The organism is Pseudomonas sp. URMO17WK12:I11 (assembly GCF_007677725.1).
Taxonomy (GTDB): Bacteria; Pseudomonadota; Gammaproteobacteria; order Pseudomonadales; family Pseudomonadaceae; genus Aquipseudomonas.
Window position 1 is genome coordinate 1 of the sequence record NZ_VEDF01000013.1, and the last position, 57,671, is coordinate 57,671.

The window sequence follows — 57,671 nt, forward strand, 5'->3', positions numbered from 1 at the left end:
TTAGCGTAGTTAGACGTTTTGGTGCTGAAAAGTAGGCTACCACCGCCCTGGAACGAAATCCAGGGGTACGCATAATGCATATTATGTTAAATAGCGTATTACCTTACTACCTCTTCGGTTTCATCAGCCCCCGATGATCAGACTGTGCCTGAATTGACCACACCCCCTTCGAAGAAATGGCAATTGGCGTCCGATAGTCAGAAAGCAGCTGGCGGATGGTTCCACGTCGACTGTCGCACTCGGAACTGATCAGCTTCAGCACCCTACGCTTAAAGATTCCAAGGGTCGGCGACAGACAGGATGACTTTCACACCGCCACAGCTGGCTGATCTGATGTCAACAGCCACTTAATTGACCCAGAACGATACCAGTGGCAGCCATGGCTCCTCCTCGCAGCCGTGGCTATCTACTCAGACGTTCCACCGCGTGCGTTAGGAGCAACATCGGCCCTTAAGGTGAGGTTTTCAAGCTTCAAAGCCGACGACGCTGGCTCCCCAAGGGCAAGCCCAGGGCAACCTTCATCGGTCTGGTTTGAGAGCCCTCTCTACCCTCGCCTGCGCCATCCGCTGGCTGAAGCAACGGTGCTTAGACCTTGGCGACCTTTTCACTCTACTGGCGATCGTTTTTCTCAACCGCGACTACGTTGGGCTCGGTATAAAAGATCTCACCAGCACGCGTAAAACCTAGTGCACATCACCAGCTTGGCTGATAGCGCGCCGTCCGATGTAAAATGCGGTCAATGCATACAGTAGGATCTAATAGATCAGCAAATATCATAATTAGCTTAGATCCAAAAAGCCTTTTACACGAAAAAAATATAAGAATACGGTCTTACCCGGCCACCTCATCACGCTGGGGCGCCAAGGCGATCGGCACCGATCGCTCACCTTATGCCAGTGATGAGAGACCGACGCTCCATGCCAACGCCCTCACGTTCCCACCCACCCGTGCGCTTCACCCTGCCCCCGACGGCGGGGAACGGACCCTGTACCCGTACAACGGGCCAGTGCTGGCTTAACAAGACGCGGCTCCTGATTGCCGCTTGCCAACACAAGGAAAGTTGACCATGAACCAACGCCCGCCCTTTCCATTGCGATCAGGGCTGACAGCACTCGTCGCCTGCCTGACGCTGCCGCAACTCTCAGCGCTGGCAGCCGATCAGGAAGAGACTCGACTCGATACCGTCTCCGTAATTTCCACCGGCCTGCGTGGACAGCAACGTACTGTCGCCGACAGCCCGACACCCATTGACATCATCAACAGCGAACAACTGCTCAAAACCGGCCGGGCTGAACTGTCGGAGGCCATATCCAAACTGCTGCCATCGTTCAACTTCGGCACCAACATCGCCGGAGTCAACTCACAAGTGCGGCCGCTCAGCAATCGCGGCCTTGGGCCGGCCTACACGCTGGTACTGGTCAACGGCAAACGCCGTCATAACGGCGCTGCCCCTGCCAATGGCAGTACCGACACCAGTGGTGCCAACGCTGTCGACATCGACATGATCCCGATCAGTGCCGTGGACCATATCGAGGTGCTCAAGGACAGCGCCGCTGCCCAATACGGCTCGGACGCGGTAGCGGGGGTAATCAACATCATCCTCAAGAGCAGTGCTTCGGGCGGTCATGCCGAGGCCAGCTACGGTCAATTGTTCTCGGGCCAGGGCGAAACCATCAAGAGCGCTGCTGACCATGGCTTCGCGCTGGCCGACGGGGGCTTCCTGCACCTGTCTGCGGATGCCCGCAAACGCGGTACCGCCACCTGGGTCGGGAAGTCGCCGGACAGCGTCCGTGCTTTTTTCGAGGATGATCGCCAGGCCGCCTGGGATCACGTGAGCACCAAGAACGGCGACCCTGATCTGAAGGCTTTCAACCTGGCCTACAATGCCGAGTTGCCGTTATCCGACGACCTCAAGCTTTACTCCTATGCCACCTATGGCGAGCGCAAGACCGAAGCGAACAATCAGCTGCGAGCGGCCAACGGCGCTGCGTCGATTCCGGCCCTGTTCCCGGATGGCTACTACCCTTTGAACAACCTCAAGGACACCGACTACCAGTTTCTGTTCGGCGGTAAAGGCAGCGCGGCCAGTTGGGACTGGGATCTGTCCACCACCTATGGCCGCGACAATATCGAGCATGCCAGCGACCTGACGGCCAACCCGACCTATGGCCCCGAGTCACCCACCAAGTGGGATGACCTGGCCACATTGCAGTTCGAGCAGTGGGTCAACAACCTGGATATCACACGCCACTTCGATGGGCTTTTCGGTGTTTCCGTACCCACCCAAGTGTCCGCGGGCCTGGAACACCGCTGGGAGCGTTTTCGCACATTTGCCGGCAATGACTCACGTGCCTACAGTGTCGGGCCGTACACCTTCCCGGTCGGGAGCCCGCTGTATGTCGCTAACGGCACGCAACCGTCGACAGGCGCTCAAGGCGTACTTGCAATCCGCCCTCAAGACGAAGCGGATCTGAAGCGCAACAACTACGCGGCCTATCTGGACCTTGGCTTTGACCTCACGCCGAAATGGTATGTCGGCATCGCCGGGCGTGCCGAACACTATGACGACATCAAGGAAAACACCTACAGCTTCAAGCTCAATTCCCGCTACGAACTCACAGACCAGGTTGCCGTCCGGGGTACCTTGGGCTCGGGCTTCCGGGCGCCTTCCCTGACCCAGCTCGGCTACACCGTCACCGATAACCGCACGGCAGCGGATGCCAATGGCAACGCAGTGCCTGCACTGCGCTATACCGCGACGCCCGACAGCCCCGTGGCCCAGGCGCTGGGCGCCACAGACCTGAAACCGGAGAAGTCACGCAACGCGGGCCTGGGTATCACCTGGCAGCCAGCGCCGCGGACTAGCTTCACTGCTGATGCCTATGTCATCGACATCGACGACCGCATCCTGCTCAGCGAGAACCTGTATGACCGCAGCAATGGCAACGGCGCCGTTGGCGACATCCTCGGATCCGTCGGCGTGGCACGCAATACCTGGGTCAGCTACTACACCAACGCCTTCGATACCCGTACTCGCGGCATCGACCTGGTGGCCGATCACAGCAGCCAATTCGGCGCCTGGGGCGATGTGCGCTGGAGTGCGGCCTTCAACTACAACAAGACGACCGTCGAAAGTAGCCGCAGCACGCCGGCCGCGCTGCAGAATGCGGGCGTCAGCGTCGTGGGTCACGCCGCGGAGGGTTTGCTGGTAGCGGCCTCCCCGCGCAGCAAATGGATACTGGGCGCCAACTGGACGCTTGGCAACTTCGCCACCAACTTGCAGACCACCCGCTACAGCAAGGTCGAGACCTGGCAGCAGAACCCTGCACAAGACCGCAGCTTCGGTGCCAAATGGATCACCGACCTCGACCTGTCCTACCTGCTGTTCGACAGCCTGACCCTCAGCATCGGCGGCACCAACATCTTCAACGTGCGCCCTGACAACAATGGCATCACCCAAGCGGCCTACAAGTACAACTATGGATCCCCGCCTTTCCATCCGGGCGGCGGGTTCTGGTACAGCAAGATCGCCTACGACTTCTGACCCCATGCCCAGGTTGCCAAACGTATCGTGCGCGCCTGGCTTGCAAGCCTTGCGCGACAACCACGCTCTTCGCCGGAGGCCAGATGCGATAGCCGTCTGCGAAATTCTTCAACCTGATGGAACTGGAAGACCTTGCCGAGGGCCTCATCGCGCGCCCAGCATTCGACTCCATCGCCCGAGGTGCGGGTGATGGAGTGACATTGGCCTCGACAGCCTGGAATTCGTCCGCACGCACAGTGCCGGTTTGCCTTTGATAGTCAAAGGCGTGACCACCACGGCTGATGCTCGCGCAGTACTCCAGCACGGCGTCGATGCCATACACGTCTCCAACCATGGCGGCCGCCAACTCGATGGCTCGCCAGCAGCGTTCGACTCGTTGCAACGGGTCGCGGATGAAGTCCGGGGCCAGGTGCCCCTCCTTTTCGACAGTGGCATCCGACGTGGCCTGGACGTGTTCAAAGCCATTGCGGCTGGCGCCGACCTGGTTGCCAGAGGGCGCCCGGTCCTCTACGGCCTGGCGCTCAACGGCTGGCAAGGCGTGCAAGCGGTACTCGAACCACTCGAACAGGAACTGCGCATCGTCAGGCAGCTCTGCGGCGCTGCCATGCTCGCGGATATTCGCAACACCCCGTTACTGCACAGCACGTCTGGCTCACAGTCACCCCGCTGACGGCAAGCCAGACGCTCGAAAATGGGGCGCCTTCTTACCAGTAAAATCTCAGTCAGCAGGCTGCCCGTTTGCAACGGTTAGTTCTGCACCGGCTCATAAAGGCTTGCCGACTTGGCATCCACTGCCTTTGGCAGCAGCCCCTCGCGATAGAACGCGTCGGCGATGCGTTGCTGTTCGGCCAGGTTCTCCAGCTTCACCGGCTGCACGTCATAACTGCGCCGTGCGTTGGCCTGCTGCACCGTAGCGCTGTCCAGGTTGCCCCACAACGGGCCCAGGATACGCGCGGCCTCACCCGGGTTTGCCTTGGTCCAGGCCCCGGCCTCGCGCAAGGCAAGGTACACCTGCTGCAGCACCTCGGGATGGGCCTTGGCATAGTCACTACCGGCCAGATAATAGCGCTGGTAGCTGGCCAGTTCGCTGCCATCGGCCAGGATGCGTGCGTTCTGCTGGCGCTGGGCGCTGGCCACGTAAGGGTCCCAGGTCACCCAGGCATCGACCTTGTGGTTCTCGAAGGCGGCTCTGCCGTCGGCGGGAATCAGGTAGGCCGGGGTGATGTCCTTGAAAGTAAGCCCGGCCTTGGCCAGGGCCTGGATCAGCAGGTAGTGGCTGCCGGCCGCTTTGGTTACTGCCACGCGCTTGCCTTTGAGGTCGGCCAGGGTCTTGAGCGGCGAGTCCGCCGGCACCAGAATTGCCTGGGCCGTTGGCGAGGGTGTTTCGCGGGCGAAATAGGTCAGCTTCGCACCCGCCGCCTGGGTAAACACCGGCACGGTGTCGGCGACATCCGCCGACAGGTCGACATTGCCCAGGTTCAGTGCCTCCAGCAGTGGCAGCCCGCTGGGGAACTCATGCCAGCTGACGCGGATGCCTTCGGCCTGCAGGCGCTGTTCAAGGCTGCCACGGGCCTTGAGCAAGGTGAGCAGGGTCGAGGACTTCTGGTAACCGATGCGCAGGGTCTGCTCGGCGCTGGCCAGGTTTGGCAGCAAGGCGCTGGCCAGCAGGGCCAGACCAAGCTGGCGCAAGGCTTTCAATTGCATGAAGGTATCTCCAGATCAGGGTTGCGCGGCGAGTTTGGCGGTATCGGGAAGGGTGAAGCCGCTGGCGAAGGTCGGTGCCACATCGAAACGTTGGTTCATCAGGCCGTGGGCATGATAAAAATCGGCGGTGTCCTGCTGTGCCGCCACGGTCTGGGGGTCGATCACTTGCCAGCGCAGATGGCGTCGCTCGAACTGCAGACGGGCGGCGTCCTCTGGGAAGCCAATGATTGCGGCCAAGGTTTTCGAGTAAGTGTCCAGATGCTGGTTGGCCCACACCTGCGCCTGGGCAAGGCGGTTCAGGTAGTCTTGCAGTGCCGCACGCCGCGCAGGCTCGTCCAGCGCCTTGTCGGTGGCTGCAAGGAAGCTGTTACCACTGGACAGACCGCGACCGTTGACCAGCACACGGCCTTGCCCACTCAGTTCAGCCAACGCGGTGTAAGGCTCCCAAGTCGCCCAGGCGTCCACCGAGCCGTTGGCCAGGGCGATCTTGGCGTCTACCGGCCCCAGAAAACGGAACTCCACGTCCTTCTCGCCAAGCCCGACCTGCTCCAGTGCCTTTAGCGCCAAATGATGCCCAATCGAACCTCGGCCGGTAGCAATGCGCTTGCCCTTGAGCTCTGCTGCACCTTGCAGCGGCGCATCAGGCCGAACCAGCAGCGCTGTCCCGTAAGGGTCTGACTTATCCACGGCGACGGCTTTGACCGGCGCCCCCGAAGCCAGCACGAACAACAGCGGCGCATCACCAATGATACCGGCATCGATCGCCCCGGCATTGAGCGCCTCGGCCAGCGGCGCGGCAGCCGGGAATTCGGCCCAATGGATGTCATAGGGCAAATCGCGCAAGGCGTCGGCAGCCTCCAGCTGAGCCCGCATGTTGCCCTTCTGGTCACCGATGCGCAGGGTCAGGCGCTCTGCGGCGCCTGCCTGGCCAATCAGTACCAGGGCCGCGGCAAGGGTCAGTAGTTTCGTTCGAATGGACATGGCGCTCCTCGCTGCCTGGGCGGGCAGCGTCATGCGGCCCGTTCAGGCGACTCTAGCGACAACCATCAAATAAACTAAATTCATTTTAGGAATAAACTAATATGCGATTTAATCAAATAAAGCCATGCAGATGGCATTACCCGCCATTGCGATTATGCTAATGCCTTATTTTTCCCGTTCGATCTTGTGAGCGCCGATTATGAAAATCGATGATATGGACGCCTTCGTCGCGGTCATCCGTTGCCAGTCGACCAACCTTGCCGCCGAGGCCTTGCAACTGACGCAACCGGCTATTACCCGCCGGGTGCAGAACTTCGAGGAAGACCTCGGCGCCACCCTGCTCGACCGCAACACCAAGCCCCTCAAGCCCACGCCCATGGGGCTGCGGGTATACGAACAGTGCAAGGCGATCCTGCGCGAGATCGACTCACTGCGCGAACTGGTGGCCAACGATGGCGCCCCGTCGGGCACACTGCGCCTGGGCGTACCTCAGACCTTGGGTGATGTGGTGCTGCTTGACGCCCTGGCGCAGATCCGCGAAGCCTACCCACAGCTGCGTACCCAGGTCAGCAGCGGTTGGGGCAGCAGCTTGATCGCGCGCATGGAGAACGGCGAACTGGACGCTGCTGCCGCATTGTTCCCGCCAGGCAAAATCTTCCCCGAGGGTATCGCCAGTCAGTCCATCGCGCGCATGCCGCTGAAGGTGGTGGCGGCCAAGGGCAGCGCGGGCAAGCGTAGCTACAAACTCAAGGACTGCTATACCCGTGGCTGGGTGCTCAACCCTGACGGCTGCGGTTTCCGCGCAGGACTGCAGCGTGCACTGAGCGAACAAGGGTTAAGCCTGTCAATCAACCTGGAGACCTTCGGCACCGAGCTGCAACTGGGGCTGGTCGCCAACGGCCAGGGCCTGGGGTTGGTTCCGCAACCCCTGCTGCTAGCCAGCCGGCATCGCGATGCACTGGACGTGCTCAACGTCAGCGATTTCAAGCCGCAGGTGGATCTGTGGCTGTTCCATCCGCGCTACCTGGGCAATTTGCAGGAGCCCGTGGAACTCTTTGGTGAAGTCGCCGGGCGTAGGTTGCTGAGCTGAGGTCGCCGGGACTGGCGTTGGCCGGCGCTACTAAATGCAATTTGCGCATAACATAGTAAAGGCTAAATTCTTAAAGCAAATAATTAGCATAGAACTAAAAAGACTTTTACAGCGTTCATCCATACGAATACGGTCTTAAGCAATTCACCGTCATTCAGGGATGAAACCCCATGAGTCACCCCTCCGACAACGCCCTCGCCGAGCTGACGCATGCGCTCGCAGCCAATGCCGAGCGCTATGATCGCAGCGGCCAGTTCCCCCGGGACAACTTCGACCTGCTGCAACGTCACGGCCTGCTAGCCCTCACCGTACCCCGCAGTCTCGGCGGCAGCGGCGCTGACCTTGCCAGCGCTCGCCGAGTGATCGGCGCGGTCGGTAAAGGCGACCCGGCCACCGCGTTGATCCTGGTGATGCAGTACTTGCAGCATTTCCGCCTGCAGGACGAAGCGCGCTGGCCGGAGCACCTGCGCCATCGCATAGCCCGCGATGCCGTGCAAGATGGCGCGCTGATCAACGCACTGCGCGTTGAACCCGAACTTGGCACACCTGCCCGCGGCGGCTTGCCCGCCACCGTCGCCCGGCGCACCGCCGAAGGCTGGCGCCTGAACGGGCGCAAGATCTATTCCACCGGTAGCCACGGCCTGACCTGGTACCTGGTCTGGGGGCGCAGCGACGATGCCGACCCCCTGGTGGGCGGCTTTTTGGTGCACCGCGACACGCCAGGGATCACCATCGTCGACGACTGGGACCACCTGGGCATGCGTGCCACCTGCAGCCATGAGGTGCAGTTCGATGAGGTGCTGATCCCGCTCGACCACGCCGTCAGCGTCAGCCCCGCCAGTGCCCCGCAAGCGGAATTCGATGGTCAGGGCCTGCTGTGGATAGCCGTGTTGCTGCCGGCCGTGTATGACGGCGTGGCTCGCGCCGCCCGAGACTGGCTGGCGGGCTTCCTCAAGCATCGCACGCCCTCCAACCTGGGGGCCCCGCTGGCCAGCCTGCCGCGCTTCCAGGATGTGCTGGGTCGCATCGACACGCTGCTGTTCGCCAACCAGAGCCTGCTCGATGCCGCCGTCAACGGGCAAACCGCTGCGCAGCATGCTGGCCAGCTCAAGCACTTGGTCAGCGCCAATGCCATCCAGGCCGTGGCACTGGCCGTCGAGGCCGCCGGCAACCCCGGGCTTTCGAGGCGCAATCCGCTGGAGCGGCACTACCGCGACGTTCTCTGCAGCCGCATTCACACCCCACAGGACGATGTGGTATTCGGCCAGGTCGGCCGCGCCGCACTGACGGAGGTTCGGCCATGAGCCATTCGATCATCGCCAGCCAGCTCGACGCCCAGGCCAACCAGCATCTGCGCGAACAATTGCCAGATCATGAAGTGATCGATATCGCCCCAGGCCAGTTGGCCCTCGAAGCGCCCGCCGATGTGTTCATCCTGCGCCCTGTGAATGTGCGTGGGCAGCGCGTCGACAACCCGCCGCCAGGTTGGCCCTGGGGTTTGAAATGGGTGCAGTTGGTATCGTCGGGCATCGACTTCTACCCCGACTGGGTCTTCAAGGGCGCGCCGGTGACCAGCGGCAAGGGCGCCAACGCCGAGCAAGTGGCCGAGTTCGCGCTGGCCTTGGTGTTCGCCGCTGCAAAGCAACTACCAACGCTTTGGGTCAAGGACGCCGACTGGCGCCTGACCCCCCTGGCGCCGCTGCGCGGCCGCACCCTGGGCATTCTTGGCTTCGGCAACATTGGCCAGAGCCTGGCGCGCAAGGCCGTGGCACTCGGCATGCGGGTGCTGGCGCTGAGTCGCCCGGGCCAGCCAATCGTCGAAGTGCCGGGCGTGGAACGTGCCGACGACCTGCGTCAACTGTTCGCTGGCAGCGACCACCTGGTGCTGGCCGCCCCGCTCACCCCCGCCACTCGCGGCCTGATCGACCGCCAGGTGCTGAGCGACGCCCGCCCTGGCTTGCATCTGATCAATATCGCCCGGGGTGGTCTGCTCGACCAGCAGGCCCTGCTGGAGGCCCTGGACAGCGGCTTGATCGGCCGTGCCAGCCTGGATGTCACCGACCCTGAGCCGCTTCCCGTCGGCCATCCGCTGTATCACCACCCACGGGTGTTCCTGTCGCCACATACCTCGGCCATTTCAGAGGAGGGTTACCCCGCCTTCCTCGAAGCTTTCATCGCCAACTTCCACCGCTACCGCGAGCAGGCGGCCCTGGCCAACCTGGTCGACACCGCACGCGGCTACTGATTACCGGAGAGCACACCATGAGTTCACTGTCTGCCATCACCCCCCGTTCCGATAATGTGCGCGACCGGGTCAGCGCCGAAGAGTGGGAGGTGCGCGTCAAGCTGGCTGCAGCCTACCGCCTGGCGGCCTTGTTCCGCTGGACCGACCATATCTACACGCATTTTTCCGCCCGCGTGCCGGGGCCGGACGAGCACTTCCTGATCAACGCCTTCGGCCTGCTGTTCGATGAAATAAGCGCTTCAAACCTGGTCAAGGTGGACGTCGACGGCACGATCATCGACGACCCACTGGGCCTGGGTATCAACCAGGCCGGCTATGTGATCCACAGCGCCATTCACCGCGCCAGGCCCGACCTCAAGGCCGTGCTGCACACCCACACCCGCGACGGTGCGGCGGTGTCGGCCCAGCGCGACGGCCTGCTGCCGATTTCCCAGCACGCCCTGGCCTACTACAGCCGGGTGGTTTACCACGATTACGAGGGCGTGGCCCTGGACCTGGACGAGCAGCAGCGGCTGGTGGCCAACCTGGGTAACAGCAACATCCTCATCCTGCGCAACCACGGGCTGCTCACCGGGGGCATCAGCGTAGAACACGCGTTCCGCGAACTGCATGGGCTGGAGCGGGCCTGCAACATCCAGGTGGCGGCACAGGCCGGGGGTAATGAGCAGCTGTTGCATGCGCCGCTAACGGCGATTGCCAAGGTGCATGAGCAATCGAAGCGGTTTGCCGATGGCAAAGGGGAAGGCATCCAGCGGCATTGGGATGCCTTGATCCGGCAGTTGGACCGTGAGGGCCGTGATTATCAGGACTGACAGCTGTTCGTTGGCTGTGCCGGCCTCTTCGCGGTGCAGCATAACCCACTCTCATGAAGGACCACCCCATGCCCCCACTGCACCGCCTGTTCGCCATCGGCTCCCTGGCCCTGGCCCTCACCGCATGCTCGCCCGCCGACAACAGCACCACCGGCAAAACCCTCAGCGTTGCGTTCTGGGGCGACAACACCACCCTGGTCAGCGTCGACCCCTTCCAGGTCTACTGGCTGGAACACCGCGTGCTGCTGCGCAACGTCGCTGAATCCCTCACCGACCAGGACCCGGACAGCGGGCGTATCATTCCGTGGCTGGCGAAAAGCTGGGAGATCAGTGCCGACGCCCTGAACTACACCTTCCACCTGCGCCAGGACGTCACGTTCAGCAATGGCGAGCGCTTCGATGCACACGCCGTGAAAGCTGCATTTGACAGCAACAAAGCCTTCGCCACCCAGTTGCCCGCCACTTTTGGTGCCACTTACCTCGCCGGCTACGACCACGCCGAGGTCATCGACGACTTCACCGTGCGGCTGGTGCTGTCACGGCCCAATGCAGGCTTCCTGCAGGCTACTTCCACCACCAACCTGGCGATCCTCGCCCCGGCCTCCTACCAGTTGACCGCGCAAGAGCGTTCGCTGGGCAACATCATCGGGACCGGCCCGTTCATCCTCGACCACTACACCCCCGAGGTCGGCGCGCGCCTGGTCAAGCGTTCCGACTACGCCTGGCCGTCGGCCAACATGCGCAACCAGGGCCCTGCACACGTGGAGGCCGTGGACATCAGCTACATCCCAGAAGAAAGCGTGCGCAATGGCCTGTTTCTGCAGGGCAAGGCCGACATCCTGTGGCCACGCAACCCTTTCTCGGAAGTCGACCTCAAACTGTTCCAGTCCAAGGGCGCGACCATCCAGAGCCGCTCGCTGCCAGGCCCGGCGCTGAATCTCTACCCCAACACCCGCAACGACCGTCTGCTGGCCGACCGCCAGGTCCGCCTTGCGCTGCAGAAAGCCATCGATCGCACCAGCTACGCGCACACGGTGTACAACGCAGCGTTCCCGGTGGTGAGCGGCGTGTATGACGTTACCACACCGTATTTCAAACCCCAGGCCAGCAAGCTGGCCTATGACCCCAAAGCCGCCGAGCAACTGCTTGACGCCGCCGGCTGGCGCAAGGGCGAGGATGGTTACCGGCACAAGAACGGCCAGCGCCTGACCCTGCGCTACAACATTACGCCGGCCGAAAGCGCCGGAGACGTGCTCGTCCAGGACCAACTGCGCAAGGTCGGTATCGATCTCAAGCTGAATGTGCTGACCCGTGCCGAATGGGTGGCGGGCAACGCAGCCGGCACTTATGACCTGACGTCCACCTACATGACCCGCGCCGACCCGATCATCCTGCAGACCATCCTCGACCCCCGCTCGGCCAACAGCGCCACGGTGGCCACCAACACCTACGAGCCCCACACACTGGCCAAGGCTCAGGTACTGTTCGACAACGGCATCACCGCCACCGCCGATCCGCAACGGGCTCAAGCCTATGGCCAGCTGCAGGACCTGCTGATCGACGAAGCCTCAGCGTTCCCGCTGTACGAGCGCGTCTGGCAGGCCGCCACTGCGCCGCGCGTCAAGGACTTCCGCTGGACCGCCGAAGGCATCGCCCTGTTCAGCGACATCCAGGTCGGCCAGCCATGAAGCGCTACCTGACCGGCCGCATCGGCCAGGCGCTGCTGGTGCTGTGGGGCGCCTACACGATCACCTATTTCATTCTCTACCTGCTACCCGGCGATACCTTGGCGATCATGCTCAGCGCCTCCGGCATGGAGGCCGACGGCCTGTCGTCCGAGGACCTGGCCAAGGCGCGCGCTTACTACGGGTTGGACAAAGGGCTGTTCGAGCAGTACTTCAACCTGCTGTGGCGCGCGTTGCACGGCGATCTGGGGCAGTCGCTGTCATTGGGACGGCCGGTCACCGCGCTGCTGGCCGAGCGCCTGCCGCAAACCTTGGCGCTGGCGGGCTCTGCCATCGTGCTGTCGTTACTGGCCGGGGTCGGTTTGGCCTACCTGACCGCCTACCTGCAATGGCGGCCGCTGAAAACGGCACTCGCCCGCCTGCCCTCGCTGGGCTTTTCGGTGCCGGTGTTCTGGATGGGCCTGCTGCTGATCCAGGTGTTCGCCTTCGCCCTGGGCTGGTTTCCGGCTACCGGTAGCCAGGGCCTTGCCAGCCTGGTACTGCCAGCAATCACCCTGGCGATACCCAGCGCCGCCGTTTACGCCCAGGTGTTGCAACGCGGCTTCCAGGGGGTGTGGCAGGAACCGTACATCGCCACCGCCTTCGCCAAAGGCCTGAGCAGGGCCCAGGTACAGGCCCGTCACGGCCTGCGCAACGCCGCCCTGCCGCTGCTGACCCTGGTCGGCCTGCAGGTCGGCAACACGGTGTCCGGCGCAGTGCTGGTGGAGACCATCTTCTCGCGTAACGGTGTCGGCCGCCTGGCACAGGAGGCCGTGCTGCGCCAGGACATCCCGGTAGTGCTGGCGATCGTCGCGGTATCGGCCACTGCGTTCGTGGTGGTCAACCTGATCGTCGACTTGCTCTACCCCTACCTCGACCCGCGCATCACCCATACGGCCAAGGTGAACTGAGATGACCATCGATATCCCCCTGACCCCGAGCGACAACGCGACTGCCGGGGGCGAGGCACGCCCTGCGCTCACCTGGAAGCGTCGCACACGCTTGCAGCGCGCCCAGCAAAGCTTGATCCCGTTGCTGCGCCGGCCCGGCTTCAGCCTGGCGCTGCTGATCGTGCTGTTTGCTTTGCTCGCCGCGCTTGCACCCCAACTGCTGACCAGTTTCGACCCGTATGCCACGTCGCCCGCCGACAAGCTCAGCGCCCCCGGCATGGTGCACTGGTTCGGCACCGACGAGCTGGGCCGCGACCTGTATACCCGGGTGGTATACGGCGCACGCCTGTCGGTGATGGCCGCGCTGCTGGCGGTGGCCATCGCCCTGTTCGGTGGCCTTGGTCTTGGTGTACTGGCGGGTTTTGCCGGTGGGCGCGTCGACGCTGCCCTGATGCGCCTGATTGACGTGTTGCTGGCCCTGCCCGGCCTGCTGCTGGCGCTGGCCATTGTCACTGCCATCGGCTTCGGCACAGTGCCTGTGGCCGTTGCCGTGGGCGTCGGGATCATCCCGGGCTTCGCTCGCACCACCCGTGCCGAAGTGCTGCGGATCAAGACCCTGCCCTACGTCGAAGCTGCACGCCTGGGAGGCGCCAGTTGGGCGCGCGCACTGCTGCGCCACGTGCTGCCCAACGCCTGGGGCCCGGTGGCAGTGCTCGCCACCCTGGACTTCGGCGCCGCCATCCTGGCCACCGCCGGGCTCAGCTTTCTAGGCTTCGGCGCGGCTCCGCCAGCAGCGGAATGGGGCACGTTGATCGCCAACGGCCGCCACTTCCTCATCACCGCGCCTTGGGTATCCCTGCTGCCGGGGCTGTTCGTGGTGGCCGTGGTGTTCAGCCTCAACCACCTGGCGCGCAGCGCCGAGGAGCATGCCCGATGAGCCAGTCGCCCTTGATCGAGGTACGCGACCTGAGTGTCAGCTACGCCTTCGCCGGGCAACGCACCCAGGCGGTAAGGAGGCTGTCGTTCAACCTGGCCCAAGGCGAAACCTTGGCCATCGTCGGCGAGTCCGGTTCGGGCAAGTCGACCCTGGCCAACGCCCTGCTCGGCCTGTTGCCGGGCAATGCCCGCATCGATCAGGGCCAGCTGCGGGTCGACGGCGTCGATATGGCCCAGGCCGACGAGCGTATCAGGCGCCAGTTGCGCGGGCGTTTCGTCGGCCTGGTGCCGCAGGACCCGATGGTCAGCCTCAACCCCACCCTGCGCATTGGCCGCCAGATCGCCGAGGCCCTGGTGCTGGCCCGCGGCCGACGCTACCCCGAGGTGGACAGCGAAGTCCTCGCATTGCTGGCCCAGGTTGGCCTGGATGAGCCGGCGCTGCGGGCTCGCCAGTACCCCCACGAATTGTCTGGCGGCATGCGCCAGCGGGTGCTGATCGCCATCGCCCTGGCGGGCGAGCCGCGGCTGATCATTGCCGACGAGCCCACCAGTGCGCTGGATGTCACGGTGCAGCGGCGCATTCTCGATCACCTGCAACAACTGGTGGCCGAGCGTGGCATCTCGTTGCTAATCATCACCCATGACCTGGGCATGGCATGCGACCGCGCCGACCGCCTGCTGGTGATGAAGCAGGGTGAGCTGATCGAGCATGCATCCCCCAGGCAAATACTCTGGGGGGCACAGCACCCCTATACCCGTGATCTGCTCAATGCGGCGCCGGCCTTCGTGCCGCGGCGCAGGCCCGGCGAGTTGACGAGCCAGGTGCCGCTGCTGCGCCTGCGCAACGTCGGCAAACGCTTTGCGCTGCCAGGGCAGCAGGCTGACTTCACTGCCCTGCATGACCTGAACCTTGACGTGCACGCCGGCCAGACCCTGGCCATCGTAGGCGAGTCTGGCTCAGGCAAAAGCACAGCGCTGCGTATTGCCCTGGGGCTGGACAAACCCAGCCAAGGGCACGTCGAGTTCGCTGGCGAAGATGTCAGCGGGTTCAGCTGGCGGCAGTTCCGGCCCCTGCGTCGGCGCATCCAGCTGGTGCAACAGAACCCGTTTGCCGCACTCGACCCGCGTTTCACTGTGTTCGACAGCATCGTCGAGCCGCTGGTGTCATTCGGCCTGCTCAAGGGCCGGGCGCTGGAGAGCAAGGCCCGCGAGCTGATCGCCAGGGTGCACCTGCCGGTGCACTTCCTCGACCGCCTGCCGCGGGAGTTGTCCGGAGGCCAGCGCCAACGGGTGGCCATTGCCCGGGCTCTGGCCCTGGAGCCAGAGGTTTTGCTGCTCGACGAACCGGTCAGCGCACTGGACGTATCGGTGCAGGCACAGATCCTCGCCCTGCTGGATGAACTGCAGCGCGACTTGGGCATTGCGTACGTACTGGTCTCCCACGACCTGGCGGTGGTGGCAAGCATGGCCGACCAGGTGCTGGTGCTTCGGCGCGGGCAGGTGGTCGAGCAAGGCACGGCGATGCAGGTGTTCGGCCAACCGGCCAGCACCTACACCCGAGCGCTGATCGAGGCAATACCAGGGCATTCGCGCAGCGTTCTGCCCGTGGCGGTTTGACCGTTGTGCCACGCGGCACGGGCGTGCCGCGCGGATCAGACATTGAGGCCTATCTGGCCAGAGGTAATGAACATGCGCAAACGACAGATCCATCTCGGTGCAATGATCCATGGTGTCGGCCACGGCTGGGGCGAATGGCGTCACCCCAGGGCACTGGCCGACGCCAGCGTCAATTTCGGCTACTACAAGCAACAGGCGCAACTGGCGGAGGCTGCGAAGTTCGACTTCGCCTTCATTGCCGACAGCCTGCACATCCACGCCCGCTCCAGCCCCCATTACCTCAATCGCTTCGAGCCGCTGACCATCCTCTCGGCGCTGGCAGCTGTCACATCCCACATCGGCCTGGTCGCCACGGTCACGGTCAGCTACACCGAGCCCTTCCAGGTCGCCCGCCAGTTCGCCTCGCTGGACCTGATCAGCGGCGGTCGCGCCGGCTGGAACGTGGTCACATCGTGGCTGTCGGGTACCGCCGACAACTTTGGCAAGGAGGAACACCCACCCCATGCCGTGCGCTACCGCATCGCCCGGGAACATGTCCAGGTAGTCCAGGGCTTGTGGGACTCGTGGGAGGACGACGCCTTCACCCGCAACAAACAGACCGGCGAGTTCTTCGACCCGGCCAAGCTGCACACCCTGGGCCACCAGGGCGAGTTCTTCAAGGTCAAGGGCCCACTGAACATTCAGCGCTCTCCCCAAGGACAACCGCTGATCTTCCAGGCCGGAGTGTCGGAGGACGGCCGCAATTTCGCCGCGCAGAACGCCGATGCAATCTTCGTCAACCCCGAGTCGTTCGATGATGCCCGCGCTTACTACCAGGATCTCAAACAGCGCGCCGCCGGCCATGGCCGCGACCCGGAGCAACTGTTCATCCTGCCGGGCATCCGCCCGATCGTGGGCCGCGATGAAGCCGAGGTCGAGCGTCGCTACCAGCAGGCCGTAGACCTGGTCAGCATCGAAGACGCCCTGGTTGCCCTGGGCCGACCTTTCAACGACTACGACTTCAGCCAGCATGACCTGGATGCGCCCTTCCCCGATCTGGGCACACTCGGCGACAACAGCCATAAAGGCACTGCCGACCAGTTGAAACGACTGGCCCGCGACGAGGGCCTGAGCCTGCGCGAAACAGCCTTGCGCTTCTCGCGCCCGCGCCGGGACTTCACAGGTACCCCAGAGCAAGTTGCCGATGCCTTGCAGGCCTGGTTCGAGGGCGCCGCCGCCGATGGTTTCATCATCAACGCGTTGCTGCCCGATGGCCTGCAGTACTTCACCGAACTGGTAGTACCCCTGCTGCAGGCGCGCGGTCTGGTGCGCAGCGAGTACACCGGCAGCACGTTGCGTGACAGCTTTGGCCTGAGCGTACCGACCAACCGCAATAGCCAACGTCGCAGCCAGACCGCCGTCGCCTGACGGCTGCCCCCTTGAAAAGGAGTTCCACTACATGACCCTCGAATTCATTGGCCTCATCGGCCCCCAGGAAAGCAGTGAATCCCAGGCGCCCCGGGGCCCGCTGGTTGATCTGGACTTCATCAAGGCCTTCGCCCAGGCCCAGGAATACGCCGGCTTCGACAAAGCCCTGCTTGCGGTCAACACCAGTGCACCGGACTCGATGATCCTGGCCAGTTACGTCGCTGCGGTGACCGAGCGCATCGGCCTGCTGGTGGCGCACCGCCCCGGCTTCCAGGCCCCGACCTTCGCCGCTCGCCAGTTCGCCACGCTCGACCAGCTTAGCCGTGGGCGGGCCTCGATCAACGTGATCACCGGCGGCGACAGCGGCGACCTACAGCGCGACGGCGACTTCCTCGACAAGGGTGCCCGCTATGCTCGCACCGACGAATACCTGGAGGTGCTGCACAATACCTGGACGCAGACCACGCCGTTCGACCACCACGGGGCGCATTACCGGGTGGAAGACAACCTGACCCTGGTCAAACCCGTGGGCAAGCTGCCCGTCTACTTCTCTGGTGCATCGGACGCGGCAGTGGAAGTCGCGGCCCGACACGCCGACGTATACATGATGTGGGGTGAGCCGCTGGAGCAAGTGCGCGAGCGCATTGCCCAGGTACGCAAGGTGGCTGCCCGATACGGGCGGGAGAATCATATCCGCTTCAGCCTCTCGTTACGGCCGATCCTCGGTGCAACGGAAGATAAAGCCTGGGCGCGGGCCGAGCGCATCCTGGCCGACGCTCAGCAGCGCATTGGCATCCGCCAAGGCAACCGCCGCGAGAAGAACTTCGGCAAGAGCAACGCCGGTTCCGAGCGCCTGGTGCAGCTGGCAGGCCAGCGCAAGGTGCATGACACCCGGCTGTGGACCGAGATCGCGGCTTTGGGCGGAGGCGCCGGCAACTCCACCTCGCTGGTGGGTACCGCTGAGCAGGTGGCCGAGGCCGCGCTGGCCTACTACGAACTGGGCGTGAGCACTTTCCTATTTCGCGGGTTCGAGCAGTTGCGCGATGCCGTAGAGTACGGGCAGGAGCTGATCCCGCGGATTCGTGCGCTGGTTGCCCGTCAAGAAGCCGGTCGCAGCACCCGCTCTGCCTAGCAGGCCAATCCTTCCTGACAGACCATGGTGGAGCGGCATCAGCGCCCACCGAAATAGACCGCCATACCAACAAGGCGGTCCCTGTAGGCTTCACAGGAGGGACTGAGAAACCAACTGTAGGAGCGGATTTGTCCGCGATGCGCCGCGCGGGCGGCGCTCGATCTCATGCGCGCTGCAAAAACACCGGCGCACACTGGCAGCCTTCACCTTGTCTGACGGCAGGCACCTATGGGCCCTGACCGAATCCTGATCGGACAGGGTTGGCAATGATAAATCCGCTCCTACATCTGTTTCGGGCCAGCCCCTCCTGTGAAGCCATCAGGAACCGCCTTGGTGCATGACCGGAGACAGGTGGAGCAGCATCAGTGCCCACCGGGATGCATCGCCATGCGGGCAAGCGGGCTGTAATAACATCAGTTTTTAGCATTTAGGAAATACGAATTATCAATAATAAACATAATTAACTTAGAACCAAAAAGCCTTTCACACTCCAGTGAAAGTCCATTAGGTTCTGTAAACCGACCCCCAACATGGCGGAGGCAAATGGATTTGTGCCAGCCGCCGTCGGGTCCTTCCCTCGATCCGCCCGCCCGTTGCGCACATCCGAACCCAACCTTTCGGAGCATGCGACATGGGTTTGTCCCGTAGAGACCTGATTACCCGACTCGCCGCCATTGGCGGCTATTCGGCAGCCCTAGGCGCGCTGGGGCACAATGCCCTGGCCACCACCTTCGAACCCCTGCAACTGGCAGCAAACGGCGGCAACGGCAAGCGCGTGGTGATTATCGGCGCTGGCATTTCCGGCCTGGTATCGGCCTATGAGCTGCGCAAGGCCGGCTTTTCGGTCACCGTACTGGAAGCCCGCGAGCGCGTCGGCGGCCGGGTCTGGACCTTGCGCCAGGGCGACCGCATCGAGCACAACGACGGCAGGTCGCAAACCGTCGAGTTTGACCCAGGCCATTTCTTCAACGCCGGCGCCGCACGCCTACCCAGCCATCACCTGACTATCCTTGGCTATTGCCGCGAGCTGGGCGTGGAGCTGCAGGTGCTGGTCAACAGCAGCCGCAACGCCCTGGCCCAGCCAGACCTGGCACGCCCACCGCTGCTGCTGCGCCAGGCGGTCAACGACACCCGCGGGCACTTCAGCGAATTGCTGGCGCGCAGCGTCAGCCGCAACAGCCTCGATGCCGAGCTCAGCAGCAGCCAGCGCAAGGCCTTGCTCGAATTCCTCAAGGTCTACGGCGACCTCGACAGCCAACAGCAATACCGCGGCTCGGTGCGCGCCGGCTACACCCGCTTCGCCGGCGCCGGCAACCAAACCCCGGTGCAGCGCCAGCCGGTGCCCCTGGACCAGCTGCTCGACAGCAACCTGCTGCTGCCGTTGGTGTTCGACGAGATCCCCGAGTTCTCCTCGACCATGTTCCAGCCGGTTGGCGGCATGGATCAGATCCCCAATGCGTTTTACCGCCACGTCCATGACAGCGTTCGCCTGGGCGCCGAAGTGCTGGCGGTGGAGACCGGTGACGCTGGTGCCAAGGTGAAGTGGCGCGACCGCAAGACAGGTCAGCAGCATGTCCATCACGCCGACTACGCCATCGTCACCCTGCCCCTGCCGCTGCTGGCCAAGCTGCCGAACAACTTCGACAACGCCTTCAAGCAAGCCATCGCCAGTGCCGAAGGCGACAAGGCCAACAAGGTCGCCTGGCAATCACCGCGCTTCTGGGAAACCGACTTTCAGATCTACGGCGGGCTCAGCTACATCAACCACGAAGCCCGCACCCTGTGGTACCCCAGCGACCACCTCAACAGTGCTCAGGGCGTACTGGTCGCCACCTACAACACGGGTGCGGTGGCCCAGCAGTTCGCCGGCAAGTCGCAGCAGGCGCAGATCGCCTCCTCGCGCCAGGCGGTGGAATCGCTGCACCCCGGCCACAGCGCCAAGCTGGGCCGGCCGGTAGTGGTGAACTGGTCGAAGATCCCGTTCAGCGAAGCGCCGTGGATCGTCCACGACGAAGTCGCCCAACCCGGCTACGACCTGCTCAACCAGCCCCAGGGCCGCACCTGGCTGGCCAGCGACGCCCTGGCCCATGGCGGCGTCGGCATCTGGCAGAACAGCGCCGCCGAATCCGCGCGCCGGGTGGTTGGCCTGATCGCCCGCCATGCCAGCCAGACCACCCGCGGCGCCGCCGCCTGACCCCCAAGGAACCCTCGCCATGCCTCGTCTTCTACTGCTTGCCGGAGCCCTCATGTCGCTGACCCTCAACGCCCACGCCGATAGCATCAAGCGTGTCGCCGCGCCCGGCTCCAACTTCCCCATCTCGCAACTGGTCACCGTGCCGGCCGGCAGTCAGCTGACATTCGTCAGCGGCACACTGCCGGACATTGCCGACCCCAAGGCGGCCAAGGGCAGTATCGCCGCGCTGGGCAATACCGAAACCCAGACCCGCTCGGTGCTGAACAAACTGCGCACGGCGCTGCAAGGCCAAGGCCTAGACCTGGGCGACATCGTCCAGCTTCGGGTGTTCCTGGTGGGCGACCCAGCCAATGGCGGCGCCCTCGACTTCGCAGGGCTGCAAGCGGCCTACACCGAGTTCTTCGCCACCTCCCAGCAACCGCGCACACCGGCTCGCACGGCGATCCAGGTGGTGGCCCTGCCGCTGCCGGGCGCGCTGGTGGAGATCGATGCCATCGCCGCCAAGGCGCCGTAAGTGCGCACCGCCAATGCCAGACAAGGAACTGCGTGCATGAAGCAAGCTTTCAATACTGCCCCCTTTCTCAGCGTGGCCCTGGCCGCCGGCCTGCACACCGCCCCCGGCCTGGCCGAAGAACCCGCCGCCCAGGCCCTTGGCACGGTGATCGTCACCGGCAACCGTGGCAGTGAGAAACGTACCGTCACCAGCAGCCCGGTACCCATCGACGTAATCAGTGCCAAACAATTGCAGGAAACCGGCAAGCCCGGCCTGATGGAGGCGCTCAGCGCCAGCGTGCCGTCGCTGACCCTGCCGGAGAAAACCGGCTGGGACGCCAGCGGCATGGCCCGTGCACCGAGCCTGCGTGGCCTCAACGCCGCCCAGGTGCTGGTGCTGGTGAACGGCAAGCGCCGCCACACCAGCGCCACCCTGAACATCAGCGGCATCAACGCCGGCGCCGCGCCCAGCGACCTCGACCTGATCCCCATCAGTGCCATCGACCACGTCGAGGTGCTGCGTGACGGCGCCGCGGCCCAGTATGGCTCCGACGCCATCGCCGGGGTGATCAACGTGATCCTCAAGGCCGACACCAGCGGCACCGCCGTGAGCACTGCGGGCCAGGGCTACGATGGCAAGAAACAGACCGTGCAGCAAAGCCTGAACAAGGGCTTTGAAATCAGCCACGAAGGCATTCTCCAACTGGCACTCGACGCCCGCAGCCAGAACGACGACAACAAGGCCAGTGCCAACGGCTACAGCCAGGCCGAAGCCCTCGACCGCGCCGGCAAGGTCACCTATGGCGGCTACGGCACGCCGAAGATCAACCTGCTGACCCTGGGCTACAACGCCGAGCTGCCCCTGCAGGACGGCCTGACCCTGTACTCGTTCAGCACATGGTCGTACCGCAAGGCCGAACAGGGCCAGAACTTCCGACTGCCGACCATCGTCAACACCATCACCACCGGGCCGAACGGGCGCCCGTCCGGCTACACACCCACCTGGTACATCGAGGAATACGACTACCAGGCGGCCGTCGGCGCCAAGGGCTTTGTCGGCGAATGGGACTGGGACCTGTCCAGCACCTACGGGCGCAACCAGGCCGAGCAAGGCACCTGGAACAACCAGAACCCTTCGCTGGGCGAAGCCACGCCCGACCATTTCGAGTCCGGCACCTGGGTCAGCTCGCAACTGACCAGCAATCTTGATCTGCGCCGCAGCTTCGAGGTGGGCCTGGCCAAGCCGCTGGACTTCTCCTGGGGCCTGGAGCAGCGCCGCGACACCTACCAGGTGCAAGCTGGCGATTGGGCCAGCTGGGCCGATGGCGGCTACTGCGCGGCGCCGGGCAACTGCGCGGCCTCCGGCGCCCAGGTCACCAACGGTATCTCCCCGGCCGAAGCCAGCAGCGCCAGCCGCAACAGCTACGCCGGCTACCTGGACGTGGGCTTCAACCTGCTGCCGCAGTGGTATTGGGGCGCGGCCCTGCGCTACGAGCACTACGACCGCGGCATCGGCGCCACCCGCAGCGGCAAGCTGACCACGCGCTACGAGCTGACACCGGAACTTGCACTGCGGGCCACGGTGAGCAACGGCTTCCGCGCCCCGTCGCTGGCCAACAGCCTGTTCAGCGCCCGCTCCACCACCTACGGGGTGGTCGATGGGGTGTACCAGTCGATCAACTATGGTGTGCTGCCGGTGGACTCGGCGGCCGCCAAGGCCTTGGGCGCCGAAGCGCTGAAGCCGGAAAAGTCCACCAACTACAGCCTCGGGATGGCCTGGCAGCCCAGCGAGCGCCTGGCCTTCACCGCCGACGCCTACCTGATCAACGTTCGCGACCGCGTCACCCTGACCGGCACGCTGCTCGGACCGGAAGTGACCCAGACCCTGCTGGCCAACGGCATCGACTCGACGTCGGGCGGCCAGTACTTCACCAACGGCGCCAACACCCGCACCAAGGGCCTGGACTTGGTGAGCAGCTACGACCAGGACCTGGGCGGCGCCGGCAGCGTGAAGTGGACCGCGGCGTTCAACTGGAACGACACCGAGATCCTCGACTACAAGGAAAGCGTGAACATCCTCGGCACCTCCTACGAGTTGATGAACCGTCAGGCGCGCAACTTCCTCACCGATGTGCAGCCGCACACCAAGCTGATTCTCGGGGGCAACTGGCGCCTGGACAGCTACCGGGTCAACCTGGGGCTGACCCGCTACGGCTCGTGGCGCGAGGTGAACGCGGCCAATGACCGCTCGCTGGACCGCGAGTACAAGGCACGCTGGATCACCGACCTGGACGTGGGCTATCAGCTGACCAAGGACCTGGAAGTGGCGATCGGGGCACGCAACCTGTTCGATGTCTACCCCGAGCGCCAGGCGCCGAGCAGCAAGACCATGGTCAAGGGGTACGGGGCGTATTCGCCTTATGGGTTCACCGGGGGGTATTACTTCGGGCGGGTGACCTACAACTTCTGATGGTGTCGGGGCCGCCAGGCGGCCCCGGCGATCTAGCGGCTGAAACGCGGAATCGGCAACCCCAGACTCTCGCGCAGGGTGCTGCCCTCATAGGCCGTGCGGTAAACCCCTCGTTCCTGCAGCAACGGCACCACCTCTTCGGTAAACCGGCGGAACTGCCCGGGGTGGCCGATGTAGATATTGAACCCGTCCAGCGCCCGCGCCTCGAACCACTCGGCCATCTTCGCCGCCACGGTTTGAGCAGACCCGACGAAGGCTCCCGGGCGCAACTGGCGGCCGAACTCGACGGCCTGGCGCAGGCTGAAACCCTTGTCCCGGGCCTGGTCGGCGATGCGCTTGGCGTTGGTGAAGAAACTGCTGCGGGCGAACTCCAGACTCTCTTGGGGGAACGGCGCATCGAGGTCGTACTGGCTGAAATCATGCCAGCCGAAATTGCGCCCGAACTCCTTCAGCGCCAGTTCGAAGCTATGATCGAGCTGGTGGTAGCGCCGTTCGATCTCGCGGGCATGCTCGTCGCTGTCGCCCACGTAGATTTCCGCCCCTGGCAACACCAGCAATTGCTCCGGATCGCGCCCCAGGCGCACGGCGCGGGCCTTGATGTCGCGGTAGAACGCTTGGCCCTGCTCAAGGCTGGCGGCATGGGTGAACACCACATCGGCGGTGGCGGCCCCGAGGTCGCGGCCCTGTTCGGAATCGCCCGCCTGGAAGATCACCGGCTGGCCCTGGGGAGAGCGCTGGATGTTCAGCGGCCCGACCACCGAAAAGTGCTCGCCCTTGTGGTCGAGGGCGTGCAGCTTGGCCGGGTCGAGGAAGCGGCGACTGGCGCGGTCGCGCGGGAAGGCATCGTCCTCGTACGAATGCCACAGGCCCTGCACCACCTGCACATGTTCCTGGGCCCGGGCATAGCGGGTGTCGTAGTCGTAGTGCTCGTCCAGCCCGTAGTTGCCGGCAGTGCCGGCATCGCCGCTGGTGACCACGTTCCAGCCGGCGCGGCCTTTGCTGATCAGGTCCAGCGAGGCCAGGCGGCGGGCAACGTTGAACGGCGCATTGTAGGAGGTGGTCAGGGTACCGACCAGGCCCAGATGACGCGTGCTGACCGCCAGCGCAGATAGCAGGGTCAGCGGTTCCAGGCGGTTGAGGTAGTGCGACGGCGAGCCAGGCGTGATGAACTGGCTGTCGACGATGAACATCAGGTCGAACAGCGCCGCCTCGGCTTGGCGGGCGATGTCGATGTACCAGTCGATGTTGACGCTGGCGTCGGCCGGCAGCTCGGAATCGAGCCACAGGTTGTGCCGACCGGGGCCGCCGCAGCCCATGGTCAGGGCGCCGAGTTTGATCTGTCGTTTGCTCATGGGCAATCCTTTCAATGGCTGCTGGCAACGGGCGCCTGGAAGGCCGCGCCAAACGAGGTGTCGAACAGGTTCTGCGCCGGATAGGCCTTGATCAGGCCAAGCCCGGCGAAGAAGTCCACGGTCTTCTGCGCATCGACCATCACCTGCGGGTTCAGCGGCGCCAGGTCGGTGCGTGCACGGGCGAACCAGGCGCGGGCGATATCACGGTCGGCACGGGTGCGCTGTGCCCATGCATCGGCGTAGGCCTCGGTGTTGGCTGCATCGCTCAAGGTCCAGTCACGGGCCTTCTTCAGGCGCTGCAGGAAGTCGGCGATCTGCGCGCGCTTCTGCTCCACGGACTTGCTGTTGGCCACCACGAAGCTTTGCGCCGGGATCACACCTTCGGCGGTGGCCAGCACACGGGCGCCCTGGCGCTCCTGCTGGGTGACGTAAGGCTCCCAGGTTGCGATCACGTCCACCGAGCCGCCATCCAGAGCGTGGGAGGCATCCAGGGCGCTGAGGTAGCGCAGCTCCAGGGCATCGCGGGGCACGCCAGCCTTGTCCAGGGCGCTGAACAGCAGTTGCTGGCTCCACGAGCCCTTCCAGATTGCCGCACGCTTGCCACGCAGGTCCTGCAGGCTGTGGATCGACGAATCTTTGCGCGCCAGGATGGCCACGCCCTCGAGGTTCTGCCGACTGACCGCGATTACCTTGATCGGGGCGCCCAGGGCACCGAGGAACAGCGGTGGCGCATCGCCGAGCAAACCAATGTCAAGGCTGCCGACATTGAGCGCCTCGGCCACCGGCGAGCCGGCGGTGAACTGCTTCCATTCCAGGGTGTAAGGCAGGTCGTCAAGCACGCCAGCCGCTTCCATCACCGCGCGGGCGTTGTAGCTCTGGTCCCCGACCACCAGGGTCTGGGCAGCGGCGGCAAGGCTCAAGGTAGTGGCCAGCAGCGTGGCGGCCAGGTGTTTGATGTAACGCACGTTCGTCTCCAATTACCCGCCTGGGGTAGATGAGGCGATCCGCGCGTGCGGTCTCGTCCGGGTCTTTTATAGCCGTGAGGCATTAATTAAGTATTTTTTATAATCTAAATCTTATTTTCCGGTCTGTGAAATGCACATTAGGCATAACCTCATGCCTTTGGGTGATGCCAATTTCATAACGGACCGCTCTGGCTGTAAATGCATTATTTGCATATTAGCTTATTATAATTTTGCATTTTGAGAATAGAAAAGAGGTTTGCTAGGGTTAACTCAAACCCGAAAGCCGAGCCTGATCCATGACCCAGAACCTGCGCCCGGAGCGCTTGCGCCATTTTATCGACCGCCTTGCCGCGGTGCTCGACCAGCAGCCTGACGAAGCCACCCTGCTCGACCGCGGCCAGCAACTGCTGGCCGAGCTGGTTGCCCACGACGACTGGCTGCCCGACGACCTCGCCCAGCCCGATCCGCAGCGCTATCAGCAGTATCTGTTGCATTGCGACTCGCGCCAGCGCTTTTCCGTGGTGAGCTTTGTTTGGGGGCCGGGCCAGCAGACGCCGATCCATGACCACCGGGTCTGGGGCCTGATCGGCATGCTGCGCGGCGCCGAGCTTGCACAAGGCTTCCTGCGCGACGCCAAGGGTGCACTGTCGCCGCACGGGCCGTCGGTCCGCCTGGGGCCCGGCCAGGTGGAAGCGGTGTCGCCGCGTATCGGCGACATTCATCAAGTCAGCAATGCCTTCGCCGACCAGGTATCGATCAGCATCCATGTCTATGGCGGCAACATCGGCGCGGTCGAGCGCGCTGTATACGGCGTGGACGGCAGCGAGAAACCGTTCATTTCCGGCTATTCCAACACCCATCTGCCCAACATCTGGGACCTGTCCAAAGAGAACCTTGCCCGATGAGCACCGTCACCACCCGCCACTACCGCGACATCCGCCACGCCCTGCTGGCCCGGGAGGAACTGGCCCTGATCGACGTGCGCGAAGAAGACCCGTTCGCCCAGGACCACCCACTCTTCGCCGCCAACATTCCCCTGTCGAAACTGGAGCTGGAGGTGCTCGCCCGGGTGCCGCGGGCAGACACCGCCATCACCGTCTACGACAACGGCGAAGGCCTCGCCGCCGTGGCCGCACAGCGCCTGCTGGCGCTGGGCTACAGCGACGTGGCCGTTCTCGAAGGCGGCCTCGCTGGCTGGCGCGCTGCCGGTGGCGAGCTGTTCCGCGACGTCAACGTGCCAAGCAAGGCCTTCGGCGAACTGGTGGAGAGCGTGCGCCACACGCCGTCGCTGACCGCCGAGCAAGTGCAAGCGCTGCTGGATGAAAAGGCCGACGTGGTGGTGCTGGATGCCCGCCGTTTCGACGAATACCAGACGATGAGCATCCCAGGCGGCATCAGCGTGCCCGGTGCCGAACTGGTGCTGCGCGTGGCCGAACTGGCGCCGGACCCAAGCACCCAGGTGATCGTCAATTGCGCCGGGCGTACTCGCAGCATCATCGGTACCCAGTCACTGGTCAACGCAGGCATTCCCAATCCGGTAGCGGCCCTGCGCAATGGCACTATCGGCTGGACCCTGGCCGGCCAGCAACTGGCCCACGGTCAGCAGCGACACTTCACCGACGTGAGCGCCGCCACCCGTGCCAATGCCGGGCACCAGGCCCGAGCAGTGGCCGACCGTGTCGGGGTCCTGCGACTGGACCGCGCCGGGCTGGCGCAATGGCAGGCCGAAGCCAGCCGCACCACCTACCTGTTCGATGTGCGCACGCCCGAGGAATACAGCGCCGGGCACCTCCCTGGTAGCCGCTCGGTACCGGGTGGTCAGCTGGTGCAGGAAACCGACCATGTGGCAAGCGTGCGCGGGGCGCGCATCGTGCTGGTGGATGACGACGGTGTACGCGCCAACATGAGCGCCTCGTGGCTGGCACAGATGGGTTGGCAAGTAGCCGTGCTCGATGGTTTGTCCCAGGCGGACTTCAACAGTACGGGTGAATGGCAGCCGCCATTGCCCGCATTGCCCTCGGCTGATGAGATCAGTGTCAAGCAACTGTCCAGTTGGCTCCAGCAAGAAGGCACGGTGCTTCTGGACTTCACCACCAGCGCCAACTACGTCAAGCGCCATATCCCAGGCGCCCACTGGGCAATCCGCGCACAACTGGCGCAAGCACTGGAACATCTTCCCCAGGCCAGCCGTTTCGTGCTGACTTGCGGCAGCAGCCTGCTGGCCCGCTTCGCTGCCCGCGACCTGCAGGCCCTGACGCGCACCCCGGTGTACTTGCTCGAAGGCGGTACGGCACGCTGGATCGCTGCCGGGCAACCGCTGGAAACCGGCGAAACACACCTTGCCGTACCCCGCAGCGACCGCTACCGGCGCCCGTACGAGGGTACGGACAATCCCCGCGAGGCGATGCAGGGGTATCTGGACTGGGAATTTGGCCTGATCGCCCAACTCGAGCGCGATGGCACCCATGGGTTCAACGTGCTCTGACCTGAACAGATGACAGTCCGTTCTGGATCGATAGCAGCCGATTGTGAACGGCTGCTAACGACCCAGGCTGCGTGAAAACGCTGGTAAGTACGTCGATTAGCGAAAGAAGCTGGGTGAAACGTATTTTCTAAGCTTGGAGAGTGTCTAGGAACCCAGGGGCGATTCAAGCCGTGTCTTTCAAGTGCGGCAAAGCCAGCTGTGTTGGGCCTGCGAATGGCTATGAACATCCGACATCGCCCCTCGTTGAATCACGTTTTGCGTTACCTACCCGTCGTTGTTTGATCTACCGCTAATGGCACACGTCACTCCACCCCCAACCGCCGAGCATCCCTGCGCACTGCTTGCGGCGGCACGCCAAACCCGCGCACAAATACCTCACGCAGATGCCGCCGATCCCTGAAACCTGTCTCCTTGGCCACCACATCCAGGCTATGGCGGCTCTGCTCGATCATCACCCGTGCCGCTTCCAAACGCAGGCGCTCCACAGCCTTGGCCGGTGACTGTCCTGTCTCGGCAGTAAACACACGCGTGAATTGCCGTGGACTCAGGTGCACCGCATGCGCCAGTTCCTCGACGCTAAGCGGATGCGCCAGATGCTGACGCGCATAATCCAAGGCATGCTGGATACGATCAGATTTGGGCGACAGCGTCAGCAACTCGGAATGTTGCGACTGGCCACCAGAGCGGCGCTGATGCATCACCAGTTTTCGTGCCACCGACCTGGCCATGTCGCTGCCCAAGTCCTTTTCCACCATGCCCAACGCCATGTCCAAGGCGGCCGTCATGCCCGCTGAAGTCCAGATTTGCCCGTCGACGATGAATATCCGGTCTTCTTCGACTGCGATCCTTGGATGCAACTCGCGCAATTTCTTCGCGTAGGCCCAATGCGTTGTAGCGCGGCGATCATCCAGCACGCCCGCTTGGGCGAGAATGAAGCAGCCGGTACACAAGCCCGCAGTGCGCCTGGCGCCGTCGACGAACCCGCGCACGCTGGCAAGCACCTGCTCACTGGGTGGCGTCAGCGGCGTCAAGGTGCCGGTGATCATCCACGTGTCTGCCAGGCCTGGCGCGCCCAGTGGCAATGTGTCCATGTACATCCCTAGCGACGAGCGCACCGTGCCGCCAGCAATGGAAAAGTTCTGGATCTTGTACACCGCTTCGCCGGCCACGATGTTGGCGAACTCGAACACAGCCTGGGTCGCCAGCGACATGATCTGGAAGCCTTCAGTAATCAGATAGCCAACGCGGTGCATGGGGAAGCTCCAAGGGTGAATGTCCTAAATACGTAGCATATGCGTCGTTTGCGTCAAAAGCGATGTTCTGCATCATGGCTGCACACCACAACGGAGCATCACCATGACCCAGCTTCCTAAAGGCACTGCACTCATTACCGGCGCTTCAACCGGCATCGGCGCCATCTACGCAGAACGGTTGGCTCACCGGGGTTACGACCTGGTGCTGGTAGCTCGCAACCGTGAGCGGCTCAACAGCTTGGCCAGCCGCCTGACCACGCAAACCCGGCAGAACGTGGAGGTCGTGGCGGCCGATCTGGCCGATGCGGCTGACCTGGCCAAGGTCGAGCGCAAGTTGCGGGAAGACGCCAGTATCAGCGTGCTGGTGAACAACGCAGGTGTAGGCACCCATACCAGCCTCCTGCAAAGCGATATCGAGCGCATGGCCGAGATGATCACGCTCAACATCACCGCCCTCACCCGCCTTACTTATGCAGCCATTCCAGGATTCGTGGCCCGCCAGCGCGGCGCGGTGATCAACATTTCCTCGATCGTAAGCCTGGCTCCTGAGTTGCTCAACGGTGTTTACGGTGGCAGCAAAGCCTATGTCACCGCTTTTTCCCAATCGCTGCACAAGGAGCTGGCGGACACGGGCATTCAGGTGCAGGCGGTGCTGCCTGGGGCCACCGCAACCGACTTCTGGGAGAAAGGTGGATTGCCGGTCGAACACCTTGACCCGGGCATCGTGATGTCAGCCCAGGATCTGGTCGACGGCGCGCTGCAAGACTTCGATGACCGGGTGCTGATCTCAATCCCCTCGATGCATGATCTGCAGCCGTTCGAACGCTACGAAACCAGCCGCCAAGCGCTCTCTAGCCAGCTGTCCAGCAATCGTCTGGCCCCGCGTTACCACGCCAACTGACCCCAGCACAGGAAACCGATCATGAAACTCAGCGCAAACACCCTCTTCATCACCGGCGGCACTTCAGGCATTGGCCGCGCGCTTGCAGAAGCCTTTCATCGACGGGGCAACCAGGTGATCGTTGCAGGGCGCCGCCAGGCGCTGCTGGACGAGATCGCACAGGCCAATCCGGGTATCGATACCGTACGCCTGGACATCAACGACCCGCAGCAAATCAAGACAGTCGCTCAGGAAGTGATCCGCCGCTACCCTGCCTTGAACGTGATCATCAACAATGCCGGGGTCATGCCGTTCGACAATCCGGCTTCTGGCGACTATGACGACGAACAAGCGGTAAGCCTGTTGCAGACCAACCTGCTTGGGCCTGTGCGGGTGAGTGCTGCATTCGTCGAACACCTCAAGAAACAGCCGCAGGCGTACATCATCAACAACAGTTCGGTACTGGCCTACCTGCCGCTGGCAGCCACGGCGCTGTATTCCGCGAGCAAAGCCGCCATCCATTCTTATTCGTTGTCGCAGCGTTTCAGTCTGCGCGACACCCCTGTCAAGGTGCTGGAAATCGCGCCGCCTTGGGTCGACACCGACCTGGTGCACAAGAGTGGTGACGAACGGGCCATGCCGTTGGATGCCTTCATCGAGGAGACCCTGGCCAAGCTCGAGTCGGCCACCACCGAAGTGCTGGTTGATCGCGCTTTGCCACTGCGTGCCAACCAAGGCGCGAACGAGCACCAACTGATTCACCAGTTCAACCTGTCGCTGGTCGATAACCCGATTCCCGTCGGTTGAAACCCTCCGGAGCAACACGCTTCAGCACACTGCAGCGGGCTGTCGGCTTGTTCAACCAGGGCGGCAGCGGTCCCATTTTCACAGAAATGCAGAAAGTCTTACCCCAATTACCTAGTTTTTCATGAACCTCGCCGCAGGTAATCTCTGCACAACGTCTCATTCCACAGGTAATAACCGAATGAAAGCCATCGTCTACAACACGCCAGGCCTGCCTATCCAGGATGCCCAGTCCCTGTTCGAGCACGACCTCCCCAAGCCAGCGCCTGGCGCCCGGGATCTGCTGGTTGAGGTCAAAGCCATCGCAGTGAACCCGGTCGATACCAAGATCAGAGCCAGCCGTAGCGGCGATGGCCCGCAAGTACTGGGTTGGGATGCAGTAGGCATCGTGCGCGAGGTCGGCGCCCAGGTGTCGCTGTTTCAACCAGGCGATGAAGTGTTCTACGCGGGTGCGATTGACCGGCCAGGCACCTACAGCGAATTTCACCTGGTCGACGAGCGCATCGTGGGCCACAAGCCGCGCACGCTGGATGACGCCAGTGCCGCTGCCCTTCCCCTGACCTCGATCACCGCCTGGGAGCTGCTGTTCGACCGTCTCGGGGTGCAGGAAAATGGCGGCGATGGTCAGCGCTTATTGATCATCGGCGCCGGCGGCGGCGTTGGCTCGATTCTGCTGCAACTGGCACGCAAGCTCACTCATCTCACGGTGATCGGCACCGCTTCGCGCCCCGAAACCCAAGCCTGGGTCGCCGAGCTGGGGGCGCATCATGTCATCGACCATTCAGCTTCGATCGCGCTGCAGCTGGAGCAACTCAAGCTCAATCCGGTGGACTACGTCATCAGCCTGACCCACACCGACGCCTACCTTGCGCAAATCGTCGACGTGCTGCGCCCGCAAGGCAAGCTGGCCCTGATCGATGACCCGGCGCACCTGGACATCGTGCCGTTCAAGCGCAAATCGCTCTCGGTGCACTGGGAGCTCATGTTCACCCGCTCGTTGTACCAGACCGAGGACATGATCAAGCAGCACCAGTTGTTGGAAAGGGTGTCTGCGTTGGTCGATGAAGGGGTGATCAAAACCACCGTTGGCGAGCATTACGGCAGCATCACTGCCGACAACCTCAAGCGCGCTCATGCCGTTATCGAGGGTGGCAAGGCCAAAGGCAAGATCGTGCTGGAAGGGTTCTGATCACTTGCCCGACTGATTAGCCGCCAGGACCTGCCCGCGTCGCTCGGTCGTGAATGCCCGGCGCGTGCGCGCGGCAGGTCAAGCCATCAGGGGCGCCGGTTGGCCCTGTTGCCCTGCAAGCAACGCGATCAACCGGCCCGCACGACTCATCGAACATCCTGTCAGCGTTGCGACCACAGCTTTGCTAAACTCGCGGCCTTTTGTTCGCGCGCGCTGCCGCGTCAAGAGCCCTCAACGCGATAGGATGTGGCACCGTGTCAACCGATCAAAACCTGATATTCAACGCTCCTGCAAAGCCCCGCGAAGCGCCGGGTACTGCCCACACCGACACCCACACGGTCATGTCGGCGATGCAGCCGAGGGGCTACCGCGCCGATATTGACGGACTGCGGGCCGTGGCTGTGCTGCTGGTGTTGATTTTCCACGGCGGCTTGGCGCTGTTTCCTTCCGGGTTCATCGGTGTCGATATTTTCTTCGTCATCTCTGGATACCTCACCACTTCGATCATCCTGAGTGCCGTGAGCCGCTGCGACTTCAGCCTCAAGCAGTTCTACGTCAGGCGCTTGTGGCGGCTGCAACCCGCGATCCTGGCGTTGCTGGTAGCCACCCTCGGTGTCGCCAGTCTCTTGTACCTGCCCAAGGACTTCATCGATTTTCTAAAAAGCGAGAAGTACACCAGCCTGCTGCTGTCCAACCAGTTCTTCTCCAAGGCTACCGATGGTTATGCCACCGCCGAAGCAGCCACCCTGCCCTTGCTGCACACCTGGTCGTTGGCGATCGAATGGCAGTGGTACATCGTGCTGCCGCTCGGGTTGATGGCACTGACGCGCTACCTGGCGGCGCACCGCTTGAAAATGGCCGTGGTGCTACTGACCCTCAGCTCGATAGTCGTCGCCCTGGGTGTGGCCAAGATGATTCCGGATAAAAGCTACTACGCGTTCCTCGGGCGCATTTTCGAGCTGTTGATCGGCTCGTGCGCCGCGGTGTTCGCCAACGACCGGCAGCGTCTGAGCCGCGCTGGCGCCTCTGCGCTGGGCTTGGCTGCCCTGGCTGTGCTGATCTATGCAGCCACCCGATCCATACCCACCACCGCCTACCCTGGCCTGCCCGCCATCGCGATCTGCCTGGCGACAGCGCTGCTGGTCTCGGGCCAGGTTGGCCAACAAGGCATCACCTCCAAAGTGCTGGCATGGTCACCGCTGGTGTTCATCGGGACCATTTCCTACTCGCTCTACCTCTGGCATTGGCCAGTCATCGCCATCATCACCTACCTGGGTATCGAAAAGACGCCGGCTGTTGTCGCCGGCTACTTCGGCGCTTCTTTCGCCTTGGGAATTGCCTCGTATTACCTGATCGAAAAGCCGCTGCGTCGGCTACGGCTGGGGTTTGGCAAAACCCTGGTGCTGCTGTTGGTCGTACCCGCCGTCGCGTTTTCGGTGCTGTACTCGGCTGGCAACCGCGCCGATGGCTGGATGCAGCGTTTTGGCAGTGCGCCGTCGGACATCCTGCCGCGGCTCAAGGCAAGCGAAATTCCCCAGCGCGAACCTTGCCTGGGCGGGGCCACCGATGGCTCGGACTCTAGTTGCGTACTGGGGCAAGCCGGCGCCAGTAAGCGTGCCTTGCTGATGGGCGACTCCTACTCCAACCACTTCTGGGGCTTGATCGACACCCTGGCCAAGGACGCCGGCATCTCTGTCACCGCTCAGGGCTTCCCGGGTTGCCTGGCGCTGCCAGATGTCTACCTGTACGACTGGTGGAAGTACAAGAACGCGCTGTACAAGAAATGCCACGACGCTGCCACCGCTTATCACCAGCAGGTAGCGCGTAACCATTACGACTACGTGATACTCGGCCTGACCTGGGACACTTACGCCGACAGCAGCGCTGTGGTGCTGTCGATCGACGACCCACGTTCCCAAGCCCTCTCGCGCGAGCGGATGAAGGCCGCCCTGCTCTCGAGCCTTGAGATCGTCGAACAGTCCGGCGCCACACCAGTGCTGCTCAAAAGCAACATCGTCATGCCCGAAGGCGCCAATGACTGCCTGTACCGCACGATCAAGCTCCGGAGCACGATCGAAGATCAGCAGTGCGCGACCAGCGTCGCGCAACCTGAAGAAAACCCTTGGCTCGTTCAGCTATTCAAGGATGCCAAGCTGGCACACCCCAACTTGCTGATCATTGATCCCAAGGACGTGCAGTGCAGCGGTGGCCAGTGCAAGCTGCTGATCGATGGCTTGCCGATCTACCGAGACATCGGCCACATCACCGACTTCGCCTCCAAAGCGATGGGCAGTCTGTACTTGCAAGCCAAGGGCAACCCCTTCAAGCCTAAAGAAGATTAGAGAACGATGTAGTCGTTGCGCTGCGTGATGCCGTCATGCGGCCCTTCGACCAAGTGAACATAGCGACCGCCGACATGATCGATCGGTAGACAATCATCGACGTCCAGCACGGCGTCGAGGTGGGTCTGTTTCATGTGCGCAAGCGCCTGGCGTCTACCCTTCGCCATGGCCTCTCGTTTGTTGCGCGCGACCACGAGCACATAATGATGCGCCTCACCGAAACAGCGCGCGTCATAGCCGCCCAGGTTGATGAAATACAGCCGGGGCGCATCAGCGCACGGCGCCAATGGGCTGAACGCCAGGCGCCAGCCCTCCACGCCGTCAACGGCCATCCAGGCATCGATATGCACGCCTTTGGCGGTGCCGAACCAGCGCTCACGCAGCTGCGGATAGGCCTGTTCCAGCGAATCGGCGACGGCAAAGACTATGTCGTGGACTTCGATTTTCGCCTGGGCGTGTTTACCGCCCAAGAGCACAACGAAAAGCATGGTGGGATGGACCTTTGGTTGAGCGGCGGGCACGACGGCGCCTGCCAGGCGCAGATGGTCCCACACCGCCCTGGCGTGGGCCAAATGCTTCGAAGATCAGCGCAGCCCGAAGCCCATGCGCTTGAGTTCGCCCAGCAATGCCTCGCGCCCGTGCAGGCTGGAAACTTCGCGCAGGCGGCTGACCACCTGCTCGGACCAGCCGCCCGCTTTCATGCCTTCGCGGTGATAGAAGGCACCGAGGCGCTCATCGTATTCGGCAATGACGTCCTGCTCGGCCGCGGCCGAATAGGTTTCATGGTGCAGCACCGCCGCTTGCGGCAGGCGCGGTTTGACGTGGGCGGGTCGATCTGGTGAGGGGTGGCCAACGCACAGGCCAAACACGGGGTACACCTGGGCTGGCAGATCCAGCTCCTTGGCAACGCCCTCGATGTCGTTGCGAATACCGCCGATATAGACGCTGCCAAGCCCCATGGACTCCAAAGCCACCACCGCATTCTGCGCCGCCAGCGCGGCGTCGATGGTGCCCAGCAACAGGCTTTCAAGGTAAGGCAACGCTTCAAGCTCGACGCCGTGCTGCTCACCCAGGCGCGAGGCTCTGGACAGGTCCGCCAGCCATACCAGGAACAGCGGCGCCTGGCGAATGTAAGCCTGATTGCCTGCCAGCACTGACAGGCGCCCTTTGCGCTCGTCGTCCTGCACCGCGACCACGCTCCACACCTGCAGATTGGATGAGGTGGAGGCCGACTGAGCGGCAGCGATCAAGGTTTCGAGGGTGCCGTCAGCCAGCGGCTGGTCGGTAAATGCGCGAACGCTGCGGTGCTCGAGCAGTTGGTCGATGGTGGCGTTGCACTGCTTGAGCGCCGCGATCTGTGGCGCGCCATAGCGTGCCGCAAGTCTTGCTTGTGAATCGTTACCCATGGAATCCTCCTAAATGTTAGGAGGCTATCAAATAACACGATGCACGGCACGGGTATCAGGCAAGTTTCATAAAGCGTGCGTCAAGGACTACGCCGTCGCGGCACGCAGTGTCTTCAGCTCGGCCTCGGCAGCCAAGAGCTTTTCAGCCAGTTGTTGCTCACGCGATATGGCGGCGGCGACATCGGTCCGGGCTGTCGCAGCTTCTTCAGCCTTGGCTTGCAGCTGCTGCACCAACAACTCCTTGGCGCCCTCGGCGCGTGCCGTCGCGGCATGCGCGACACCTAAGTCGCCCTGCATGCGTTGCAACGCTTCGCGCTGATGCGACACCTCCTTGGCCTGCTGGCGGTTTTCCGAGAGAAAGCGCTCGTTGTCCCTGATCAGCCGCGTGATCTCTTCCTGTTTAACCATGAGCGTCTGCTGCAGCATCGTGACTTCCTGCTGCATCTGGTACAGCTGCGCTTCATGTCGGCTCAGGTCTTGCTCGCGCTGCTCCTTGACCGAGGCTCGGTAGTGCTCCAGTGCTTCTCGGGCATGGGCGTGCTTTTGCTCAAGAGAGTGGATCTGACCGTCCTTTTCCTGCACACGAATTTCCAGGTCGCTGCAGCTCTGACTGATGCGTGCGTTGCGGGTGATTTCGCTCTGCAAAGTAGACTGGGCAGTTTTAAGGATTTCATCCTGGGTTTGCAGCGCCGACTCCAGCTTGCTGCGTTCCTTCGCCGCCACATCCAGCTGCTCGTGAAGCGTACCAAGCTCATGTGCAAGCGCTTCACGCTCTCGGCTGAAGGCCTCGCGTTCAGACAGCAAAGCCTGGTTCCCCTCCTCCATAAGACGCTGCAAAAGCTTGCCAACCAGCTCCGTCAACTCATCGCTCAAACGCGACGGTGAAGCGATCGGCCGAGGATCATGATCAGCGATCTCCTTCAAATAACGCTGAATAGTCGTCTTTGAGCCGGTATTGCCTAACTCGATACGGACTGCATCAATGCTCGGGTTCTGTCCCCTGGCGAGCAGCGCTTGTTGCGCCTTGCGCACCAAAGCCAGGTTTACACCACCTCTAGCCATCTTGACTCCTACGATTTCGTACTGTGTTACGTTGCATGTATTTACGTGAAATGATATCACGAAAGTTTCAGTTCTTTGTCGCGGTTTCTGGAAAGACATAATCGAGGTTTATGGCTTGCCAGAAGGTAATTCGCTCTTAAAATGCGCGTACGCGGTACAACCGGCGTAGGCAGACCACCAACAGGGCGAATGAGGATTTTCGGTGAGCGAGCGCATCAACAAAGCTGATCGGTACCTGGAGGCGAGCGTTCGGCAGAACACCTCCAAAAGCTACGCCGCCGCGCTCGCGCACTTCGAGGTCACTTGGGGCGGGTTCCTGCCGACCACCACCGAATCGGTGGTGCGCTACCTGGCCGAGTACGCTGACCAACTGGCGCTCAGCACCTTGAAGCAGCGCCTGGCTGCGCTCGCCAACTGGCACCAAAGCAACGGCTTTCCGGACCCGACCAAGGCGCCGAAGGTCAGGCAGTTGCTCAAGGGCATCCGCGCGGTGCACCCCGTCCAGCAGAAGCAAGCCGCCCCGCTGCCGCTGCTGCAGCTCGAGAAAGCCGTGGCGCATCTGGAACTGGAAGTCGCTCAAGCGCGCGGCGAAGGCAACATGGCAGCCGTACTCAAGGCCACCCGCGATATCGCCCTGCTGACCATCGGCTTCTGGCGAGGCTTTCGCGGCGATGAGCTGTCGCGGCTGACGGTGAAGAACACCCATGCCGAACGTTATGTCGGTATTCGTTTCTACCTCGGTTCGAGCAAAGGCGACCGGCAGAACGTCGGCCGCGAGTACCGCACCCCATCATTGAGCAAACTGTGCCCGGTCGAGGCCTATTTGAACTGGATCGAAGTGGCGGGCCTCACGCGCGGCAGCGTGTTCAGAGGCATCGATCGCTGGGGCAATATCAGCGATCGGCCCCTGGCCGCCCACAGCCTGATACCGCTGCTGCGGGACACCTTGGCCCGTTGCGGGCTACCCGCGCATCTTTACAGCGCCCACTCCATCCGACGCGGCTTTGCTACCTGGGCCGCCAGCTCCGGTTGGGACATCAAGACCCTCATGGATTACGTCGGTTGGAGCGACATGAAGTCAGCCCTGCGTTATGTAGAGCCGGCGCAGCAGTTCGGTGGCTTGATTCGCAAGCTCGAGGGTTGAGATCAGAAAATCCAATCCTTCAAGGATGCGTCGCGGTAGGACAGGTAATCTTTGTCGACCTGCACCTGGACCGTGATGTGCTCCAGGCTCTCGAGCTTGCTGGCTTGCTCATCACCCAGCGCGTCGCGCCAGATCAGCTGGAAGTGGTCGCCGTCGGTGCGTTCGATGCGGCCAATCACCGTCTCAGGCCCACCGACGGTCTGCTCAACGAAATTCGCCGCTGGCACGCTGAACTTGGGCGCTGTCACTACCTGGCTCCGGTCGAAGGTAGTAAAGAAGCGAATGAAAGGCTCAAGTCCCGCTACCGCCTGCGTGGCGAAAATCGTTTGAACGAGCGCCGGATCTTCCAACAGGCTGTAGAGCGGGAACGGGCTCCAATGCCTTGCACCTGCAACCGTGGCATAGCTCACGCCCAGACGAGCGCTCCCTGCAAACCCATTGTCGACATCCATGGCGAGCCCGTCCGCGAGCAGGAACGAGAACAGCGTTGCAATCTGCTGGCGCACTCGCCGCTGATCGGGTAGATCGTCGGCCTTGTGCTCCAACAGGGGCATCGCCTGAGGGTGCGGCAGCAACCGCAGCAATCCTTTGACACGCGCCAAGCGGTAATCCAGCCGCTGTTCGCGCGCCATGGTGGATATCTTTGCGTCGAAGCTCGCCAAGCTGTCATTGGAGGGATCGACGTAGGAGAGGTGTTCCAAGGCATCGCTGACTTTATAACCAGCACTCGGGGTACGCAGAAGCTCAACTGCATAGTCCAATGCCGCCTTGCCCGCCTTGTTTTCCTTCGAGTAACCCTTGAGGTTCAAATACGACTGATAGCGGTACTCCTCGGGCGCCGATTCGTTAGCGAGGATCGCTAATTCGATCCCCATCAAGCTGCGGTCGCGTTGCAGAACCTGAAGAATATCGAGCTTGCGGTTGGCGTCGAAGTCAGGGTCATTGAATGAAGAAAGCAGTTCCCGGCCCAAGCCCTCGCCATCGCCGATCAGCCCCCACTCGCCATCGGCGGCGGCCAACAGGCGCAGCGCATCGAAGAAGTCCTCGCGCGTTGACGTCTTGGACTCCACGATGGCCAACAGCCGCTTGCGATCAGCGGGTTTGAAGTTAATGACCGTCATGCGTTGGTTCTGCGACCGCTCCTTCACCAGCTGGATCATGTAGGCGTTGAGCAGCGCACGGGTGCGATAGGCATCCAGTGTCTGGCTGGCCACCGAGCCTTCGTCGCTCAAGGACAAGTAACTCTCGATCCGATCCGCCATCATCGATTTGAGCGTGGACTGCAGATTACTCAGGGTGATCCAGGCCAAGGCCGCGCCAAACAGGGCGACGATGGTCAGGACGATGGTGAAGGCACTGGTCGCCCGATTGATCGGCGCATTGGCCTCGGCAATGACCTCCTTGCTCAGCTCATACTTGAGTGCAGCGACATCCTGTCGGTACTGCGCTTCGATCGCTTCCATCTTTTTCAAGGTCGTCGACGCCTGGCGCTGGATCTTTCTCGCTTCCTTGCGCAGTTCATTGAGATCCGCCGGCCCTTGCTGTCCTGTCACGCTGTTCATTGCAACTCCCTGTTCCTGCGCGTCTTGCGCATTTGCAAGGGAAGTTTACCTTTTCGAGGGCATCGACTTGACTACGAATACGGTGCCCGCCGCCGGCACGCTCAAATTGGCAATGCCGCCAACACTGCACTGACCACGCCATTGAACGCTGCCGGCGAATCAATCATGCGCGCCGTGGTTTTCGCCTCACCGTCCGCTCGGGTCGCCCGGCGCGTCTGGTCGGCGCTGGCCGAAAGCTTGACGATCACCACTTCACGCCGCGGGTTAATGTAGATCTTCTGGCCAAAGCGGCCGCTGGCTTCGATCGAGCCGTCGCCATCGTTTTTCTGGTACCAGTAATTACGGTAGGCATAGCCTGGCCGGCCAGGCCCCAAATTACCGCTGGCAAACACGGTGGCATCGCCAGGTTCGAAGGTGCTGTGCACGGCCTGGTTGAAGCTGTCGCCTGGCACCTGGCGCGACAGCTCGCGGCGTATCAGCTCGGCAAAGCGCGCCGTGTCGCGCAGGTTGCAACTGATGCCGCCGCTGGCCATCTCGGTGCCCAGCGGATCGACCTGCACGTAGGCATCGTGCTCGGCGAAGCGCGACCACAACCGTTGCTCGACCAAGCTGGCCCAGTTCTGCCCGGTGATGCGCCGTAGCGCCCAGGCCAGCGCTTCGGCCGAGCCGTTCTGATAGAAAAACGGCGCCGGTCCGCTCGGATCGCCCGCTGGTTGGGTATGCAGCAAGAAACTGTAGATATCGCCGGGCATGCCCTCGCCGCGCGGGATCAGCCCGGTGGCTGCGAATAGCCCCAGGTCTGGTGGCATCTGTGGCGGATACTGCACCGCCACCTGCATGTCCAGGTTCGCTTGCACGCTGGCCTCGCCAAACGGCGTGGCGCTCAGTTCCGGTACATAGCGCGCCAGCTTGCTGGCCGGATCCAGGGCGCCTTCGGCGATCAACTGCGCGGCAATCAGGCCAGTCACCGACTTGGTCATCGAGGCCCAGATGTGCGGCTGGCCGGGTTGAAAACCATCGAAGTAACGCTCGTAGACCACCTGCCCACGGTGCAGCACGATCAGGCCGTCGGTACTGGTCTGCTCCAGGTAATCGGCCACGCTCAGGGTCTGATCGGCCACCTTCACGGTCAGACGATCAAGCGCGCGGGGTTGCCCATCGAGCAACGCCAATGGCGCCGCCGCCCTGCCAATGCCCCGGGTCGGCGATACCTCGCGGGCGTGGCGCATCGACCAGCGCAGGTACGGTGGCTGAAACGCGTTCAACGGGGTGACCCGCAGCTCGGGGGCTGGCGGAAACCCCTGCATCACCGCCGCCTGGGGGACGGCGCCGACTACCAAACCCGGCGCCAGGGCGCCGGCCACTGCCAGTACGAGGCCTGGCAGGTGGGCAGAGGATGCGGGACAGTTGGGCTTACGCATGATGTGCTCCTGGTTGTTCTAGAAATTGGCGCCGACGCTCACCGCGATGTAGTCACGATCGCCCCGCGTGCCGTAGTCGCCGTCGAGAAAATCCGTGTAGGCCAGGCTCGCCCAGTACTTGCTGGCCAGGCTCAGGTCGACACCGATGCTGATCGAGCGCGACCCTTCGTTGAATGCCGAACCATCGGCCGGTGAGTACCCTTTGACGTCATGCGACCAAGCCAGGTTGGGACGAATGTCCACACCCTGGATCAAACTTGGGTAGCTCAACGTCGCGCGCAGGCGGTAACCCCAGGAGAACGGCGTGACAAAGCCCTCGCCGTTGCAGTCCTCGGGGCTCTTGGAGATGCTCAGGCACAGGCTGTTATCGGCCAGCTCGCCATTGCCATAAGCACCCGAGCGCCCATAGCGCGGCCCGAAGCGGCCCTCCAGGCCGCCCACATAGGTGGCCCCAACCTCCCCCAGCAACAGCAGCTGGTTGGCACCGAGCACTTGGCCGAAGGCCTGCATGGCCGATACCTGGGCCTGGGTCACTTCCTTGCGCCGGTAACCATCGAACAGGGTGTTGTCCGTCGCTGGGCGCAGGCCATCGGCATTCAAGGGACTGCGCCCGGGAGCGTTGAGCAGCGACTGCAGCACATCGTTGCCATTGAGTTGAACCGGCATGTTCGGGCGGTAGCTCAGTTCGCCCTGAATGGCGGTTCCGCTGCGCATCGTGGTGGCGAACGTCATGCCGTACAGGCGGATATCTTCCGGGTACTGAGCCCGGTACTGCGAGGTGCCCATGCGCAGGGCGCCAGCCAGCGCCTGGCCGCCGCTGGAGGCGAGAAACCCGGCGCACGCCGAAGCGCCGACGCCGGCACTGGCGCACAGTCCCCTGGCAAAGCCGGTGTTGGAGAAGTAACGGCTGCTGACCGTCCCCAGGTACGGCGAGCGGCTGTGATAGTTGGCGGCGAACAGCCCGAACTCGGTGTCCAGTGGCTCGACGAACCAGTGCAACGACACGCCCCATTGGCCACCATCACGGGCATCCTGGTCGGCGCCACGGGGCACGCGCACGCCCTCCTCGGTCAGGGTGACGTCGAAGGGCGCCAGTATCCGGCCCACGGCGGGATCGGTGAGCGATTGCCCGCCCACATCCAGGCCGCGGCAGCCTTCAGGCATGAAGTCGTTACCGGAAAAGAACGTGGCGCAGTTATCCAGGCGCGTCTGCTCCCAGTCCAGCTGGTAGAAGGCATCCAGCGAAACCGCCTGGGTGAGGTTCTGCGTGACGTACAGCAGGTTGACCGGCGCCAGCGCGTCCTTGACCTCGGCGCCCGGACGGCGCAGCGCGGCCTGGTTGAACGGGTTGACCACGTTCAGGCCGCCCTGGATGAACAGGCTCTCGCCCCAGTTCACCACCTGGTTGCCCACCCGCAGCGAGCCCGGTTCGCCATCGATGTCATACAGCGCATAGGCGAAGGCATCGAGTAGCTCGACCGCTGCGGTCTTGGCCGAAACCTGCCGGTTGCGATCGTCGATCGCTACGGCGCGCTGGCTGTGGTCGCGTTGAGCGGTGTCGTACCAATAGCTGCCGCGCACGAACAAACCGAAGTTGCCGTGGCGTAGCTCCAGGTCGTGGGTGCCCTTGAACACGGCAGAAAACACATCCCCGGCGCGGTAGTTGCGGCGCCCGTCATTGCTGTTGGCAGCACGCGCGAGCTTGTGATCGGGATTGGCCGTGCTGATGGCAGTGCCCAACGACAGTGCTGAATCGAAGCGCCCCTGCAGCGGCCCGACATCGAACTGCACGCAGGCGGCAGGCTTGGCGAACAGGCAGCAGAGTACCGCCAGCGGCGCAGTGCGCCGACAGGTGAGAATGATTGCGCTCACTCTGAACCTCTTGTTGTTTTAATCGAGAGTGAAAGACCGGCTTGAGCCTGCCAGCCCCAGCGATGACGGCCGGAACTGGTGTGCAGGAAAGTATCGGGGAGGTACGACGGCGCCCACAAATAGCGTCTTCGGATCACTGCCATGCCGGTTCGTTATGGACCGGCACGACCGTTCACCTGAGCAGCTGATGCAAGGCGTCACGCAGCTTGGCGGGGATGGCGACCGGGCGATTGCTGCTGCGATCGACGAATACATGGCTGAAGCGTCCTGCGGCGCAAGCAGCCGCTTCATCCTCGGCGAACACGGCCAGGGCATAGTGCACCGAACTGTTGCCCAGGCGCGTCACGGCGATGCCCACCTCCAAGCGCTGGGGGAACGCCACGGCGGCGAAGTAATCGCACGCCGAACCTGCCACATACGCCACCACCGGGTCGTGGTGGATATCCAGCCCGGCCTGCTCGATCAGCCACGTGTTCACGGCGCTGTCGAAGTAACCGTAATAGACCACGTTGTTCACATGCCCATACAGATCGTTGTCATGCCAGCGCGTGGTGATCGGCTGAAAGTGACGGTAGGCGCCGCGCAGCGGGCGCTCCCTGGCCATGCTCAAAACGCCGCCTGGTACAGGGCCAGGGCATCGGCGAAGCTGACCTTGCGCGGGTTGTTGACCAGCAGACGCTGTTGCTGCATGGCCTCTTCAGCCAGCAGTTGCAGGCTCTGACGCGGTACGCCAACATCGCGCAAGCGGGTCGGCAGGCCGCAGCGCACTGGTAGCTGCGCAAGTTCGGCGATGAACTGGCTGCACAGGTCGTGGGCATCGCCCGGCACCAGCCGCCGGCCCAGCAACGCCGGTGCCAGCGCGGCATAGTCGGCGAAGGCCTCGCTACGGTTGAACTGCGCCACATGCGCCAGCATCAAGGCATTGGCCAACCCATGCGGGACGTGGAAGCGCCCGCCCAGCGGATAGGCCAGGGCATGCACGGCGGCGACCGGCGCGTTGGCGAACGCCTGCCCGGCCAGGCACGCCCCCAGCAGCATGGCCTGACGCGCTTCGAGGTTGCCGCCGTTGTGCACCGCCTGCTCGAGGTTGCCGGCCAGCAGCGCCAGGGCTTCGCGGGCCAACAGGCTCGACAGGGGGTTGCGCTTGAATTTGCTGGTGGTGGCCTCGATCGCATGCACCATGGCATCGATCCCGGTGGCCGCAGTGATTGCCGGCGGCAGCCCTAGCGTGCGTTCGGCATCGAGCAGCGCCAGGTCGGGCAGCAGCAACGGCGAAATCACCGCCATCTTGGCCGCCTCGCCGGTGGTGATCACCGCCACCGGCGTCACCTCCGAACCCGTGCCCGCCGTTGTCGGCACCTGAATCAACGGCAAGCGCTGGCCCCTGGCCTGGTCGATGCCGTATACCGCTTCGAGGGTCTGCTCGCACTGCGGGTGCGCCAGCAGCGCGACCAGCTTGGCGACGTCCATGGAACTGCCGCCGCCGAAACCGACGATCAGCTCGGCGCCGATGTGCCGGGCGCGGCTGACCGCTGACAGCACGCAGGCATGGCTGGGGTCGGCAGAAACTTCGCTGAACACCGCTGCGCTCAAGTGCGCGTGGGTGAAGCCCGGCAGCAAGTCGTCGAGCATGCCGAGATTGACGATGCCAGGGTCGGTGACGATCAGCACGCGGCGCACGCCGCGCTGCTGGCACAGTGTTGCCAGACGACCGGCGGCACCGGGTTCGCAGAGCAGGTGAGGCGTTGTGGCGAAACTGAATGGCTGCATGGTTCGAGTCCTGTTGTTCTTGTGATTGACGCAGCGAAGCTCAAAAGGCGAAATGCGCAGGTTCCAGGTTCATCAGGCAGTCGGCACCGCCGCGCAGCGCGTCGCAATGGGCGCCCGCGCGCGGCAGAATGCGCCGCCAGTAGAAGTCGGCTGCCTGTACCTTGGCCTGATAGAACGCCTGCTCATCGCTGCCGGCGGCCATCGCCGCACTGGCCCGCTCGGCAGCGCGCAACCACAGCCCGCCAAGCAGCACGTAGCCGCTATAGGCGAGAAAATCGACCGACACCGCGCCGATCTCCTGGGGATCGCAGCGGCAAGCGTCGAGCACTTCGGCGCTGAGGCTGCGCCACTCGTGCAAGCGCTGGATCACCGCCGCCGTCATGCCCGCCAGGGCCTCGACGCGACAGCCCTGAGCGGCCTCGAGCTGCTCATCGATCAGCATGCGCAATTGTTCGCCGTTGTCGGCCAGGAGCTTGCGGCGGATCAGGTCCAGCGCCTGGATACCGTTGGTGCCTTCATACAGCTGGGTAATGCGGCTGTCGCGCATCAGCTGCTCCATGCCCCATTCGCGGATGTAGCCATGCCCGCCGTACACCTGCACGCCGAGGCTGGCGACCTCTTGCCCGACATCGGTGAGGAACGCCTTGACGATCGGAATCAACAACGCCGCACGGCGCCCGGCAGCCGCCTGCACTTCAGGCTCGGCGGCCCCATGCTCCAGGTCCAGCGCCTGCCCGGTATAGGCAGCAAGCAGGCGGCAGCCTTCGGTGAGGGTTTTCTGGGTCAGCAGCATGCGCCGCACGTCGGGGTGGCTGATGATCGGGTCGGCGCTGTGCTGCGGTGCGACCGCCCCGGCCAGGCTGCGCGATTGCAAACGCTCACGGGCGTAGGCCAGCGCACCCTGGAACGCCGCCTCGGCAATGCCCAGGCCCTGCAGACCGACCTGAAAGCGTGCATCGTTCATCATCGTGAACATGCACGCCAGCCCTTGGTTGGCCTCGCCCAGCAACCAGCCACGGGCACCGTCGAAGTTCATCACGCACGTGGCGGCGCCCTTGATGCCCATCTTGTGCTCCAGGGCGCCGCAGCTCAGCGCATTGCGTGCGCCCAGGTGGCCATCGGCGGTGCGTTCGAATTTCGGTACCAGGAACAGGCTGATGCCGCGCACCCCTGGCGGTGCATCGGCAAGCCGCGCCAGCACCAGGTGGATGATGTTGTCGGTGAGGTCCTGGTCGCCACCGCTGATGAAAATCTTGCTGCCGCTGATACGGTAGCTGCCATCACCCTGGGCTTCGGCGCGGGTGCGCAGCAGGGCCAGGTCGGTACCGGCTTGCGGCTCGGTCAGGCACATGGTGCCGGCCCACTCGCCGCTGACCAGCGGCGCCAGGTAATCGGCCTTGAGCGCAGCGCTGCCGTGACGGTGCAAGGCCAGCACCGCGCCCTCGGTCAAGCCCGAATAGATGCGAAACGACAGTGAGGCGCTCATCAGCATTTCGTGGAAACACGCCGACACCAGCTGCGGTAGACCTTGGCCATCGTAGTCGAGCGGGCCGGTCATGCCGCCCCAGCCTTGCGCCACGTACTGTCGATAGGCATCGCGAAAACCATCAGGGCTGATTACCTGGCCGTGCTCCAGGCGACAGCCTTGTTCATCACCCGCGCGGTTGAGCGGCGCGACCACTTCGGCGGCAAACCGTGCACCCTGGTCGAGGATGCCGTCGATGGTTTCCCGGTCCAGGCCGTTGCCAAGGCGCGCACAGTGGGCGCTGGCGTCGAATACCTCATGCAGGACGAACTGCATGTCACGCAAAGGGGCTCGGTAGCTCATGGACGGCCTCCGCGAACGTCGGCCAAGGACTTACCTTCGCTGGCCAAACGCAGCAATAGCCCAGCCGCCCGCCAATGCTCGCCGAACAAACCCTGCAGGCGTTCAAGACGCGCCAGGAGTGCGCCGAGGCCCTGCGTGTCAGCCCAGCGCATCGGCCCGCCAACCTCTGCCGGGAAACCGTAGCCAAAGCGGTACACGCGGTCGATATCCTCGCTGCAGTCGGCGATGCCCTCCTCGAGGATCTTCGCCCCTTCGTTGACCAGCGCGAGCAGGCAGCGCTCGCGGATTTCTTCAGCATCGATGACGCGGCGACGCACGCCCAGGTCCTGGGCGATCTGGATCACCATCGCATCGACTTCAGGATCGTGCTGGGCCTCACGGCTGCCAGGCGCGTAGCGATAATAGCCAACGCCGACTTTCTGCCCGAAACGGCCCTGGGCGCACAGGGCGTTATCGACCTGCACCAGCGCTGCCTCCATGCCCTGCCCGGCCAACTGCCGCGCACGCCACTCAAGGTCGATGCCGACCACGTCGTACATGCGAAACGGCCCCATGGCAAAGCCAAAGGCTTGCAAGGCCTGATCCACTTGCTGCGCGGTGGCGCCTTCGAGCAGCAACTTGCGCGCCTCGGCGACGTACGTGGCGAGCATGCGGTTGCCGATGAAGCCAGGGCAATTGCCGGCCACCACCACTTCCTTGCCCATGCGCCGGCCCAGCGCCTGGGCGGCCTCGAGCACGGCGGGCGCAGTGTCGCGCCCGCGCACGATCTCCAGCAGTTTCATCACATGGGCCGGGCTGAAGAAATGCAGCCCCAGCACCTGCGCCGGGCGTCCGGTGACCCCAGCGATTGCGTCGATATCCAGCGCCGAAGTGTTGCTGGCCAGGATCGCCCCAGCGTTCAGCGTGCTGTCCAGGGTGCGGAAGATCTCCTGCTTGAGGGCAAGGTTCTCGTAGACGGCTTCGATCACCAGATCGACCTCGGCCAGTTCGGCATAGGCGCTCGCCGGCTGTACGCGCGCCAGGCAAGCGTCGGCCTGGGTCTGGTCGAGGCGGCCCTTGGCGACTTGCTGCGCCCAGTGCTGCGCGAGCATCTCAAGCCCTGCCGCAGTGGCCTTGGCGTCGTTGTCCAGCCAGCGTACCGGCAGCCCGGCCTGGGCCAGGCTGATGACGATGCCGCGCCCCATGGTGCCGGCGCCAATCACCGCCGTCTGCTGCACGTCGTAGGAATTACTCACGCATGACACTCCTGATTCGCTGTACGAAGGATTGCCCTCACCCTAGTCAGGCGCCTAGTATTTTTGAAATTTTCATTTTCCATTCCATGTATTTCCAACATGAATATAGCGACCTTCGATCTGAACCTGTTGCGGGTCCTGGACATGCTGCTGCGCGAGCAGAACGTCTCGCGCGCCGCCGAGCGCCTGGCCCTGACGCAGCCCACCGTGAGCAACGCCCTGGCGCGCCTGCGTGACCTGCTCGATGATCCGCTGCTGGTGCGGGTCGGTCGGCGAATGCGCCCCACGCCTCGGGCCTTGGCGCTCGAAGGCCCAATCCGCGCGGCCCTGCAGCAAATCGAACAAACCCTGGGCGCAGGCGACAGCTTCGACCCCGGCCTCAGCCACCGGCAATTGCGCATCGCCCTGACCGACTTCGCCGAGCAGCTGTGCATGCCCAAGCTGCTGGCTACCCTGCAAAGCCAGGCCCCACACCTGCGGGTGGACGTGGTGCATCTGGCGCCCAACTTGCCGGCCGAGGCCCTCGACCGGGGCGAACTGGACCTGGTGCTGGGGCGCTTCGACGAAGTACCGGCGCGCTACGAGCGCCGCCACTGGCGCAGCGAGACCCTGCAGGTGGCGGTGCGCCAAGGCCACCCGCAGATCTGCGGCCAGCTCGACCTGCACAGCTTCCTGACGCTGCGCCACCTGTGGGTGCATGGCGGCCAGACTCGTGGCATGGTCGACCAATGGCTGGCCGAGCAGGGCCTGGCGCGACGCATCGTCTATACCACCCCCAACTACCTGCAGGCGGCGCACTTGGCGGCTACTTCCGACCTGTGCGTGGTGCTGCCCACCGCGCTGGCTCGGCATTTCGCCCGGCTGCTACCGTTACAGCTGTTCGAGCTGCCTTTCGCTCTAGCGCCGTTCGATCTCGAACTGGTGTACCTGGCACACCGCCAGCACGACCCGGCGCTGGCCTGGCTGGTGGCACGGATCATGGACATTCACCCCGGCTGAGCCATCGCATTCGGGTATGGCGGCTCATGCAACAGTGGTATTGGTTGCCAGGCTGGTGCTGTCCTTAGAGTGATCGGCCTCAGAACAACAAGGAACATTCCATGCGCTTTTCTCCCCTGCCTACCTTGCTGGCCCTCGCCCTGCCCCTCGCCGCGCTGGCTCAGGCGCCCGCCAACGACGCCAGCGAATCGACCCGCCAAAGCAACCAGCAATGGCTGCAACGCCTGCCTTTCGACGAGCGCGGCGACTTCGACAACGCTCGCCGCGGCCTGCTCGAAAGCGTCGAGCAGCCGGTGCTCAGTGCCGACGGCAAGACGGTCTGGGACTTGCAGCGCTACGCATTCCTCAACGGCGAGGCACCGGCCACGGTCAACCCGAGCCTGTGGCGGCTGGCGCAGCTGAACACCATCGCCGGCTTGTTCCAGGTCACCGAGGGCATTTACCAGGTACGCGGCCTGGACCTTGCCAACATGACCCTGATCGAGGGCGAGCATGGCCTGATCGTGATCGACCCGCTGCTGTCGGTGGAAACCGCCAAAGCCGGCCTGGCCCTGTATTTTCGTCACCGCCCGCAGCGCCCGGTGGTGGCGGTGATCTACACCCATCCCCACGTGGATCACTTCGGCGGGGTGCGTGGCGTCATCGACGAGGCCGAGGTCAAGGCCGGCAAGGTGCAGGTGATCGCACCGCAGGGCTTCTTCGAGCACGCCATCAGCGAAAACGTGCTGGCAGGCCCGGCCATGAAGCGCCGGGCGCAATACATGTATGGCGCGCCGCTGCCACGCGGGCCGCGCGGTCAAGTGGATGCGGGCTTGGGCAAGGGTGTGCCAGCCAATGCCACGGTGAGCCTGATCGCCCCGACCCGGCTGATCGACAAACCCTTCGAAACCGTGCACATCGACGGCGTGGAAATCGAATTCCAGCTCACGCCCGGCACCGAAGCACCGGCCGAGATGAACCTGTGGTTCCCGGCGCACAAGGCGCTGTGCATGGCCGAGAACGCCTCCCACGTGCAGCACAACGTGCTGACCCTGCGCGGTGCGCAAGTGCGCGACGCCAAGGTCTGGGCGCATTACCTGGACCAATCGCTGCTGCGCTATGGCGAGCGCGCCGAAGTGGTCTTCGCCCAGCACCATTGGCCGACCTGGGGCGCCCCGGCGATTCGCGAGTACCTGGCCGATCAACGCGACATGTACGCCTTCATCGACAGCCAGACCCTGCGCCTGATCAACCGAGGCCTGACCGCGACCGAGATCGCAGCCGAATTGACCAGCCTGCCGCCCCGCCTGGCCAGCAAATGGTACAGCCGCGATTACTACGGCTCACTCAGCCATAACGTGCGCGCGGTGTACCAACGCTACATGGGGTTCTACGACGGCAACCCGGCCACGCTCAACCCGCTAACGCCTACCCAGGCCGGCCAGCGCTATGTCAAGGCCATGGGTGGCGCCGAGCACGTCCTGCGCCAGGGGCGCGAGGCTTATGCGCAAGGCGACTACCGCTGGGTCGCCGAACTCACCCGGCACCTGGTCTTCGCCGAACCTGACAACGGCGCCGCCCGCCAGCTGCAGGCCGATGCCCTCGAGCAGTTGGGCTATCAGAGCGAGAACGCAACCTGGCGCAACGCCTACTTGAGCGGCGCACAGGAGCTCCGTGGCGGCGTGGCGAGCACCGCCAGCAAAGGCGGCAGCGCCGATGACCTGGTGCGCGCACTGACCCCGGCGCTGTTCTTCGACTACCTGGGCGTGCGGGTCGATGCCGCCAAGGCGGCCGAGCAGGACCTGACGATCAACTGGCGTTTTACCGATCTGAATGAAGATTACGCCCTGACCTTGCGTAACGGCGTACTCACCCACCGCGATCTGAACCTGCATGGACAAGCGGACGTGCAGGTGCGTATGAGCAAGGCCACCCTTGACCGCATCGCACTCAAGCAGACCGGCTTCGCCAAGGAAGTCGCGGGCGGGGCCATCGAGGTCAACGGGGAGCGTGGCAAGTTTCTACGCTTCATGGCCGGGCTGGACGAGCCGGACGGGCGCTTCAACATCGTCACCCCTTGACCGGCAGTGTCGCCGCGCAGGCATGGCTGCGCGGCGTCTCAGGCTCAGCGCAACCCCTGGCTACGCAAGGCGCCGGGGGAAAAGTACGAAGCGCTGGTGCGCACATCGAAGGCAAACGGCCTGGGCTGCTCGTTGGTCAGCCCGGACAGCTGGTAGCGCCCGCTGCGCAGGTCGTAGATCACTTCCATGGCATTGACCAACGCCTGCCCGGTGACGTGGTAGTAGCTGTGCGCCTGGGCAGTGCGCCACAGCTGGCCGCTGCGGTCGAAGAAGTCGGCCTCGACGATGGTCCAGCTGTCTTCGTCGAGGTAATAGCGCCGGCTGGCATACACGTGCTCGGCGCCTGGCTTCAACGTGCCCTCTATTTCCCAGACCCGATGCAATTCATAGCGCGTAGGTTGCGCCTTGACATGGCCAGGCCCGACCAGCGCGGCGTAGCCGAGTTGCGGCGAGGCCAGGCGATAGCTGTTGTACGGCACGTGCAGGGTCCTCTTGCCGAGCAGTTTCCAGGTGTACAGGTCCGGGGCGCCGCTGAACATGTCGCGGCTGTCGGCGGTGCGCAGCCCGGCGGTGCCCGGCGTGATGCTGTCATAGGCCAGCGCCGGGGCGCGGCGTACGCGCCGTTGGCTGCTGCTGTAGAGCCACGACAAGCGCGGCTGGGCAACCTGGTCGAGGGTTTCGTGCAGCACTACCGCATCGCCGGCCAGGCGCGATGGCGCCGTCATCCGGTAGCTCCAGTAATACAGCACTTTGCCGGGCTGGGCATCGGCCAGGCCATCGGGACGGGCGAACACCTGCTGCGCGCTGGTGGTGGCGAAACGCCCGTCGCCGCGTGGCGTGACGCTGTCCGAGGCCAGGCTGTAGCTGGCGTTGCGCGGCCGTGTCAGGTGGTTCCACAGCACTTGCAGGCCGTTGCCCGGTTGCGGGAAGGCCACCACGCCGGCGAAGCCTTGCACGCCATTGCCAGCGTTGACCAGGCGCGCGCTGCTCGCGTTGTGCCGGGCCCACGCGGCCACTTGCGGCGGCACCGCGACACTGCGGTGCGACGGGTACACCGGCAGGCTGAAGGTCTTCGGATAGCGCGCCAGCAAGGCCAGCTGCCCGGCGCTGAGCTGCTCGCGGTAACGTTGGGCGTTGGCTGCGGTAATGGTGTACAGCGGCTGCTCGGCGGCGTAGGGGTCCAGCGGGGTGCCGTTGACTGCCAATGCCACCTGCCGCGCTTGCAGGCCACCCGTCCAGGCAGGGATGCGCCCGTCAGCGCTGGCACTACGCTCGGCACCCAGCGGGGTCAGTTGCGCGGGTAGCGGCGCGGCGCCTGCGTTGGCTTGCAACAGGCTGGCAACGAGTAGCAGCAGATAGGATAACGCACATGCACGTTTCATCAGGGTGGCCTCTTGTTGTTATACACACCTGGCCGGGCAGGCTTGCCTTGGCCTGCCCTTTCCGGGTGATACTAGGAGCCACGCTTCGAACCCCACAAATAACGTGTTCGGATACGTGCCATATCAGTTCGGCATAGCCTTGGAACCGCTCCGATGACCTTGAAACAGCTGCGTTACCTGATCGCCATCGTCGAAGCCGGCAGCTTCAGTTCCGCCTCGCGCCGGGCCTACATCGCCCAGCCGGCGCTGAGCCGACAGATCGGCCTGCTGGAGAGCGAACTGGAGATGCAGCTGCTCGATCGTCAGCACGACGGCATCGCCCTGACCGCAGCTGGGCGCCAGTTGTACGAAGTGGCACGGCAGGTCGTGCAAAAGCTCGACTCGGTCAAGGATGAGCTGAAATCCACGCGCGGGGCGCCGAAGGGCCACGTCGCCATCTCCATCCCGGCGACGGCTGCCGACCTCTTGCTCCCAGAGATCGTCAGGCGCGCTGAACAGCGCTTCCCCGGCGTCAGCCTGACGGTATGGGATGGCCTGAGCCGTGAGGGTGGCCAGGCGATCGAGTTGGGCAAGGTGGACTTCGGCGTAGTGCCCAATGCCGAGGAGCTGGACAACGTCGAAGCCGAGGCCATCTTCACCGAAGCGCTGTACTGGGTCGGCCCATCGACGCCCGGGGCTGCGGACACCATCACCCTGGCTGAGGCCGCAGCTACCCGCCTGGTGCTGCCGCCGCGTGGGCTGCACCTGCGCCGACGCATCGAACAGGCGGCGATGGAAGCTGGCGTGCCCTTGGCCGCCACCTACGAGCAGCAGTCAGCGCCGGGCATCGCCAGCCTGGTGCGCTCCGGGCTGGCCGCCACCATCAGCAACTGGCCGCCGCTCAGCGTGCTGCTCGAACCCACCGCCGCGCGGCGCATCGTCGAGCCGCGCATCAACCGCACCATCGCCCTGGCCCACTCGCGGCACAAGCCGCTGTCGTTCGCTGCCGGGTGCCTGCGCGACCTGGTGCGTGGCTTGCTGATCGAGCTGGTCAACAGCGGGCACTGGCGTGGCGAGCTGATCGGCCGTGACGAGCAGCCGCTGGAATCCGCCTTGGGTGTTCAGTTGGCGGTTTGAGACACCGCCGCAACGCTCGGCTGCGGCTTCGCCTCGCGCAGCCGCAACGCGGTACGCTGCGGATTCAAGGTCACCAACCCGGCCACGCCCGCCACCACCAGCACTATCCCGCAAACCAGAAAGCCCTGGGCGTAGCCCGATGGATGCGCGGCGCCTGCGCCTTGTACCAGCACCCCGGTCACCACCGGTGCCGCCAACCCGGCCAACGAGGCGATACCGTTACCGATCGCCAGCACCCCGCCGCGCTGCGAAGCCGGGGTGAACTCAGCCAGCATGGCCGGCCCCACCGAGTACATCACCAGCGCCAGGCCGCCGCTGAAGGTCAGCGCCGCGATGCGCACGGCAGTGCTCAGCCCCGGCAGGATCAACGACGCCGACAGCAACCCGGCCAGCACCAGGCACAGGGAGACGAACACCCCACGGGCCAGTCGCGACGGCATGCCGGCGCGCATCAGGCGCTGCGACAACCACGCCAGCAGCAGGCTCAGCGGCGTAGTCACCACCACGAACATGACGAAGATTCGCCCGGTCTGCAGCGGGTCGATGCCCAAGCCCACCTGCAGGTAGCTCGGCACCCAGGTCAAGGTCAGTGCCAGTGACCAGTTGGCGGCAAAATGACACAGGTAGTTGCCGACCACGCTGGGGTCGCTGAGCAGCTTGCGGTAGCCGACGCGCGCCTGGTCGCCCTTCAGCTGGCTGGCGCGCAGGCGTTCAAGGGTGCCTTCCTGGCCCAGCCGCCACCACAGCAGGCACCACGCCAGGCCGACCACGGCGAGGATGATGAAGTTGCTGCGCCAACCATAGTGCAGGCTGACCCAGGGAATCATCGCCCCAGCCACCAGCAAGCCCATGGCGCTGCCGGCATGCAGCAGGGCCACCGGCAGGTTGCGCCGATCGTTGGGAAACCACTTGTACAGGGCATGGGTCGCCACCGGTGAGGCAGGGCCTTCACCGATGCCCAGCAGCACCCGGCAGGCGACGATGGCCCACAGCGAGGTGGCGAACAGCATGGGCAGTTGGATCACCGCCCAGAACAGGCCCATGCCCAACAGCAAGGTTCGGGTCGGCCTACGGTTGGCCATGAAGCCACCGACCACGGCGGACACGGCGAAAAACCAGTGCAAGGCGCCGCCGATCAGGCCGAATTCGGTGGCCGACAGCCCCAGCTCGGCGCTCATCGGCACCGCCACCAGGCCGATCACCACCTTGTCGAGAAAGTTGATCAACATCAGCAAGGCCAGCAACACGGCGATCAGCCAGGCAGTACGAGGTTTGGGCAGGGCGTTATCCGCAGTCATGGCAAGTACTCTTGTTATTGTTGTGCAGGGGCAAAAAAGGCCGCCTGGCAGGCGGCCGCAGCATCAGCTGGGCATCAGTACGCCCTTGGCGATGGTGTTGCGCTGAATTTCACTGGTGCCGGTGAGGATGCGCATCATCCGCGTGGCGCGGAATATCCACTCCACCGGGCTGCCCTGCAGCAGGCCAGAGCCTCCATGCACCTGCACGGCCTTGTCGGCGATGCGGAACGCAGCTTCCGAGACGAACAGCTTGCACATCGGCGCCTGGGTGCGGATATCGCCGCCGGCATCGTTCAACTGTGCGGTGGCGTAGACCATGCTGCGCGCTGCGTGCAGCTCGGTGGCCATGTCGGCGATCATGTGGTTGACCGCCTGGAACATGGCGATCGGCTGGCCGAATTGCTTGCGGCTGCGGGCATGCTCGATCGACAGCTTCAGGGCCAGGCCGGCCAGGCCCAGCAAGGTCGGGCAATGCAGCAGGCGGTTGAGGGTGATACGCCCCATGGCCAGCTTGAAGCCCTGGCCCTCTTCGCCGATCAGGCTGCTGGCCGGGACCCGTACGTCCTCCAGCACGATGTCGCCGTGAGCGCCGCCGCCGGACATCACGGCATAGTCGCTCTCCACCCTCACCCCCGGTGCCTTGAGGTCGACGAAGAACGCCGAGATGCCTTGGGCGCCCTGCCCTGGACCGGTGACCGCCAGCAACACTGCAAGGTCGGCGTAAGTCGCACCGGAAATGAAGCGCTTGCGGCCGCTGAGCACGTAATACTCGCCCTCCCGCCGCGCCTGGGTACGAATGGCGGTCGCATCGGAGCCGGCCTCGGCCTCGGTCAGAGCAAAACACACGGCTTTCTCGGCCCGGCACACGGGCAGCAGAAACTGCTCGACCTGCGCCGCGCTGGCCACCTTGAACAAATGGCCGACCCGCGGCGGCCCCGACAGCTCGCCCAGGACATGGGGGGCCAGCATCGAGCCGGTCAGCACCGCCGCCTCCTTGACCGCGCACAGGTCGGCTACATTCAGCCCCGCGCCGCCCATCGCTTCAGGCAGCATCACGCCATACAGCCCCTGCTCGCTGGAGCGCTTCCAGACCTCGCGCAGCGCCGCCTGCGGATGCGGCCGCGCCCAGTCGAGCTGCGCCTGCTGCTCCAGCGGGCGAACCTGGTCGCGAACGAAGCCTTCGAGGGCTTCGATGATTTGTGCAGCCTTCGCACTCGGTTGATACATGCTCATGCTCCCAGGTCAGATTCGACGTTCGCTGTGTTGCCAATAGGCATCGCGCACCAGGCGGCGCACCACTTTGCCGTTGGGGTTCTTGGGCAGTTCGCTGACGAAATCCACGCCTCGGGGCTTCTTGAAACCGGCCAGGGCGCGGCCGCAGCGTTCGATCACTTCGGCAGCCTGCAGCTGCGCGCCCGGCTTGAGCACCACCACCGCCTGCACCGCTTCGCCCCACTGCTCGTCGGGGACACCGACCACCGCCGCCTCGAAGACCTCGGGGAAGGCGTAGATCACCTGCTCCACTTCGCTGGGGTATACGTTGAAGCCGCCGGAAATGATCATTTCTTTCTTGCGGTCGACGATGAACACATAGCCGTGGGCATCCACCGTGGCCAGGTCGCCGGTGAGGTAATAGCCATCGCGCATCACCTCGGCGGTAAGCTCAGGCGCGCGCCAGTATCCCTGCATGATGTCCGGGCCCTTGACCACGATCTCGCCGATCTCGCCTGGCCCCACGTCTTCGAAGGCTTCGTTGACGACACGCAGGTCAGTCTCGAAGTAGCAGCGACCGCACGAGGCCAGACGCTGGTAATCGCCATTTTCGACCAGATGGTCCTGCTCGGTCAGCACCGTAACCAGCGAGCAGGTTTCCCCGGCGCCGTAGCCCTGGGCCAGAATCGGCCCGAACAGCTCGATGGCGCGCTTGACCAGTGCCGCCGGCATCGGCGCTGCACCGTACATGACCAGCTTCAGGCTGGACAAATCGAAGCCCTCGACCCCCGGATAATTGACCAGGCGGTTGATCATCGCCGGCACCAGGAACAGGCGCGTCACCCGCTCGCGTTCGATGGCCTCGAGCAGCAAGCGATCGTCGTAGCGTTCGAGCAACAGGTTGCAGGCGCCCACCGCCAGTAGCGGCATGATCTGCATGCCACTGGCATGGGTAATCGGCCCGACATGCGCCATGACATCGTCCGGGCCGGAGCGCCGGGTCGGGCTCGCGATGCTCTTGCGCACCAGCGCCTTGCGGTTGCCGAACGACAGCATCGCGGCCTTCAGCACCCCGGAGCTGCCGGAGGTGTAGTGCAGCACCGCCAGCGCGTCGTCGCCAGGGTCGAGGGCCATCGGCACCTCGCTGCCACGCTCGAGCAGCGCCGAGTAAGCGATATCACCGCAGTCGCCCTCCAGGGCGATGATGTGGCGCAGCAGCGGCAGTGCGCTGCGGTGCTCGGCCAGGGCCTGGGCGAAGCTGTGGTCGGTGATCAGGGCAACGCTACAGGCATCTTCCAGCACGCGGATCACTTCATCGAGCGACAGCCGCGCATTGATCGGCACCTTGACCATCGCCGCCTTGTACAACGCCACTTCCGCCTCCACCAGCTCGACACGGTTGGCGGCCAGGATCGCCACGTGCTCGCCGGCGCCGATGCCAAGCGCGCCAAGCCCCGATGCCAGGCGGTTGCTGCGCCGCTCGAGCTCGGCGTAGGTCAGGCGCCGCTGACGGTCCGCCACCGCCGGGCGCTCAGGCCAGTAGCGGGCGCTGCGGGTAATGATCTTTCCAAGGTTCACGTTATTGTTCTCGTCGACAGGAAGACATCGACGATGCTAAACAGCCAGGCGCTGGCCCATGAAATACCAGTTCCCGATGCCAGCCATAACGTTTTTGACTGGCGGCCCGCAACCCGTGGCGGTCAGAGCTTGAAGCGCACGTGAATGCAGCTCTTGCCTTCGCGTTTCTCGATGCTCACCGCGGCACTGCCGTATCCCGAGTAGCTTTTCACCAGGCG

At 63.9% G+C, this 57,671-nt stretch carries 45 protein-coding genes (1 of these 45 running past the window's edge); 25 read left to right on the forward strand and 20 right to left on the reverse strand.

What is annotated here, in order from left to right; genetic code table 11:
- Window positions 1-1,066: 1,066 nt before the first annotated feature.
- Together FS665_RS20245 and FS665_RS20250 are read left to right on the forward strand one after the other, a co-directional pair.
- Window positions 1,067-3,544: a TonB-dependent siderophore receptor gene (locus FS665_RS20245; RefSeq protein ID WP_145192626.1), complete on the forward strand. Its 2,478-nt coding sequence runs from the start codon at window positions 1,067-1,069 to the stop codon at window positions 3,542-3,544.
- A gap of 214 nt (window positions 3,545-3,758) precedes the next feature.
- On the forward strand, window positions 3,759-4,214 hold the full coding sequence (locus tag FS665_RS20250; protein ID WP_256675119.1) for an alpha-hydroxy-acid oxidizing protein: 456 nt from the start codon (window positions 3,759-3,761) through the stop codon (window positions 4,212-4,214).
- 77 nt (window positions 4,215-4,291) lie between these two features.
- On the opposite strand, the gene FS665_RS20255 is transcribed toward FS665_RS20250, so the two are convergent.
- Both FS665_RS20255 and FS665_RS20260 read right to left on the reverse strand, forming a co-directional pair.
- Window positions 4,292-5,248, reverse strand: coding sequence for an aliphatic sulfonate ABC transporter substrate-binding protein (locus FS665_RS20255; protein WP_145192632.1), 957 nt, complete (start codon window positions 5,246-5,248; stop codon window positions 4,292-4,294).
- A gap of 15 nt (window positions 5,249-5,263) precedes the next feature.
- A complete protein-coding gene (locus tag FS665_RS20260; protein WP_145192637.1) occupies window positions 5,264-6,229 on the reverse strand; it encodes an ABC transporter substrate-binding protein in 966 nt (321 codons plus the stop codon).
- 199 nt (window positions 6,230-6,428) lie between these two features.
- Here FS665_RS20260 and FS665_RS20265 point away from each other — a divergent pair, with 199 nt between their 5' ends.
- The 13 genes from FS665_RS20265 (at window position 6,429) to FS665_RS20325 (ending at window position 23,238) form a co-directional block, all read left to right on the forward strand.
- Entirely contained in the window at window positions 6,429-7,319 is an 891-nt protein-coding gene (locus tag FS665_RS20265; protein ID WP_145192641.1) for a LysR family transcriptional regulator, read from the forward strand.
- A 170-nt stretch (window positions 7,320-7,489) separates the two neighbouring features.
- On the forward strand, window positions 7,490-8,623 hold the full coding sequence (locus FS665_RS20270) for an acyl-CoA dehydrogenase family protein (RefSeq protein ID WP_145192644.1): 1,134 nt from the start codon (window positions 7,490-7,492) through the stop codon (window positions 8,621-8,623).
- Complete coding sequence (locus FS665_RS20275) at window positions 8,620-9,564, forward strand: D-isomer specific 2-hydroxyacid dehydrogenase family protein (RefSeq protein ID WP_145192647.1); 945 nt, start codon at window positions 8,620-8,622, stop codon at window positions 9,562-9,564. Before FS665_RS20270 ends, FS665_RS20275 begins: the two co-directional genes overlap by 4 nt.
- 17 nt (window positions 9,565-9,581) lie before the next feature.
- Entirely contained in the window at window positions 9,582-10,376 is a 795-nt protein-coding gene (locus FS665_RS20280) for a class II aldolase/adducin family protein (protein ID WP_145192650.1), read from the forward strand.
- 68 nt (window positions 10,377-10,444) lie between these two features.
- Entirely contained in the window at window positions 10,445-12,064 is a 1,620-nt protein-coding gene (locus tag FS665_RS20285; protein WP_145192653.1) for an ABC transporter substrate-binding protein, read from the forward strand.
- The gene (locus FS665_RS20290) at window positions 12,061-13,011 is read left to right on the forward strand and encodes an ABC transporter permease (RefSeq protein ID WP_145192656.1); all 951 of its coding nucleotides are present in this window, start codon (window positions 12,061-12,063) and stop codon (window positions 13,009-13,011) included. Before FS665_RS20285 ends, FS665_RS20290 begins: the two co-directional genes overlap by 4 nt.
- A 1-nt stretch (window position 13,012) precedes the next feature.
- Window positions 13,013-13,927, forward strand: coding sequence for an ABC transporter permease (locus FS665_RS20295; protein WP_178108380.1), 915 nt, complete (start codon window positions 13,013-13,015; stop codon window positions 13,925-13,927).
- Complete coding sequence (locus FS665_RS20300) at window positions 13,924-15,543, forward strand: ABC transporter ATP-binding protein (protein WP_145192659.1); 1,620 nt, start codon at window positions 13,924-13,926, stop codon at window positions 15,541-15,543. Before FS665_RS20295 ends, FS665_RS20300 begins: the two co-directional genes overlap by 4 nt.
- 72 nt (window positions 15,544-15,615) lie before the next feature.
- Window positions 15,616-16,950, forward strand: a complete 1,335-nt coding sequence (locus FS665_RS20305; protein WP_145192662.1) for an LLM class flavin-dependent oxidoreductase — start codon at window positions 15,616-15,618, stop codon at window positions 16,948-16,950.
- 31 nt (window positions 16,951-16,981) lie between these two features.
- On the forward strand, window positions 16,982-18,082 hold the full coding sequence (locus tag FS665_RS20310; RefSeq protein ID WP_145192665.1) for an LLM class flavin-dependent oxidoreductase: 1,101 nt from the start codon (window positions 16,982-16,984) through the stop codon (window positions 18,080-18,082).
- Window positions 18,083-18,713: 631 nt separating this feature from the next.
- A complete protein-coding gene (locus tag FS665_RS20315) occupies window positions 18,714-20,276 on the forward strand; it encodes an NAD(P)/FAD-dependent oxidoreductase (RefSeq protein ID WP_145192667.1) in 1,563 nt (520 codons plus the stop codon).
- A 19-nt stretch (window positions 20,277-20,295) separates the two neighbouring features.
- Window positions 20,296-20,790, forward strand: a complete 495-nt coding sequence (locus tag FS665_RS20320; RefSeq protein ID WP_178108381.1) for a RidA family protein — start codon at window positions 20,296-20,298, stop codon at window positions 20,788-20,790.
- A gap of 36 nt (window positions 20,791-20,826) precedes the next feature.
- The gene (locus FS665_RS20325; RefSeq protein WP_145192669.1) at window positions 20,827-23,238 is read left to right on the forward strand and encodes a TonB-dependent siderophore receptor; all 2,412 of its coding nucleotides are present in this window, start codon (window positions 20,827-20,829) and stop codon (window positions 23,236-23,238) included.
- A 32-nt stretch (window positions 23,239-23,270) separates the two neighbouring features.
- Here the strand turns inward: FS665_RS20325 and FS665_RS20330 are convergent, their stop codons facing one another.
- Both FS665_RS20330 and FS665_RS20335 read right to left on the reverse strand, forming a co-directional pair.
- Window positions 23,271-24,590 (reverse strand): LLM class flavin-dependent oxidoreductase, encoded by a 1,320-nt coding sequence (locus FS665_RS20330; RefSeq protein ID WP_145192671.1) that lies wholly within the window; start codon window positions 24,588-24,590, stop codon window positions 23,271-23,273.
- A gap of 11 nt (window positions 24,591-24,601) precedes the next feature.
- On the reverse strand, window positions 24,602-25,555 hold the full coding sequence (locus FS665_RS20335) for an ABC transporter substrate-binding protein (protein ID WP_145192673.1): 954 nt from the start codon (window positions 25,553-25,555) through the stop codon (window positions 24,602-24,604).
- A gap of 296 nt (window positions 25,556-25,851) precedes the next feature.
- On the opposite strand from FS665_RS20335, the gene FS665_RS20340 reads away from it, so the two are divergent.
- Window positions 25,852-26,460 (forward strand): cysteine dioxygenase, encoded by a 609-nt coding sequence (locus FS665_RS20340; protein ID WP_145192674.1) that lies wholly within the window; start codon window positions 25,852-25,854, stop codon window positions 26,458-26,460.
- A complete protein-coding gene (locus FS665_RS20345) occupies window positions 26,457-28,040 on the forward strand; it encodes a rhodanese-related sulfurtransferase (RefSeq protein ID WP_145192676.1) in 1,584 nt (527 codons plus the stop codon). Before FS665_RS20340 ends, FS665_RS20345 begins: the two co-directional genes overlap by 4 nt.
- Before the next feature lie 302 nt (window positions 28,041-28,342).
- On the opposite strand, the gene FS665_RS20350 is transcribed toward FS665_RS20345, so the two are convergent.
- A complete protein-coding gene (locus FS665_RS20350; protein WP_145192678.1) occupies window positions 28,343-29,293 on the reverse strand; it encodes a GlxA family transcriptional regulator in 951 nt (316 codons plus the stop codon).
- 103 nt (window positions 29,294-29,396) lie between these two features.
- Here FS665_RS20350 and FS665_RS20355 point away from each other — a divergent pair, with 103 nt between their 5' ends.
- The 4 genes from FS665_RS20355 to FS665_RS20370 all read left to right on the forward strand — a co-directional run bounded on the left by FS665_RS20355 (window position 29,397) and on the right by FS665_RS20370 (window position 34,508).
- Window positions 29,397-30,194 (forward strand): SDR family oxidoreductase, encoded by a 798-nt coding sequence (locus tag FS665_RS20355; RefSeq protein ID WP_145192680.1) that lies wholly within the window; start codon window positions 29,397-29,399, stop codon window positions 30,192-30,194.
- Window positions 30,195-30,215: 21 nt separating this feature from the next.
- A complete protein-coding gene (locus FS665_RS20360; protein ID WP_145192682.1) occupies window positions 30,216-30,980 on the forward strand; it encodes an SDR family oxidoreductase in 765 nt (254 codons plus the stop codon).
- Window positions 30,981-31,158: 178 nt separating this feature from the next.
- Entirely contained in the window at window positions 31,159-32,166 is a 1,008-nt protein-coding gene (locus FS665_RS20365; RefSeq protein WP_145192684.1) for a zinc-binding alcohol dehydrogenase family protein, read from the forward strand.
- 254 nt (window positions 32,167-32,420) lie between these two features.
- On the forward strand, window positions 32,421-34,508 hold the full coding sequence (locus FS665_RS20370) for an acyltransferase family protein (protein WP_145192686.1): 2,088 nt from the start codon (window positions 32,421-32,423) through the stop codon (window positions 34,506-34,508).
- Here FS665_RS20370 and FS665_RS20375 read toward each other — a convergent pair.
- The 3 genes from FS665_RS20375 to FS665_RS20385 form a co-directional block, all read right to left on the reverse strand.
- A complete protein-coding gene (locus tag FS665_RS20375) occupies window positions 34,505-34,996 on the reverse strand; it encodes a DUF1543 domain-containing protein (protein WP_145192688.1) in 492 nt (163 codons plus the stop codon). The two genes, FS665_RS20370 and FS665_RS20375, sit on opposite strands and share 4 nt — an antisense overlap.
- Window positions 34,997-35,092: 96 nt before the next feature.
- Window positions 35,093-35,914, reverse strand: coding sequence for an oxygen-insensitive NADPH nitroreductase (gene nfsA / locus FS665_RS20380; RefSeq protein ID WP_145192690.1), 822 nt, complete (start codon window positions 35,912-35,914; stop codon window positions 35,093-35,095).
- Window positions 35,915-36,001: 87 nt separating this feature from the next.
- Window positions 36,002-36,976 (reverse strand): DNA-binding protein, encoded by a 975-nt coding sequence (locus FS665_RS20385; RefSeq protein ID WP_145192692.1) that lies wholly within the window; start codon window positions 36,974-36,976, stop codon window positions 36,002-36,004.
- Between the two features lie 202 nt (window positions 36,977-37,178).
- On the opposite strand from FS665_RS20385, the gene FS665_RS20390 reads away from it, so the two are divergent.
- Window positions 37,179-38,120 carry a tyrosine-type recombinase/integrase gene (locus tag FS665_RS20390; RefSeq protein WP_145192694.1) on the forward strand — a complete coding sequence of 314 codons (942 nt, stop codon included), beginning with the start codon at window positions 37,179-37,181 and terminating at the stop codon, window positions 38,118-38,120.
- A 2-nt stretch (window positions 38,121-38,122) separates the two neighbouring features.
- Here FS665_RS20390 and FS665_RS20395 read toward each other — a convergent pair whose 3' ends face one another.
- The 7 genes from FS665_RS20395 to FS665_RS20425 form a co-directional block, all read right to left on the reverse strand.
- Window positions 38,123-39,682, reverse strand: a complete 1,560-nt coding sequence (locus FS665_RS20395) for a hypothetical protein (RefSeq protein WP_145192696.1) — start codon at window positions 39,680-39,682, stop codon at window positions 38,123-38,125.
- Between the two features lie 101 nt (window positions 39,683-39,783).
- Window positions 39,784-41,103, reverse strand: a complete 1,320-nt coding sequence (locus tag FS665_RS20400) for a serine hydrolase (protein WP_145192698.1) — start codon at window positions 41,101-41,103, stop codon at window positions 39,784-39,786.
- An 18-nt stretch (window positions 41,104-41,121) separates the two neighbouring features.
- Window positions 41,122-42,975 (reverse strand): DUF1302 domain-containing protein, encoded by a 1,854-nt coding sequence (locus tag FS665_RS20405; RefSeq protein ID WP_145192700.1) that lies wholly within the window; start codon window positions 42,973-42,975, stop codon window positions 41,122-41,124.
- A 172-nt stretch (window positions 42,976-43,147) separates the two neighbouring features.
- Window positions 43,148-43,579: a thioesterase family protein gene (locus tag FS665_RS20410; RefSeq protein WP_145192702.1), complete on the reverse strand. Its 432-nt coding sequence runs from the start codon at window positions 43,577-43,579 to the stop codon at window positions 43,148-43,150.
- Window positions 43,580-43,581: 2 nt separating this feature from the next.
- Window positions 43,582-44,745 (reverse strand): iron-containing alcohol dehydrogenase, encoded by a 1,164-nt coding sequence (locus FS665_RS20415; RefSeq protein ID WP_145192704.1) that lies wholly within the window; start codon window positions 44,743-44,745, stop codon window positions 43,582-43,584.
- 40 nt (window positions 44,746-44,785) lie between these two features.
- Window positions 44,786-46,573 (reverse strand): acyl-CoA dehydrogenase C-terminal domain-containing protein, encoded by a 1,788-nt coding sequence (locus FS665_RS20420; RefSeq protein WP_145192706.1) that lies wholly within the window; start codon window positions 46,571-46,573, stop codon window positions 44,786-44,788.
- Window positions 46,570-47,808: a 3-hydroxyacyl-CoA dehydrogenase gene (locus FS665_RS20425; RefSeq protein ID WP_145192708.1), complete on the reverse strand. Its 1,239-nt coding sequence runs from the start codon at window positions 47,806-47,808 to the stop codon at window positions 46,570-46,572. Before FS665_RS20425 ends, FS665_RS20420 begins: the two co-directional genes overlap by 4 nt.
- Window positions 47,809-47,907: 99 nt before the next feature.
- On the opposite strand from FS665_RS20425, the gene FS665_RS20430 reads away from it, so the two are divergent.
- Both FS665_RS20430 and FS665_RS20435 read left to right on the forward strand, forming a co-directional pair.
- A complete protein-coding gene (locus tag FS665_RS20430) occupies window positions 47,908-48,807 on the forward strand; it encodes a LysR family transcriptional regulator (protein ID WP_145192710.1) in 900 nt (299 codons plus the stop codon).
- 101 nt (window positions 48,808-48,908) lie between these two features.
- A complete protein-coding gene (locus FS665_RS20435) occupies window positions 48,909-50,867 on the forward strand; it encodes an alkyl/aryl-sulfatase (protein WP_145192712.1) in 1,959 nt (652 codons plus the stop codon).
- Window positions 50,868-50,911: 44 nt separating this feature from the next.
- Here the strand turns inward: FS665_RS20435 and FS665_RS20440 are convergent, their stop codons facing one another.
- Complete coding sequence (locus FS665_RS20440; RefSeq protein WP_145192714.1) at window positions 50,912-52,249, reverse strand: DUF1329 domain-containing protein; 1,338 nt, start codon at window positions 52,247-52,249, stop codon at window positions 50,912-50,914.
- A 153-nt stretch (window positions 52,250-52,402) separates the two neighbouring features.
- Between FS665_RS20440 and FS665_RS20445 the strand changes: the two genes are divergently transcribed.
- Entirely contained in the window at window positions 52,403-53,365 is a 963-nt protein-coding gene (locus FS665_RS20445; protein WP_145192716.1) for a LysR family transcriptional regulator, read from the forward strand.
- Here FS665_RS20445 and FS665_RS20450 read toward each other — a convergent pair.
- From FS665_RS20450 to FS665_RS20465, 4 genes are all read right to left on the reverse strand, one after another.
- Entirely contained in the window at window positions 53,350-54,663 is a 1,314-nt protein-coding gene (locus tag FS665_RS20450; protein ID WP_145192718.1) for an MFS transporter, read from the reverse strand. The two genes, FS665_RS20445 and FS665_RS20450, sit on opposite strands and share 16 nt — an antisense overlap.
- Before the next feature lie 63 nt (window positions 54,664-54,726).
- Window positions 54,727-55,890: an acyl-CoA dehydrogenase family protein gene (locus FS665_RS20455; protein ID WP_145192720.1), complete on the reverse strand. Its 1,164-nt coding sequence runs from the start codon at window positions 55,888-55,890 to the stop codon at window positions 54,727-54,729.
- Between the two features lie 15 nt (window positions 55,891-55,905).
- Window positions 55,906-57,453: an AMP-binding protein gene (locus FS665_RS20460; RefSeq protein ID WP_145192723.1), complete on the reverse strand. Its 1,548-nt coding sequence runs from the start codon at window positions 57,451-57,453 to the stop codon at window positions 55,906-55,908.
- 122 nt (window positions 57,454-57,575) lie between these two features.
- Window positions 57,576-57,671 carry the end of a sensor histidine kinase gene (locus FS665_RS20465; protein ID WP_145192725.1) on the reverse strand. The gene runs 1,455 nt beyond the window's last position, so 96 of the gene's 1,551 nt are visible here — the last part of the coding sequence; its start codon lies off the right edge, out of view — the gene reads right to left on this strand; the stop codon is at window positions 57,576-57,578.

Bases quoted from the DNA above. Each gene is read 5' to 3' on its own strand.
- FS665_RS20245 (WP_145192626.1), top strand. From the start codon at position 1,067: ATGAACCAACGCCCGCCCTTTCCATTGCGATCAGGGCTGACAGCACTC.
- FS665_RS20255 (WP_145192632.1), bottom strand. From the start codon at position 5,248: ATGCAATTGAAAGCCTTGCGCCAGCTTGGTCTGGCCCTGCTGGCCAGC.
- FS665_RS20260 (WP_145192637.1), bottom strand. From the start codon at position 6,229: ATGTCCATTCGAACGAAACTACTGACCCTTGCCGCGGCCCTGGTACTG.
- FS665_RS20265 (WP_145192641.1), top strand. From the start codon at position 6,429: ATGAAAATCGATGATATGGACGCCTTCGTCGCGGTCATCCGTTGCCAG.
- FS665_RS20270 (WP_145192644.1), top strand. From the start codon at position 7,490: ATGAGTCACCCCTCCGACAACGCCCTCGCCGAGCTGACGCATGCGCTC.
- FS665_RS20275 (WP_145192647.1), top strand. From the start codon at position 8,620: ATGAGCCATTCGATCATCGCCAGCCAGCTCGACGCCCAGGCCAACCAG.
- FS665_RS20280 (WP_145192650.1), top strand. From the start codon at position 9,582: ATGAGTTCACTGTCTGCCATCACCCCCCGTTCCGATAATGTGCGCGAC.
- FS665_RS20285 (WP_145192653.1), top strand. From the start codon at position 10,445: ATGCCCCCACTGCACCGCCTGTTCGCCATCGGCTCCCTGGCCCTGGCC.
- FS665_RS20290 (WP_145192656.1), top strand. From the start codon at position 12,061: ATGAAGCGCTACCTGACCGGCCGCATCGGCCAGGCGCTGCTGGTGCTG.
- FS665_RS20295 (WP_178108380.1), top strand. From the start codon at position 13,013: ATGACCATCGATATCCCCCTGACCCCGAGCGACAACGCGACTGCCGGG.
- FS665_RS20300 (WP_145192659.1), top strand. From the start codon at position 13,924: ATGAGCCAGTCGCCCTTGATCGAGGTACGCGACCTGAGTGTCAGCTAC.
- FS665_RS20305 (WP_145192662.1), top strand. From the start codon at position 15,616: ATGCGCAAACGACAGATCCATCTCGGTGCAATGATCCATGGTGTCGGC.
- FS665_RS20310 (WP_145192665.1), top strand. From the start codon at position 16,982: ATGACCCTCGAATTCATTGGCCTCATCGGCCCCCAGGAAAGCAGTGAA.
- FS665_RS20315 (WP_145192667.1), top strand. From the start codon at position 18,714: ATGGGTTTGTCCCGTAGAGACCTGATTACCCGACTCGCCGCCATTGGC.
- FS665_RS20320 (WP_178108381.1), top strand. From the start codon at position 20,296: ATGCCTCGTCTTCTACTGCTTGCCGGAGCCCTCATGTCGCTGACCCTC.
- FS665_RS20325 (WP_145192669.1), top strand. From the start codon at position 20,827: ATGAAGCAAGCTTTCAATACTGCCCCCTTTCTCAGCGTGGCCCTGGCC.
- FS665_RS20330 (WP_145192671.1), bottom strand. From the start codon at position 24,590: ATGAGCAAACGACAGATCAAACTCGGCGCCCTGACCATGGGCTGCGGC.
- FS665_RS20340 (WP_145192674.1), top strand. From the start codon at position 25,852: ATGACCCAGAACCTGCGCCCGGAGCGCTTGCGCCATTTTATCGACCGC.
- FS665_RS20345 (WP_145192676.1), top strand. From the start codon at position 26,457: ATGAGCACCGTCACCACCCGCCACTACCGCGACATCCGCCACGCCCTG.
- FS665_RS20350 (WP_145192678.1), bottom strand. From the start codon at position 29,293: ATGCACCGCGTTGGCTATCTGATTACTGAAGGCTTCCAGATCATGTCG.
- FS665_RS20355 (WP_145192680.1), top strand. From the start codon at position 29,397: ATGACCCAGCTTCCTAAAGGCACTGCACTCATTACCGGCGCTTCAACC.
- FS665_RS20360 (WP_145192682.1), top strand. From the start codon at position 30,216: ATGAAACTCAGCGCAAACACCCTCTTCATCACCGGCGGCACTTCAGGC.
- FS665_RS20365 (WP_145192684.1), top strand. From the start codon at position 31,159: ATGAAAGCCATCGTCTACAACACGCCAGGCCTGCCTATCCAGGATGCC.
- FS665_RS20375 (WP_145192688.1), bottom strand. From the start codon at position 34,996: ATGCTTTTCGTTGTGCTCTTGGGCGGTAAACACGCCCAGGCGAAAATC.
- nfsA (WP_145192690.1), bottom strand. From the start codon at position 35,914: ATGGGTAACGATTCACAAGCAAGACTTGCGGCACGCTATGGCGCGCCA.
- FS665_RS20385 (WP_145192692.1), bottom strand. From the start codon at position 36,976: ATGGCTAGAGGTGGTGTAAACCTGGCTTTGGTGCGCAAGGCGCAACAA.
- FS665_RS20395 (WP_145192696.1), bottom strand. From the start codon at position 39,682: ATGAACAGCGTGACAGGACAGCAAGGGCCGGCGGATCTCAATGAACTG.
- FS665_RS20400 (WP_145192698.1), bottom strand. From the start codon at position 41,103: ATGCGTAAGCCCAACTGTCCCGCATCCTCTGCCCACCTGCCAGGCCTC.
- FS665_RS20410 (WP_145192702.1), bottom strand. From the start codon at position 43,579: ATGGCCAGGGAGCGCCCGCTGCGCGGCGCCTACCGTCACTTTCAGCCG.
- FS665_RS20415 (WP_145192704.1), bottom strand. From the start codon at position 44,745: ATGCAGCCATTCAGTTTCGCCACAACGCCTCACCTGCTCTGCGAACCC.
- FS665_RS20420 (WP_145192706.1), bottom strand. From the start codon at position 46,573: ATGAGCTACCGAGCCCCTTTGCGTGACATGCAGTTCGTCCTGCATGAG.
- FS665_RS20430 (WP_145192710.1), top strand. From the start codon at position 47,908: ATGAATATAGCGACCTTCGATCTGAACCTGTTGCGGGTCCTGGACATG.
- FS665_RS20435 (WP_145192712.1), top strand. From the start codon at position 48,909: ATGCGCTTTTCTCCCCTGCCTACCTTGCTGGCCCTCGCCCTGCCCCTC.
- FS665_RS20440 (WP_145192714.1), bottom strand. From the start codon at position 52,249: ATGAAACGTGCATGTGCGTTATCCTATCTGCTGCTACTCGTTGCCAGC.
- FS665_RS20445 (WP_145192716.1), top strand. From the start codon at position 52,403: ATGACCTTGAAACAGCTGCGTTACCTGATCGCCATCGTCGAAGCCGGC.
- FS665_RS20450 (WP_145192718.1), bottom strand. From the start codon at position 54,663: ATGACTGCGGATAACGCCCTGCCCAAACCTCGTACTGCCTGGCTGATC.
- FS665_RS20455 (WP_145192720.1), bottom strand. From the start codon at position 55,890: ATGTATCAACCGAGTGCGAAGGCTGCACAAATCATCGAAGCCCTCGAA.